The following is a 56,328-nucleotide window of genomic DNA, read 5'->3' on the forward strand; positions in this document are numbered from 1 at the left end:
CCCTGACGGTGCCCTCTCGAACTGGACGATAGAAGCCTGAAGAACCTCTATCTTTCCAGCTCGCGGGGGCATCATCGCATCCGGGCCCTCGTGCTCACATCAATCCCATCGGTGGATCAGGGCTGAGAAGGCGCGACGCCGCGTGATGACGATGGGAAGCCCGCGATGCCGCGCGATAGCGCCGGGCCGCGCGCAGATGAACGCGCCGTCGCGCGGGTGCGTGTGTGGGTGAGCGACGAGGTCAGTAGGCGATGGTTACGCGGTCGCCGGGCGTCAGGGACAGCAGGGCGGCGGCGCTGCCGCCGTTCACGGCCACCGCCAACTGGCCGGCGGAGTCGGTGAGGAGGATCAGAGCGCCCGCCGGGGCGTCGCCGAACGTGTTGGTGCGGGCGGCTTCCACCGTCTCGACCGTCAGGGCCAGAGCCGTGGACGGGAGCAGGTCGGGGGTCGCGGCCAGCTGGACGTTGCCGAACCGGTCGACGGTCAGGACCTCCGCGATCAGGCGGCGCGGGGTCTGCTCGACGAACGGGTGCGGAAGCCGCACGAGGTCGTCGATCACCTCGCCCGCCGCCAGGAGCGAGGCGCCGGCGGACAGGCGCGCGGCCACAGGGGCGAAGACGTCGCGGCCGTGGAACGTGGCGGAGACCTCGGCGGCGAACCACTCGCGGTTGGTGAGGTGGACGGCGGTCGCGATGCCGCCCAAGGACTCGGCGGCGGGGATCAGCAGGCCGTTGTCGGGGCCGACCAGGAGGGAGCCGCCGGGGTGGGAGGCGGTGCCGTGGGTGGCGATGGCGATCGGGCGGCGGGACGTGCCGACGCCGGGGTCGACCACAGCCAGGTGCACGGCGGGCGGTAGCGCAGGGGCGGTCTGGGCCAGCACGGCGGCGGCGCGGCGGATGTCGCCCGGTGGGATGAGGTGCGTGACGTCGATGATCCTTGCCTGCGGCGCCAGGCGGGCGATCGTGCCGTGACAGGCCGCGACGAAGCCGTCGGACAGGCCGTAGTCGGTGGTGAAGGAGATCGTGCTCGGCGTCATCAGGATAGTGTCGGATGCCATGCGGCTTTGCGTGTTCATCGAGCCTCAACTGGGCGCTACGTATGAGGATCAGCTTGCCATCGCGAGACGGGCCGAAGCGCTCGGGTTCGAAGGGTTCTTCCGGTCCGATCACTTCGTGACCTTCGGCGGGGACGGGCTGCCGGGGCCGACCGACGCGTGGGTGACGCTCGGGGCACTGGCCCGGGAGACGTCCACGATCCGGCTCGGGACGCTCGTGACCTCCGCGACGTTCCGGCACCCGGGGCCGCTCGCCATCGCCGTCGCGCAGGTCGACGCGATGAGCGGCGGGCGGGTGGAGATCGGGCTGGGGGCCGGGTGGTACGAGCGGGAGCACCGGGCGTACGGCATCCCGTTCCCCCCGATCGGGGAGCGCTTCGACCGGCTCGCCGAGCAGCTGGAGATCCTGACCGGGCTGTGGTCCACGCCGGCCGGGTCGACGTACAGCTTCGAGGGGCGGTACTACGACGTCGCCGAGTCACCCGCGCTGCCCAAGCCGGTGCAGCAGCCGGGGCCGCCGGTGATCATCGGGGGGAAGGGGCCGAAGCGGACGCCGCGGCTCGCGGCGCGCTACGCGGACGAGTTCAACGTGCCGTTCGCGTCGCTGGCCGACACCGACGCGCAGTACCAGCGGGTGGTCGAGGCGATCGAGCGGGAGGGGCGCGACGGGCGGGCGCCGATCGTGTTCTCGTTCGCGCAGACGATCGTGTGCGGGGCCGACGACGCCGAGGTGCGCCGGCGGGCCGAATCGGTCGGGCTGGACCCCGAGCAGCCGCAGCCCGGGCAGCTGTACGGCACCCCGTCACAGCTCGCCGAGCAGCTGCGCGCGTTCGTCAAGGCCGGCGCTTCCCGGGCGTTCCTGCAGGTGCTCGACATGCGCGACCTCGACCACCTCGACCTGATCGCATCCGAGGTGGCGCCCCAGCTGCCGTAAGGCCAAACCAACGCTGTACAGCCGAAACACCAGGCTGTACGACAACATTGTCACAACACCAGCACGTCGGATAAGTCCGGAAAAATCCGGGCAGAGCCCGCGGATGCCGCGGGACCGTGACCGAACCACGCCGCCGAAGAAACTCTCGCCGCGGAACAGCACGCCCCCGCACCCGCAGCTGCGCAAGGGGGCGGCGCTCGCGGCGGTGGGCCTGCTGCTGGTGGCGGCTCTCGTGGTACCGCTGCAGAACCCGAAGCCGGAACGCGTCCTGTGCGTCGGCGACGACGTGCAGGCGCGGGCCGTGGCCGGGCTGGCCAACTTCTCGGCCTGGCTGAGCCGCAACCACGCCACCGGGTTCATCGGCGAGATCGGCTGGCCGTCGGACAAGGACCCCGCGCAGTGGAGCCAGGTCGCGGAGGTGTGGTACGAGGCCGCCGACGCGATCGGGCTCCCGGTCACCGCATGGGCGGCGGGCACGTGGCCGGCGAACTACCCGATGGCGGTGTACCGCCCGGTCGCGCACGGGATGAAGGTCGACGTCGCCGGGCCGCAGGCGCGCATCGTCGAGCGACACGGGAGTACCCCCGGATATCTGCGCGGCGTGAACCTCGCGGCCGGCTCCTTCGCCGCCTCGGACAGCAACGGGGGCTTCGGCACCGCCAACCCGGGCCGCTACGGGCTGGACTACACGTACGAGACGCCGTCGAGCTACTCGTTCCTGGCCGGGCGCGGCGTGCGCCTGGTGCGCCTGGCGGTGAACTGGGAGCGGCTGCAGCCGCGGCCGTTCGGGCCGCTGGACCAGGCCGAGCTCGCGCGGGTGCGCGACGCGCTCGGGCACGCGCAGGCGGCCGGGCTGACGGTCATCGTCGACCTGCACAACTACGGCGACTACGCGCTCGGCGGCGGGCCCGGCGGGCCGGTGCGGATGCTGCGCCTGGGCGACATGGAGCTGCCCACGACGGCGCTGGCGGACTTCTGGCGGCGCATGAGCCGCGCGCTCGACAACCCCGCCGTCGTCGGGCTGGGGCTGCTCAACGAGCCGACCAGGCTGGCCGCCGACGGGCGCGCGGGCGCGCTGATCTGGGAGCGGGCCGCGCAGGAGTCGGTCGACGCCATCCGCGCGAACGGGGACGACCGGGCGATCCTGGTCAGCGGGTACGTGCCGATGGGACCCCCGTCGTGGGGCCAGATGCACCCGACCGCGTGGATCCAGGACCCCGCGCACCGGGTGGCCTACGAGTCGCACGCCTACTTCGACCACGACGGCAGCGGCCACTACTGGATGTCCTACGCCGACGAGCTGCGCAGCGTCACCTGGCCGGCGCCCGCGCACTGCCAGCGGTTGACGCCGCAGGGCCGCCAGGTATTGATTTCCTGACATGACATTGGTGGTACGGCAGGCCGCGCCCGGCGACCTGGAGGCGGCCCTGCAGGTGTGGCGGGCGGCGAACGAGGCGCGCGGCCGGGCGCCCTCGACGGAGCGCATCGCGCGGGTGCGCGAGAAGCTGCGCGACCCCGACGCGCTCGTCATCATCGGCCGCGACGGCGACGAGCCGGTCTCGATGGGCCTCGCCGAGCCCGGCCGGGCCGACGACGGCGCGGGAGCGCCCATCCCGGCGTACGGCCACGTCTCCATGGTGTTCGTCCACCCCGGGCGGTGGGGCGAGGGCCACGGCGGCCTGGTCCTGGCGGCGCTGCACGAGGGCGGCTGGGAGCGCACCACGCTGTGGACGCGCACGGACAACGCGAGGGCGCGCCGGCTGTACGAGAAGGCGGGCTACCGGCCGACCGGCCGCACGTCCACCCTCGGCGGGGGTGACGGGATCATGCAACTGGAGCGAATCGGCTAGCCTCACAGGGTCATGAGGCGTTGGTCAATACTCGCGATCGGGCTCGGCGTCGGGTTGTTCGCCGGCTCGCAGCTCGCCTCGTCCCGGGCACAGCAGACGGCGCTGTGGGCCGGCGTGGCCGCCACCGTCGTCGGCCTGGTCATGTTCGCCGCCAGCCAGCCCGACTCGCCCGATCCCGAGGCCGCGGAGGGCACGACGTTCGCCGGGCTCGGCCCGCGGGTGGAGCAGCTCCTCAAGCTCGCCGAGGAGCAGGCCGCCGACCACCTGCGGCAGGCCGAGAAGGACGCCCGCAAGGTGCGCGCCCGGGTCGAGGCCGGCCTGTGGGTGGTGCTGCGGCAGGGCGACGACGGCGCGCGGTACGAGGTGGCCCGCCTGGAGTCGCGCTCGGACGCCGACTCGGTCGTCGCCGCGCTCGAGGCCCGCGGGCACCTGCAGCGCTACTCGGTGGCGCCGGCCGGCGGGGAGTAGGCCGGGGTGCCCGAGGGCGACACCGTCTGGAACACCGCGCGGGTGCTCGGCGAGGCCATCACCGGGCAGACGATCGAGCGCAGCGACTTCCGCGTGCCGCGCCTGGCCACGGCCGACCTGTCGGGCTGGACCGTCGCCGAGTCGGCGTGCCGTGGCAAGCACCTGCTGCTGCGCCTCACCAGGGAGGGGCGCGAGCCGCTCACCCTGCACTCCCACCTGCGCATGGACGGCGTGTGGCGCACGTACCGGCCCGGCGAGCGCTGGAGCGGCCGCCCCGCGCACCTCATCCGGGTCGCGCTGCACACGGGCGCGGCGGTCGCCGTCGGGTACCACCTGCACGAGCTCGAGATCGTGCCGACCCGCGAGGAGGAGCGGCTCGTCGGGCACCTCGGCCCGGACCTCATGGGCGCGGACTGGGACGCCGCGGAGGCGGTGCGAAGGCTGCTCGCGCGGCCGGAGCGCTGGATCGCCGACGCGCTGCTCGATCAGCGAAATCTGGCCGGTATCGGCAATCTGTACAAGGCCGAGACGCTGTTCCTGCGCGGCGTGTCGCCGTGGGCCGCGGTCGGCGACGTTCCCGACCTCACCGGCCTGGTCGAGCGCGCACACGCGCTGCTCAACTCCAACCGCGGGCGCTGGACGCAGGCCACCACGGGCTCGCTGCGCCGCGGCGAGACCAACTGGGTGTTCGAACGCGCCGGTCAGCCGTGCCGTAGGTGCCGCACCGTCATCCGCCGTTGGACGGGCGGTGACAACGACCGCATCACGTACTGGTGCTCCCACTGCCAGCCCGGCGCCCTGCCGCCGCCGGGCTGATCGCGGCCCCGCACCAGCACGAGGTCGCCGTCCGCATCGATGTCGAAAAGCCAAAAGCCCTGGATGTCGTACCCGTTGTGCACATCAGCAAGCTACGCACGGCACCCGGTCCCGGATCGGCACATAAGCAGAACTTCAGGGCCCGTTATCCTGTGCTGGTCCTAGAAGCACGTTGAGGCACGTCTCATGGGGAGGGGCGATGAGCACACGCGCACTGGCGGGCCGGTGGATCACCGGCTGACCCGCCGGGGTCTGCTCGCCGGCGTGCTGGCCGCGGCCGCGCTGGCGGCGTGCGACGACGTGCCCGGCGTGACGCCGACCCCCGAGCCCTCATTCGACCCGCCCGGCGACGCGCCGCTGGCGACCTGGGAGCTCACCGGCGGGTTCACCGCTGCCGGGATCGCGGCCCTGCGCCCGCCCCGCCTGGTCGTCTACGGCGACGGCGACGCCATCGCCGACGCGGCGTACCGCTCCCGCCTCGACCCGGACCAGCTGCGCGCCCTGGCCAGCGGCCTGGCCGAGGACCTGCGCTCCAACGCCACGCAGAAGAAGCCGACCGCCACCCCGACGATCGTCGACGCGCCCGTGACGAAGGTCACGGTGTGGTCCGCGAGCGGCACGCTGACGTTCACGGCCGAGGGCCTGGACGAGCTCAAGCCCGATCACGTGTACGCCGACGTGCTCTACGACGCCCGCGACCGCCTCGCCGCCGTGCACAAGGCGGTGTCGGCGACCGCACAGCCCTACCTGGCCGCCCGGGTGCGGGTCGTCGCCGCGCCCGCGCAGGACGGCACCGGCGGCTCGGTCGGCCTCGGCACGATCTCGGCGGACCCGAGCGCCTCCGCGTCCGTCAGCGCCTGGCCGCCGGACATCACGCTGCCGTCCCCCGACAGCGAGGGCCTGCGCAGGGCCGACCTGGAAGGCGACGCCGCGCGCGCCGCCGTGCGCATGCTGACGCGGGACCTGGACCAGCGCGGCGCCTGGCCGGCGTACCGGATGGGCGACGGCACGATCGTCCGCGCGAGCTGGCGCTACCTGCTCCCGAACGAGTAGCTCAGGCCGTCTGCGGCCGCGGGGTGCCCTGCGGCGTGCGCAGGTCGGCGAGCCCCTCGGCAACGCCGCGCAGGAACGCCGTCGCGTCGGTGAGGTTGCCAACGGCCGCACTGTCCTCGGCCACGCAGCTCGCGGCCGCCGTCACGAACTGCTCGTAGGCGGTCACGCCCTGCTCCAGCTGCTCGGCGAGGGCCTGGTGCGCCGGCCGCAGTGCGTCGCCGGCCGGTCCGAGGCGCATCGTGCGCTCGACGGAGGCGCAGCGCTGGGCGAGGTCGCGCAGCTGGCGCTCGGCGACGGTGGCGTCGAGGACGGCGGCCTCCGCGGCCGGGCCGAGGCGCCCGATCAGGCCGCTGAGCATGGTCGCGGCGCGGTCGAGGCGGCGCCACGGCTCGGCGACGCTGAGGCCGCGCAGCTTGAACGACTCGCGCTGCCGGTCGAACTCGGCGATGGCGTTGCGCCCGGCGGGCAGGCGCTGCACGAGGCCGACGAGCTTCTCCCGGGCCACCGAGCCGGCCAGGGCCGGATCGGGCTCGGGCGGTACCGGCAGAGCCCGGAAGGCGCGGAAGTCGATCCACCGCCAGACGGCGATGGCGATGGAGCCGCCGGCCCCGGCCGCCCAGAACGCGTCGGGCAGGCCGAGACCGCTGTAGGGCACGAGGATGGCGGTCGCGCCGGTGAGCAGGCCGGCGCGCACGGACCAGCCCCGGGCGGACCGGTGCAGCCGCCGTAGCCGCTTCAGATGCTTGGTCCGATCGCTGGCCATGTCCGCCCCCCGGGGTCCGCCGAAGTCCCGGTCAGCCGGCGCTGGCCGAGTCTCCCGACTGCTTGTCCTTCATGCTCGCCCGAATCTCGTCGAGGCGCGCGATGCTGGCGTCCTTCGGGCCCGCCGACGCGACGGCCGGCGTCTCGGGCGCGCCGGCGAGCTTCTCGCCCGCCATGCTCGCGCGGATCTGGTCGAGCCGGGAGCTGCCCGCCATGTCGAGGGTCGAGCGTTGCACCTCAAGCATCCGCCCCTCGACGGAGTTGGAGGCCAGTTCGGCGCGGCCCATGGCGTTGGCGTACCGACGCTCGATCTTCTCCCGGACCTCGTCCAGCGACGGGGTGTTGCCGGGGGCGGCGAGGCCGCTCATCGACTCCAGAGACCTGGCGACGGTCTCCTGCATCTTCGCCTGCTCCAGCTGGCTGAGCAGCTTGGTGCGCTCGGCGAGCTTCTGCTGGAGCATCATGGCGTTGTTCTCGACGGCCTTGCGCGCCTGCGCGGCCGCGTTGAGCGACTGGTCGTGGAGGGTCTTGAGGTCCTCCATGCCCTGCTCGGCCGCGACCAGCTGGGTCGCGAACACCTGTGCGGTCTGCTCGTACTGCGTCGCCTTCGCCTCGTCGCCCTCGGCGCGGGTCTTGTCGGCGAGCACGAGCGCCTGCCGGGCGGAGCCCTGCAGCTTCTCGACCTCTGACATCTGCCTGGACAGCCGCATCTCCAGCTGGCGCTGGTTGCCGATCACGGCCGCGGCCTGCTGCACCAGCGCCTGGTGCTGACGCTGCGCGTCCTCGATCGCCTGCTGGATCTGTACCTTCGGATCGGCGTACTCGTCGATCTTGGCGCCGAACAGCGCCATGAGGTACTTCCAGCCCTTAGCGAACGGATTCGCCATCTCGCGGTCCTCTCTCGGCCAGCACTCGGACGTGCGGCTTCTATCGTGTCAGGCTCGCGCTAGAGCGTCACGCCCACTTGCGTCGCAAAGGTCGGGAAATTACCTCCAAACCCGTCCATTCCGGACACAAGTCAGGGAGATCTCAGGGCTGTACGCCCGGGACATCCCCACCCGACAGCGCCGAGCGCGACAGGCGCTCGGCCTCGGCCAGGCCGGCGCGCAGCCCCTCGAGATCATTCGTGAGCTCCGCCACCTTCGATGCGGTCAGCGGCGCACCGCCGATGGTGGTCGCGTGCAGCGCCACCAGCTCGGCCATGCGAGCCACCAGTCCTTCCATGCCCAGCACGGCGGACTGCATGCGGGCCAGGAGCATCTCCCGGGCCTCGCGCAGCCGCCGGGCGACGTCGAGCTGGTCGGCCACGGCCCGCCGGGCCCGCTCCCGCTCCTCGCGCAACGGCCCCGGCGGCAGCCCGGACAGCCCGCGCTCGAGCTGGTTGTAGTCCTGGCGCAGCCGCTGGTGGTTGATGCCGGAGGCGGTCTGCTCGATGAGCGTCACCTGCCCGGCGAACCGGGCCAGGTCGCCGAGCGCCCCCGCGGCCTGGTCGTCGACCTCGCCGATCTGGCCGCGCAGCACCGCGTCGCCGGTGCCCTCCGACTGCTTGCGCAGGGTTCGCACCGCCGCCTCGGCCCGGCGCAGCCAGCGCTCCGCGTCGCTGCCGCGCGGCGGCGTGGGCAGGCTCGGCGGCGGCGCGGCGGTCACCGGCCGGTGCGAGGAGCCCCGGTCGGTGAGCGCGCCGAGGCCGATCCTGATGCCGTACACGGCGCCGGCGACCGCGAGGCCGACCGGCAGCCCGACCAGCAGGCCCGCCGGTGCGAGGGCGGCCGCGACCGCCCCGCCCATCCCGCCGAGCACTCCGGCCGCGACGAGGCCCCACGGCTCGGTCAGCTGCTCCTTGACGCCCACGCCCGTAAGTGTGCCTTCTCCGTCTGAGGATCAGAAGTTGCTCAGGACGTTCACGAGGACCTTGTCGATCGTCGTCGGGTCGCTCGCGTCGTAGGCCGCCGCCCGCGACGCCGAGGAGATCTTCTGCAGCACGCCGAGGTCGGCCTGCCCGCCGTACGCGATGGTGAACACGCGCACCGGGATCTCCTTGTCGGAGGTGTCGACGTCGCGCACGAGGGCGTTGAGGTCGCTGTCCTTCGGATACTCGTTCTTGCCGTCCGTCAGGACCACCACCGCGTTGATGCGGGACGGATCGGCCAGCGACGCCATCTTCTGCTGCGCGGCCCGCGTGGTGGCGTACAGCGCCGTGCCGCCCTCCGCGCTCAGCGACCGGATCACCTTCTCGAGCTGCGCCCTGTTGCCGCTCAACGCCGCAACGGGCACCTGCTCCGTGTACGGCGTGCTGGCCCCGCCGACCTCGGTCGAGAACGTCCACAGCCCGACCTCGTCATCGGGCGCGAACAGCGTCAGCGACGTCAGCGCGGCCTGTTTCGCCAGCTCCATGCGGGTCTTGCCGTTACCGGCGTCGGTGGTCATCGACCCGGACACGTCCAGCACCAGCAGGACCTTGGCCCGCTTGCGCTGCGCGTCCCACGTCGTCAGCGCCTTCTCCAGCACCTGCGGCGCCGGCGGGTCGATGACGGTGTACTGCGCGTCCGGCGACAGCCCGTTCGCGCGCGTCAGCCCGGCGCCGGCCTTGCCGTCGTACGACCGGAAGGCAAGATCGGTGAAGCGCTTCTGCTGCGGCGCGTCACGCACATACGCAAAAAAATCCTCGGCGGCCGCCTTCTGCTCGTCGCTGGCGTTGGTCAGCACCACGTAGGGGTGGTCGCTGAGCAGCGTGCCCTCCTTCGGGTACACCGCGACGAGCGGCACCCGCGGCTTGGGCCCCTTGCCGGCCAGCGCCGGGTCCCCGGTCGGGTTGCCGGTGTTGTAGTCGTACACCGACTTCTCTTCGATCGCGACCGCGCTGATGTAGTTCAGCCCACGCCCCGCCTGGTCGGCGGCCGCGAGGTTGGACAGGAACGTCAGCGAGATGTCGCCGTAGTGCACGACACCGGACTCGACCGCTTTGACGTACTGCAGCACCTTCGCGTCGGAGAGATCCTGCGCGGTCAGGTCCGTCGACCGCCCGGTGGCGGCGAAGTACGCACCCACGGTCGCGTTCAACCCGGACGTCGAAAAATGCGGGTTGGTCTTGCCGAGCTTGAAGCGCCCCCACTCGGGGTGCCCCTTGGACCCCCACCCGTTGGGATCGTTGGTCAGCCCGAGCACGTCACTCCAGCCGATGGGCTTGTCGGGCCACCCCAGCGCCTCCGCCATCGGCTTCGGCATCGCGAGCACCAGCGGCGACTGCGCGACCATCGGCAGCTTCCCGTCCGGTACCAGACCGCCCTTGTCCCCACTGGCCAGCCGCTGCTTGAGCAACGCCACCCAGGACGCGGAGGCGGGCGTCCACACCGCCGGCTGCGGCCCGTCGCGCCCGACGTCCCACCCGCCGGCCAGCGCGTCGAGCGCCGCCCCGGAGGCCTTCGACTGCACGACCGGATCGGCGCACTTCCCGTCGAACCGCCGGTCAGCCTCGATGTAGCTCTTGGCGAGCTGCGACATCAATGCGGCCTTCTCGCTGGACGCGGTGACGTTCAGCGCGATACACCCTTCACGCCGCGGCGCGCCGGCCTTGTCGTCACCGCCCTTGTCGCCACCGCGGTTGGCCAGAACGAGGTACACCCCGCAGATCGCGAACACGCCGACCACCGCGGCGATAATGATCGGAAGTGGGTTCCGCCGCCGGTTGGGTCCCGGGTAGCTCACGGGTCGCTCGCCTCCGCGCCTGCAGTCGATACGCGCCCCCGACGGGCGCGGCATCAGTGTGGCAGGTCACGTCGAACCCTGATCAAGCCGCGCCGCGACACCGAAACGGCGGCTTCCGGTCACAAACATCAGGCGCAAGATGACTCGGGCCCGCACAACTGACGACCGTTGTTCCCACCAGACACCGCTCCGCTTCGCTCCGCTGCCAGGTCCGCGGTGCCAAGAACACAACCCGTCGACTCCCACCCCGAGCACAAGGCGCCCCAACACCGCACCACATTCATGCAGCCCACCGCCGCAGCGCCCAAGGTCGATCACCCACCGCGACCATCAGCCGACCTGACAACGTCGCACCCGCGCGTCGACCGACCCCACGGCAGCGCCCCGAGCCGGTCGGGCGCGGGTCGTCAGCTGCCGGGCGCGGGGCAGCCCGGGCGTGCGTGTGCGGGCGGGCAGCGCGGGTGGGCGGATGCGGCGCAGCCCGGCGGGCGCGGACGTCAGCTGGCGGAATCGGGCTGGTGCAGGCGCTGCTAGGTCAGCGAGCGCGGCAAGCGTCGCGCTCGCGGGTGGCAGCGGGCGTTAGGCGGCGTAGACGACGTCGCGCTCGCGGTCGGCCGGCCCGCGGGTGGCGCGCAGGGTCGTGCGCAGCGGTCCGTCGTGGTGGACGGCCACGGACAGCTTGGCGTCCGCGGCGACCTTGGTCTTGGTCGCGCCGCGCATCATGCGGGCCTGCGGGCCTTCGGCCGGCCCGCTCGCCGCGGGCACCGGCTCGCCGCTCGGGGCCGCCGCGGGCACCGCGACCGGCGCGGAGCCGCTCGAGCTCTCGTCCGCCGACGCCTCCGAGCCCCCGCCGACCGGTACGAGCACCGGCGGCATGTCCTCGGCGAGGGCGAGCGTGTCGCTCACATCGCGCAGGACCTCGGACAACGCGGCGCCGAGGGCCTCGCAGATCGCGGCCAGCAGCTCGCTGGACGCCTCCTTCTGCCCGCGCTCGATCTCAGACAGATATCCGAGGCTCACGTTGGCAGCGGTGGACACCTCACGCAGCGTCCGATGCTGGGCCTGCCGTCGCGCTCGCAGCGCGTCACCGATCACCCGACGAAGCAGCACGGCGGCACCCCCTCTGACGCAGCTGGCAAGACCGCGAAAAACTGGTACTCGTCACGGTACCTGGTGCGGCGCCGATCGACACCTTCCCCCGCCGTTATGAGACCTTGAGCGTCTCGGCGAGCAGCATGACGGCGGCCTCGACCGCGCCGCGTCGCACCGCCGCCCGATCCCCCGAAAGGGTGAGCTCCCGGACTTCGACGATCTCCGGTTCCCCATGCGCCGGCGGCGGCCCCACTACCGCCACGTACACGCGCCCAACCGGCTGACCAGCCTGCGGATCGGGCCCGGCAACCCCGGTCGTGGCCGCCGCCCAGTCCGCACCACACCGCTCGCGGGCACCCGCGGCCAGCGCGGCGGCGACGGACGGATCCACCGGCCCGTGCGACGAGAGCAGCGGCGGCGGCACCCCGAGTAGCTTCGCCTTGAGCTCTGTTGCGTACGCCACGATCCCCCCACGAAACACCCGACTGGCCCCCGGCACCTCGACGAAGGCGGCCGCAAGCAACCCGCCGGTCAACGACTCGGCCACCGCGAGAGTCTCACCGCGCTCCTCCAGGGCATCGAGAACCGCGCCCGCCCGCCCGTCCACGTCCGTCACAGCTCCCCCTTCGCTAGTTCCCCCACGCATTCACTCCCCACGCTCGGCGAACTCCCCCGCCCGGTCAAACGCCAAGCCGACAAACCACCTGATCGACACCGGCCACGCCCGCGCCGACCTCGTCCCCCAACACCCGCCCAGCGCCCCGGCAGAGGGACACGCTCCGCTCCGGCAGCCGGCCCTCACTCGCGAACGCACGCGCCCGCTCGGCGAGCACCGAGCCCCACTGCCCAGCATTCGCTCACCCTCAACCACCGGTCAAACGCACACGCCCGCGACCGCCAGCAAGCGGACATACCAGAAATGTCAGACAGGACCAGCCAAGCCGGCCACGCTAACGACGCTGGGCTCAGGCGACGGCGACGGCGACGGGCGACGGCGCTCGGGCTCAGGCAACGGCGCTGGGGCTCAGGCGACCGACTCGTCCGCCTGGGGGACTATCGCCGGGGCCTCCGCCGAAGACGCCGACGAAACAGAAGACGGCAACGATGCGGGAGACGGAGACGAAACGGAAGACGGCGACGATGCGGGAGGCGCAGGTGCAGCCGTAGCGGAAGGCGCAGACGAAGTGGAAGGCGGCGGGGTGGGCTCGGCGTGAAAGGGGGCGCCCGATGAGGACCGGGCCGCGGACAGAGCCTCACGGCGAATGCGGATCGCCCGAGCCACGTAGTCCAGGCCCGTGACCACCGTCACGACCACGGCGGCGAACATGATCCAGGGGCCGACGGCCGCCAGCGAGGGGGGCAGGGGTGTCAGATACCAGCCGATGGCGAGGATCTGCAGCGCGGTCTTGGCCTTGCCGCCGCGGCTCGCCGGGATCACGCCGTAGCGCAGGACGAAGAAGCGCAGGGCGGTCACGCCCCACTCGCGGACCAGGATGACGGCGGTCACCCACCACGGGAGCTTGTCGTAGAACGACAGGAGGACCAGGGCGGCGCCGGTCAGGGCCTTGTCGGCGATCGGGTCGGCGACCTTGCCGAACGACGTGACCAGGTTGTGCGCGCGGGCGATCCAGCCGTCGACGTAGTCGGTGGCGGAGGCGACGACGAAGATGAGGCCGGCCGCGAGCTGCCACCCGTCGTGGGTCATGCCGCTGGCCACGACGCAGACGACGAACACGGGCACGAGCACCATCCGCGCGACCGTGAGGACGTTGGCCGCGTTGAGCAACGGGACGGGCTTCACCGCCGTCATGGCGTCGCCGGGCTGATCAGCTCGATCGGGGTGGCGACCAGGTCGACGCCGACGCTGTCGGTGACCCGGGCGCGCACGAGGTCGCCGGGGCGCAGGCCGGCCGGGTCGAAGGCGCCGCCGGGCACCAGCGTGGTGGAGCCGTCGACCTCGGGGGCCTGGTGCGCGGCGCGGCCCTCGACCTCGATGCCGCCGCTGTGGCGCTCGACGGAGTCGATGAGCACCTCGACGGTGGAGCCGACGCGGTCGCCGGCGCGCTGGGCGCACAGCTCCTCGGCGAGGGCGCTCATCCAGTCGTACCGCTTCTTGATCGTCCCGGCGCTCACCTTGTCCGGCAGGCTCGCGGCCTCGGTGCCGTCCTCGTCGCTGTAGTCGAACACGCCGATCGCGTCGAGGCGGGCCTCGGTGAGGAAGCGGGCGAGCTCGTCGACGTCCTCGCGGGTCTCGCCCGGGAAGCCGACGATGACGTTGCTGCGCGCGCCGGCCTCGGGGTCGAGCTTGCGCACGGAGGCGAGCAGCTCCAGGAAGCGCTCGGTGGAGCCGAACCGGCGCATGCGGCGCAGCACCGGCTCGCTGGAGTGCTGGAAGGACAGGTCGAAGTAGGGCGCGACGCCGGGCGTGGTGGCGATCGCCTCGACGAGGCCGGGGCGGGTCTCGGCCGGCTGCAGATAGGAGACCCGCACGCGCACGATGCCCGGGGCGTCGGCCAGCTGCGGCAGGAGCTTCTCCAGCAGCCGCGGGTCGCCGAGGTCCTTGCCGTATGAGGTCGAGTTCTCGCTGACGAGGACGAGCTCGCGCACGCCGTTGGCGCCGAGCCACTCGGCCTCGGCGAGCACCTCGTCCGGGGTGCGCGAGACGAACGCGCCGCGGAAGGACGGGATCGCGCAGAACGTGCACCGGCGGTCGCAGCCGCTGGCGAGCTTCAGCGGCGCGACGGGCCCGTTGTCGAGCCGGCGGCGCAGCACGCCCTGCAGGTGCGCGGGCAGGTGCCCGGGGGTGACGACCTCGGTGGCGCGCCGCTCGACGGGGGTGATCGGCAGCAGCGTGCGCCGGTCGCGGGGCGCGTGCGACGGTATCGTTTCACCCGCGAGAATCGCGTCGAGGCGGGCGGCCATGTCCGGGTAGTGGTCGAAACCGAGCACGGCGTGCGCCTCGGGCAGCTCGCCGGCCAGCTGCTCGCCATAGCGCTCGGCGAGGCAGCCGGTGGCCACCACCTTGGCGCCGGTGTCGGCCGCGGCCAGCAGGGTGTCGATCGAGTCCTGCTTGGCCTTGGCCACGAAACCGCAGGTGTTGACCAGGACGACGTCCGCGTCGGTGCCGTCGGTCGTCACCGCCCAGCCGCCGTCGGCAAGGCGCGCGGCGAGCTCCTCGGAGTCCACCTCATTGCGGGCACAGCCCAGGGTGAGCAGGGCTACGCGACGGTCAGCGTTGGTGGACATGCGTCGAGGGTACCGACCGGGGCTGACAATTTGCGGAGCGGATCCGGCCTCACGGCGCCGGGAACGGATCCCGGAACGTGAAGGCGTCGGCCGTCGGGCCCTTGCTCCGCAGCAGGTCAAGGCGGTCGCCGGCCTCCTGGACGCTCGGCCGGTGTCCCTCGGGCACCCACCACAGCACCATCGAAGCGTCGCCCAACGGACGGAACCAGTCCCGCCGCCGTCGCAGAATGTCGAGGTGCCCGCTGCGGAACGTGAACTCGCGCAGCGCCTCCACGCTGTGCCACACCGAGAGGTTCACCATGATGTCGCCGCCGAACGGCCGCAGCGACGTCGCGTCCGTCCCGCCGTCGTCGACGAGCCGCCAGACGAAGCCGGACCAGCCGTCGGCGATCGCGTTGATCCGGTCGAGATCGGAGTAGAACCCGGCCATCACAGGGTCCTCCCGCGGCGCCACGGGCGCGGCGATGTTGAGCTGCGCGAGATGAGCGGTCATGCCGGCAGTCTAAAACAAAGAGCCATTGTTTTTGGTACCCGATGTGCCCCGTTCCACAACGACACAGCACCCTTCGGGCCCAGGCTCGATGCGTACCCCGCCGCCGAGGGCCCCCGACAGCAGCGCGAGGTTGGCGCCGCAGACCGCGCTCGGATGCGTGCGAGCCACCCCGTCGAACGGGCAGTTGCGCAGCCGCCACACCTCCCCGTCCGCATACGGCTCGTAGCCCAGCCCGCGCAGCGTCTCCTCCACGCCCTCCCCCGAGCGCGCGAGCCGCTCCCCCTGCCGCCGCGCCGCGGCGTAGAGGGCGGGCTCCACCCCCGCGTCCTCGACCGCGTCGGCGAGGACCTCGGCCAGCACCCTGTACCCGCGCGGCGGCAGGCTCACGGCGTGCTCGGCCGCCGAGCGCCGGTAGAGCTTCGAGGGCCGCCCCGCGCCCGGCCCCGCCTTGCCGCCCAGCCGCGCGAACGACACCTCGAGCAGCCCCGCGTCGGCGAGCTTGTCGAGGTGGTGCGCGGCGAGGTTGCGCCCGATCTCGAGCGCCTCGGCGACCTGGTCGCGGCTCACCGCTGCCCCGGCCGACGCCACGTGCTCGTACACGGCCCGCCGCCGCGGGTCGCCGAGCACGGCCAGCGCATCGATCTCTTCGGACACGGTTCAACTATTGCAGCAGCGCGGCGGCCACCGTCAGGGTCGCCATGGACAGCGCGGTCGAAGCGACGATCACGTCGCGGGCATACGTCCCGTCCATGTCGTAGGCGCGCGCGAAGATGAACGTGTTCTGCGCCGCCGGCAGCGCCGCGCACAGCACCGCCGCGAGCAGGGCCGGGCCGGTCAGGCCGAGCACGAGGTGAGCCAGCAGGTAGCACACGACGGGCTGGACGCAGGACTTCAGCAGCACCGCCAGCCCGACCTCCACCGGGCGGCGGGGTTCGCCGTCGGGCGCGTCCCGGGGTACCAGGGACAGGCCCAGAGCGATGAGCGCGGACGGGACTGCCGCGCGGCCCAGGAGGGCGACGGCGTCCCCGGCCAACGCCGGCAGGCGCACGTGCGCGGCGCCGAGCAGCACCCCGGCCAGGCAGGCGAGCATCACCGGGCTGCGCAGCGGGACCGTCAGCAGGCGGCGCAGGCGGCCGGCGGCGTGGTCCGTGCGGGCCAGGTCGAGGGTGCCGAGGATCACCGGGGTCAGGATCGAGGTCTGGATGAGCAGGATCACGGCGATGAAGCTCGCGTCGCCGAGCACCTGCACCGCGACCGGGATGCCGAGGTTGCCGGCGTTGACGTAGCCGGAGGCCATCGCGGCGATCGTCTGCTCCGCGAGAGGGCGGCCGAAGACAAAGCGGGCGGCGGCGAACCCGACCGCGGCGACGATCAGGGTCGAGACGACGAAGGCGGCGACCGCGCGGCCGGCCGTGCCGCCGATCGGCTGGCGGGTCAGGGTGTCCAGCAGCGCGGCGGGCATGGCGACGTAGAAGACGAACCGGCCGAGGACGTCGACCGCGGCCGGGCCGAGCACGCCGGCGCGCCCGGTGACGAACCCGACGGCGGTCAGCGCCCAGATCGGGACGAACGCAGCGAGCACCCTCAGCCGACCGCCGCGTCAGTCGTCTTCGTCGGACTTGAGCGTGCCGAGCACGTCGGGCAGGGAGTCGGGCTTGATGAGCACGTCGCGGGCCTTCGAGCCCTCGGACGGGCCGACGATGCCGCGGGACTCCATGAGGTCCATGAGCCGCCCAGCCTTGGCGAAGCCGACCCGAAGCTTGCGCTGCAGCATGCTGGTCGAGCCGAACTGGCTGGTCACCACCAGCTCGATGGCCTGCAGCAGCAGCTCGAGGTCGTCGCCGACCTCCTCGTCGATCTTCTTCTTGCCCTCGTCGCGCTTCTGGGTGACACCCTCGCGGAACTCCGGCTCGCGCTGGTCCTTGCAGAACTTGACGATGTCATGGATCTCGGCCTCGGAGACCCACGCGCCCTGGATGCGGACCGGCTTCGAGGCGCCCATCGGCAGGAACAGCGCGTCGCCCCGCCCGATCAGCTTCTCCGCGCCCGGCTGGTCGAGGATGACCCGCGAGTCGGCGAGGCTCGAGGTGGCGAACGCCAGCCGCGACGGCACGTTGGCCTTGATCAGGCCGGTGACCACGTCCACGCTGGGCCGCTGGGTGGCGAGCACCAGGTGGATGCCGGCCGCCCGGGCCAGCTGCGTGATCCGCACCACCGAGTCCTCGACGTCGCGCGGCGCGACCATCATGAGGTCGGCGAGCTCGTCCACGACCACCACCAGATACGGATAGGGCCGGATCTGCCGCTCGCTGCCCGGCGGCGCGGCGATCTGCCCGGCCCGGACCTTGCGGTTGTAGTCGTCGATGTGCCGGACGCCGGCCGCGGCCAGGTCGTCGTAGCGCATGTCCATCTCGCCGACGACCCAGTCGAGGGCGTCGGCCGCCTTCTTCGGGTTGGTGACGATCGGCGTGACCAGGTGCGGGATGCCCTCGTAGCTGGTGAGCTCGACCCGCTTCGGGTCGACCAGCAGCAGCCGCACCTCATCCGGCGTCGACCGGGTCAACAGCGACACGAGCAGGCTGTTGAGGCACGAGGACTTGCCCGCGCCGGTCGCGCCGGCGATGAGGATGTGCGGCATCTTGGCGAGGTTGGCCACCACGTAGCCGCCCTCGATGTCCTTGCCGAGCGCGACGATCAGCGGGTGGTGGTCGGAGGTGGCCACCCGCGAGCGCAGCACGTCGCCGAGCGCCACGTTCTCCCGGTCGGGGTTGGGGATCTCCACGCCGACCGCGCTCTTGCCCGGGATCGGGCTCTGGATGCGCACGTCCGCCGACTTCACCGCATACGCGATGTTCTTGGACAGGGCGGTGATCCGCTCGACCTTGACGCCGTGGCCGATCTCCACCTCGTAGCGGGTGACCGTCGGGCCGCGGGTGAAGCCGGTGACCAGCGCGTCGACGCCGAACTGCTCGAAGACGCCCTGCAGGGCGCCCATCACCTCGTCGTTGGCCCGGGTGCGCCCGCGCGGGGCGTCGCCGGTGCCGAGCAGCGTCGGCGGCGGCAGCTTGTAGTCGGCGTCGGTCAGCGCGAGCTGCTCGGCCCGCGTGGGCAACGGCCCGTGCTCCGGCGGATCCCGGTCCGGCGCCGGCCCGGGCTCCTTCTTGCGCTTACGCCCGGCCGCCGGCATGCGCTGCAGCACGACGGTGTCGTGGACGACCTCCGGATCGAGATCGGGCGCGGCGGCGTCGAACTCGTCGGGGTCCAGGCCGAGCGGGTGCGGCAGCGGCTCCTGCTCCCCGGCGCGGGAGCCCTGGCGGCGCCGCGCGGGTCGGCGGGCGGGCGCCGGCTCCGGCTCGTCGTAGAGCTCGTCGAACTCCTCCTCGTCGTCGACGAGGGCGGGGTCCTCGACCCGGCCGAGGGCCAGGTCGCGCAGCTGGCGCCAGCGCTGCGGGAGGCGGCTGATCGGAGTGGAGGTGACGACCAGCAGGCCGAAGACGAGCAGCAGGACCAGCAGCGGCACGGCCACCCAGGAGGTGACGGCCATCTGCAGCAGCCCGCCGCCGCCCCGGCCGAGCAGGCCGCCGGCCTTGTCCATCTTCGCCGGGAGCGTCGGGCTGCCGGCGGCCAGGTGCAGCAGGCCGGTGCCGGCGATGAAGACCGCGCCCCAGCCGACGATGCCGCGGCCGCGGCGCTCGTCGGCCTCGCCGCCGGAGCGCATGACGCGCACGCCGCCGACGATCAGCAGGACCGGCAGGATCGCCGAGGAGGCGCCGAGGAACGTGTGGCACATCCCGGCCAGCCAGCGCCCGACGGGCCCGGCGGCCTGGAACCACAGCGCGGCGGTCAGCAGCACGGCCGCGCCGATCATGGCCAGGCCGGCGCCGTCGCGGCGGTGCTCGGGGTCGAGGTCGCGGGCGGTGGCGGCCTGCCGGCCGATGGCCCGGGCGCCCCAGCCGACGCTGTGCGCGAGCCCCATCCAGAGCGCGATCATGCCGCGGCCGAGCAGGCCGAGCGGCGTGGCGACCATCGCGCCGGTGCGGCGGCGGCGCATCGCGGTGGCGCGCGTGGTCGTGCGTGGTGTGACCCGGCCGCGGGTCGCGGTCGTCGCCTTCGTCGCGGCCCCGGACGCCCGGGCCCGCGGCGTCGCCCGCTTCTGCGGTGTCGCACGCGTGTTCGAACCGCCGCGCGCGTTGGACGTGCCTCCGCCGCGGCCGGCCTGGGAGGTGCGGCCCGCCATGGTCACACCGTAGCGGGGGGCTCCGACATTTTTCGCTCGGCACGCCGGTGCCGATACTTCGCGAACGCCACCGCATAGGACACGACGACGAGCACACCCACCAGGACCTGCAGCAAGTGCGTGTAGCGCTCGGGATAGAGGACGTTCTCGATGTACAGGTCGATGAACCCGCGGTCGCTGACGCTCTGCCCCGCCTTGTGGCGGGCCCAGTGCTCGACGACGGTCAGCGGGCACGTCAGCGGGATCGTGACCACGGCGAGCCCCCACGCGGCGGCGGCCAGGTGCGGCCAGAAGGCCTTGGGCCACCGCCAGACGAGGAACCCGCCGAGCACGACGTACGCCAGGAAGCAGAAATGCAGCACCAGGACCGTCGTCGCGAGCGCCGCGTACATCTCAGACCTCGACGACCGTCGGCACGATCATGGGCCGCCGCCGGTACGCCTCGTTGACCCACCGCCCGACCGTGCGCCGCACGATCTGCTGCAGCTGGTGCGGGTCGGTGATGCCGTCCGTCGCCGCCTTGTTCAGCGCCTCGGTGACCAGCGGCAGCACGGCGTTGAACACCGCCGGGTCGTCGGAGAAGCCCTTCGCCGACACCGTCGGCCCGGCCACGACCTTGCCGGTGACGGAGTCGATCACGACGGTCGCGGCGATGAACCCGCCGTCGCCGAGGATGCGCCGCTCGGTCAGCAGCGACTCGCCGACGTCGCCGATGGCGAGGCCGTCGACGTAGACGTACCGCGAACGGATGTGCCCGACCAGGCGCGCCTCGCCGCCGACGAGGTCGACGACGTCGCCGTCCTCGCACAGCACCACGCGCTCGTCGGGCACGCCGGCGTCGCGGGCCAGCTGGGCGTGCGCGCGCAGGTGGCGCCACTCGCCGTGCACCGGCATGAAGTTGCGCGGCTTGACGACGTTGAGCAGGTACAGCAGCTCCCCCGCCGGCGCGTGCCCGGAGACGTGCACCTTCGCCACGTCCTTGTGCACGACGATCGCGCCGGCCCGCGCCAGCTGGTTGATCACGCGGTACACCGCGGTCTCGTTCCCCGGCACCAGCGACGAGGCGAGCACGATGGTGTCGCCCTCGCCGATGACGATGTGCCGGTGGTCGCCGTTGGCCATGCGCCCGAGCGCGCTCATCGGCTCGCCCTGCGACCCGGTCGACATGAGCACGACCCGGTCGGCCGGCAGGTTCATGGCCTCGTCGATGGCCACGACCAGCCCGTGCGGGATGCGCAGCAGGCCGAGGTCGCGGGCGATGCCCATGTTGCGCACCATCGAGCGGCCGATGAGCGCCACCTTGCGCCCGTGTGCGTGCGCGGCGTCGAAGACCTGCTGCACGCGGTGCACGTGCGAGGCGAACGACGCGACGATGATCCGCCCGGTGGCCCGGCCGAAGATGCCGCCCAGGACGGGCCCGATCTCCCGCTCCGGGGTCACGAACCCGGGGATCTCCGCGTTGGTCGAGTCCGACAGCAGCAGGTCGACGCCCTCGGCGCCGAGCCGCGCGAACCCGGCCAGGTCGGTGATGCGCCCGTCCAGCGGCAGCTGGTCCATCTTGAAGTCGCCGGTGTGCAGCACTCTGCCGGCCGCGGTGGTCACGGCGACCGCGAGCGCGTCCGGGATCGAGTGGTTGACGGCGAAGAACTCGCACTCGAACGGCCCGAGCCGCTCGACCTGCCCCTCGCGCACGGTCAGCGAGTAGGGCTCGATGCGCCGCTCGGCGAGCTTCGCCTCGACCAGCGCGAGCGTGAACTTCGACCCGACGAGCGGAATGTCCGGCTTGTGGGCCAGCAGGTAGGGGACCGCACCGATGTGGTCCTCGTGCCCGTGGGTGAGCACGATCGCCTGAACCTGGTCCAGGCGGTCGAGGATCGAGGAGAAATCCGGCAGGATGAGGTCGACGCCGGGCTGCTCGACGTCGGGGAACAGCACGCCGCAGTCGATGACGAGCAGCTTGCCGTCGAACTCCAGCAGCGTCATGTTGCGACCGATCGCGCCTAGCCCGCCCAGTGGGGTCACCCGCAGGGTGTCGGGCCCCGGAGGGGGCGGCGGATCCAGGTCGACGTGCGCCACCGTCATAGGGCCACTCCGAGTTCGTTGTGGTGCGCCATCTGGTCGGCGGAACCGATCGTGCGCCCCGCCTCTGCGCAATCCTCCCGCAGCCTGCCAAGTTCCGCCGCATTCGCCGAAACCAGCGGCGGGCGGACCGGCCCGGCCGGCAGGCCGAGCAGCATGAGGGCCGCCTTGGTCAGGATGACGCCCTGCGTGCGGAAGAACCCGCAGAACGCCGGCAGCAGCTTGAGGTGCAGCTCACGGGCGAGGGCGACGTCGCCGACCTCGTGCGCGATGATCATCCGCTTGGTGTCCGGCCCGAAGACGTGCGTGGGCACGCCCACCACGCCGACCGCCCCGACCGCCAGCAGCGGCAGGGTCAGCTTGTCCTCGCCGGAGTAGTACGCCAGGTCGGTGCGCTTGATCACCCACGCGCTCTCGCCGAGGTCGCCCTTGGCGTCCTTCACGGCGACGATGCGCTCGTGCTCGGCGAGGCGGCACATGGTCTCGGTCTCGATCGCCACGCCGGCGCGCCCCGGGATGTCGTAGAGCATCACGGGCAGCCCGGAGGAGTCGGCGACGGTCCGGAAGTGGTGGATCAGGCCGGCCTGGGGCGGCTTGTTGTAGTACGGCGTCACGACGAGCAGCCCGTCCGCGCCAGCCTTCTCGGCGGCGCGGGACAGCTCGACGGTGTGCGCGGTGTCGTTGGTGCCCACGCCGGCGATCACGGTGGCCCGGTCGCCGACGGCCTCCACGACCGCCCGCAGGACCCGGTCCTTCTCCGCGTCGCTGGTGGTCGCCGACTCGCCGGTGGTGCCGTTGACCACCAGGCCGTCATGCTGCTGCTCGTCCACCAGGTGGGCGGCGAGCCGGGCGGCGCCGTCGGCGTCGAGCGAACCGTCAGGCGCGAATGGCGTGACCATCGCGCTGAGCAGCCGGCCGAACGGCCGGCCGGGGACGGAACCGGTGCGTGTCATACGCACAACCTAGCGGAAGCCCAAGACGCGCATTTCTCAAGATTCCCAGGTGTACTGCGGCGACGCCACCTCTGTGCCGTCAGCGAGCGTCGAGATCGTGAAATCCGCGAACACGCTCGGCGCCACGCGCTGCAGTTCCCGCAGGCAGGCGACGGCCACCTCGCGGATCTCCACGTCCGCCGACTCGCTGGCCCGCATCGCAACGAAGTGCCGCCACGCCCGGTAGTTCCCGGTCACCACGATCCGCGTCTCGGCCGCGTTCGGCAGCACCGCCCGAGCGGCCTGCCTGGCCTGCTTGCGCCGCAGTGTCTTGTTCTCCACGTCGGCGAACTTCGCCTCGAGCCCTTCGAGCAGCTCGTTGTACGCCCGCAGCGCCGCCTCGCTCGCCTCGACGAACGTCTTGTGCAGCGCCGGGTCCTCCGCGATCACGTCGGGCTCGACCATGACCTGCTCCCGCCCCGGCACGTACCGCTGCGACAGCTGCGAGTACGAGAAGTGCCGGTGCCGGACCAGTTCGTGCGTGAACGATCGGGACACCCCGGTCAGGTAGAACGTGACCGTCCCGTGCTCGAGCACCGAGAGGTGCCCGACTTCGAGAATGTGCCGCAGATACCCCGCGTTGCTCGCCGTGGCCGGATTCGGCTTGCTCCACGACTGGTAGCAGGCCCGCCCCGCGAACTCGGCCAGCGCCTCGCCACCGTCAGCGTCCGTCTCCCACGGCACGTCGGCCGGAGGCTCGAAGTGTGTCCACGCGATCGCTTTGACGGAGAGCATTCGCTGAGCGTACAGGGGCTAGACGAAGAAGTAGGTGAAGGGCGCCCAGGGCAGGTTTCGCGCGATGCTGAACACCAGCCACGCCACCAGGAACCCGATCAGCGCCCCGTTGGAGATCCTCAGCATCGGCAGCTTGAACGGCAGGTTGAGCCGATTGACCGTCCACGCGACGTAGAGGTAGGCGAGGAACGGCGCGGCGAACACGAGCGGCGCATGGTGATGCGCGGCGGCCGGAATGTCCCCGTGCAGCATGTACCAGGCGGCGCGAGTCCCACCGCACCCCGGGCAGTCGAACCCGGTCAGCATCTTGACCAGGCAGGTAGGCGTGGCGTCGGCGCCGGCCGAGGTGGGCTTCATCAGCAGCGTGTAGGCCACGCCACCGGAAATCAGGGCGCCGACTCCGGCAGGCGCCACCCACCCGGGCAGCCGGGAGACAAACCGGGCAAACCGCCCCTGCCGCGGCTGGTAGGCGTACTGGTACACAGGCGGCAGCGGCACCCCCTGCTCTGGGGCACTCTCCCCCGCTTCCTCACCAAGCACACCGGGCAGCGGCGCAGACAACGGTGACGTCACGCTCAATACGCTACCCCCTTTGCACAACCGCGCCCCGCGCCGGACCGCAAGCAACGCACGGCCGCCGCCACCGCAACGAACGACGGCCCGGCAGCTCACAGATGGTTTGTGAGGGTGCCCCCGGCCCCCCGCCCCCGAAAAAAGAACCAATCAGACGAGCGCCTTCCCCAACCGTTCAGCAAAGTCACCCCGCAGCGGCAACTCAACCCCAGCGAGCCCGAGCCACCCCGCGAACCGACGCAACTCCGCGGCCAACGCCTCAGCCACCTCCCCAGGAGACGACACCCCCGGCTCCACCCAGGCCGCCGGAACCTGCAACAGCCCCGCCTTCCGATCCGCCTTCAGGTCCACCCGGGCCACCAGCCGATCCCCCAGCAAGAACGGCAACACGTAGTAGCCATACAGCCGCTGCAGCGGCGGCACATAGATCTCGATCCGGTAGTTGAACCCGAACAGTCGCTCCACCCGCGACCGCTCCCACATCAACGGATCGAACGGGCTGACCAGCGTGGCCGCCCCGATCCGCCGCGGTATACGGGCCTCGGCCTGCAGATAGGCCCGCTGCGACCACCCCTGCACCTCGACGGGCACCAGCTCCCCCGCCTCCACCAGCTCGGCGATCGCGGTCCGGGCCCCGGCGAGCGGCAACCGGAAGTAGTCCCGCAGCTCCGCCTCCGCGGCCACCCCGAGCCCGCGGGCCGCCACCCGCACCAGCTCCCGGAACGCGTCCGCCGGCTCCGGCGTGGGCGCGTTGACGACGTCGGCCGGCAGGATCCGCTCCGGCACGTCGTAGACCCGCGCGAACGACGAGTTGCGCCGCGCGACGCTGACCTCGCCCGAGTAGAACAGCCACTCGATCGCGGTCTTCGTGTCCGACCAGTTCCACCCCCAGTGGTCCTTGCGCCGGGGCTGGACGAGGTCGCCCTCGACCTCGGCGGCGCTCATGGGGCCCTTGGCGCGGATCTCCTCGAGCACCCAGCGCACCAGGTCGGGCTGCTCGCGGGCGATGCGGACCATGCGGCCCCAGGCCGCGCCGGAGGTCATCCGCCAGCGCAGCATCGGATGCAGCCGGACCGGGACGAGGGAGGCCTCGTGCGCCCAGTATTCGAACAGCTCGCGGGGCCGGCGGTAGGCGAGCCGGTCGAGCAGGGCCGGGTCGTAGGGCCCGAGGCGGCTGTAGGCGGGCAGGTAGTGGGCGCGCTGCACGACGTTGACGGAATCGATCTGCAGCAGGCCGGTGCGCTCCAGCACGCGGCGCACGTGCCGGCGCTCCGGCGCCCTCGCGGGGACCCGGTCGGCGAAGCCCTGCGCGGCGAGTGCGACCCGCCGGGCCTGGGTGAGCGTCAGGTACTCGGTCATCGCCATGGAGGCTATCGCCGGGGTACGACAAAATCCGGCTCGTGAATGGAGCCATCGAGATCCGTCCGGCGACCGTCGAGGACGCGGGGGCCGTCGCGGCCGTGCACGTCGGCTCGTGGCGGGCCGCCTACCGGGGGATCGTGCCCCAGGAGCACCTGGACGGCCTCGACGTCGCCCGCGGCACGGAGATCCTCCGCAGGCACCTGGCCGGGCCGGCGCGGGGCGAGGACGTGCTGGTGGCGACGCCGGCGGGCGGGTCGTCGGGTTCGTGAACTTCGGGCCGTACCGGGACGGCGAGGTCATGCACCCCAGCGAGGGCGAGATCCGGGCGATCTACGCCGATGCGGCGCATTGGGGCACGGGCGCGGGGCGGCTGCTCATGGCGGCGGCCCTGCGCGAACTTGCCGCGCAGGGCCGCCTCACGGTGCGACTGTGGGTGCTAAGCGCCAACGAGCGGGCGCGACGGTTCTACGCCCGGGCCGGCTTCGCTGCGGACGGTGCCGTCGACGTTTTTCGCGTCAAAGGCGGCGGTGACCTTACGGTCGAGCTCGACGAGGTCCGCTACGTCCTCGACGGCCGGGCCGGTGGAGCGCCCGGGATCGCTTGACGGTCCCTGCCCGGCGCCGGTGTCGGCGGGCTCGCGGATCGGCAGGGCGAACAGCAGCCCGATCATGAGCAGGATGTACGCGTTGCTGCCGATGAGGCCCAGACCGTCGAACTTCGCGTGGAACGCCCACGGGGTGCGGCTGCACAGCAGCGCGAACGAGAAGCCGAACGCGATCGCGAGGTTGCGCCGGCGCCGCGGGTCGAGCGAGCGGTCGGTGGCGTAGTCGAAGAGCACGACGATCGAGGGCACCACCCAGACGAGGTGGTGGATCCAGGTGATCGGGCTCACCATGCAGCCGACGATGCCGGTGAGGGCGAGGCCGGCGACCTCGTCCTTGTTGCGGATCGCGCGGCGGGTCCGCCAGTACCACACGGCGAGCGTGATGAGCACGAGCAGCAGCCACAGCGGCTTCATCGGGTCGGGGTTGAAGAGCCGCCCGACGAGGCCGGTGAGCGCCTGGTTGGACACGAAGGTCGGCGAGCCCACCCGGTCGGTGTTCCACATCGCGTCGGTCCAGAAGACCCGCGATGCGTCGGGCGCGAAGGTCGCGGCGGCCCAGGTCGCGGCGGTGGCGGTCGCGGCGGAGACGGCGGCGGCGCGCCAGCGGCGGGTGATGAGCAGGTAGACGATGAACACGCCCGGGGTGAGCTTGATCGCGGTGGCGAGGCCGATGCCGATGCCGCCGAGGCGGTGCCCGCCGCGCACGAGCAGCAGCACGTCGCCGACGACGAGGAACAGCAGCAGGATGTTGACCTGGCCGAAGTTCACCGTCTCGCGGATCGGCTCGAACGCGGCGGCCAGGGCCATCGCGATGCCCATCGCGAACCAGAACGACCAGCCCTGCCGCTTGAAGACCGGCTTGAGCAGCCAGGTCAGGATCGCGAGCATGGCCAGGATGTTCATCGTCACGCTGATGAAGATCGCGACGTTCCAGCTGACGAGCGACATGGGCGTCATCAGGGCGGCCGCGAACGGCGGGTAGGTGAAGCCGTAGGGGGTGCCGGGCGTCAGGTAGTCGTAGATGTCGCCGCCGCGGTTGACCCAGTAGTCCATCGCGCCGAAGTAGACCTTGAGGTCGAAGAAGCCGTTGTGTGCCGCGGCGACCGAGAGGAACGCCCACACGACGGCCCACACGCCCACGACGATGAGCGTCTTCTTCACCCCCGGTCGCAGCTTGGGCCGGACGGCCGTCGACTCGGCGACTCGTCCTCGCTCCGCCACCTGATCTGCCCTCCCAGTCGCTCGCTGCTGCCGAAGTTCCATGAGACTCAACGGTCCTGCCGGTCCCAACTGTGCCGAGCGGGCGCTACCCCGCCGCGTTGCGATTCACACAAAATCCGTAGGCTGCTGGTTCATGACGCTCGGGTTCGTCCGTCCGGCGCGGCTCGACGACGTCGTCGAGATCGCGCGCATCCAACTCACGACCTGGCGGGTCGCCTATCGCCGACTCTTGCCGAAACATATCCTCGACCAGTTGGACGAGGAGTGGATTACCCGCAGGTGGCGGGAGGCAATCACGGAACCGCCAAGTCCGGCACACCGGGTCCTGGTGGCCATCGAACAGATCGATGCGCCCGGGTCGGAATCCGGCGCCGGACCCGAATCATCTTACGTCGTCGGGTTTGCAGCGTCAGGTCCGGCAGACGACACGGCACTCGCCCCGGACGAAGATCACAACACCCTTGACAAGGCATTTGAGTCCACGGTCGCGATCACTGACCTGCTGGTCGAGCCCCGGTGGGGGCGTCGCGGCCACGGCAGCCGATTACTGGCGGCAAGTGTGGATTTGTGGCGAACTGACGGATTTACGACAGCACTTGCGTGGACGTTCGCTGACGACCGTGTTACGCGTCAATTTCTGCAGAGCGCCGGGTGGGCGCCGGACGGCGCCCGTCGATCGCTGGACGTCGATGACATGCTGGTGCCGCAGATTCGGTGGCACACCTCGCTCGAAGCGGACTCCGAGGATCCCGTTATCGCCACGTGACGCTGTTGCGACCGATTTGGGGCCGCCGGATCCCGCAATGTGGGAGACTCAGCCGAGCAGTGCTCCGAGGCCGACGGTGAGCCCGGGGCGCTTGATCACGGAGCGCACGGCCAGGAGCACCCCCGGCATGAACGACGCCCGATCGTAGGAGTCGTGCCGGATCGTGAGGGTCTCTCCCGTGGTACCGAAGAGGACCTCCTGATGCGCGACGAGCCCGGTGGCGCGCAGGGCGTGGACCCGGATGCCCTCGACGTCGGTCCCGCGCGCGCCGGCCATCTCGTCCTTGGTGGCGTCGGGCACGGGGCCCAGGCCGGCCGCGGCGCGGGCCTCGGCGATGAGCTGGGCGGTGCGCAGTGCGGTGCCGCTGGGCGCGTCGATCTTCTTCGGGTGGTGCATCTCGACGATCTCAACGGACTCGAAGTAGCGCGCGGCCCGGGCTGCGAACTCCATCATGAGCACGGCGCCGATCGCGAAGTTGGGCGCGACGACGATGCCGAGGCCGGGCTTGTGCGCCAGCCAGCCGCGCACCTCCTCGAGGCGCTCGGTGGTGAAGCCCGAGGTGCCGATGACCATGCGGATGTTCTGGTCGATGCACCAGCGGATGTTGTCCATCACCACGTCGGGCGTGGTGAAGTCCACGACCACGTCGGCGCCGGACACGTTGGACAGCCAGTCGCCCTCGTCGACCATGGCGACGAGGTCCATGTCGTCGCTTCCGTCCACGGCGCGGCACGCCTCGGTCCCCATGCGCCCGCGCGCGCCCAGCACCCCGACCCGGATCGGCTCCACAGCTTCGCTCACGCCGCCCAACCTATCGTCAGTCGAGGGCGCCCTCGAACGCGCCTTCGTCGAAATCGCCGATGACGGAGAGCGACATCGGGCGGGCCAGCAGGTCGGCGGCCACCGCACGGACCTGCTCCGGGGTGACTGCGTCGACGTGGCGCAGGACCTCATCGACGGAGAGCAGCTCGTCGTAGAGCAGCTCGCCCTTGCCCAATCGGCTCATCCGCGACCCGGTGTCCTCCAGGCCGAGCACGACGGCGCCCTTGAGCATGCCCTTGCCGCGCTCGACCTCGGTGTCGGTGACCCCCTCGGCGGCCACCCGGGCGAGCTCCTCGCGGGTGATCGCGAGGACCTCCTCGACCTTGCCCGGCGCGCAGCCGGCGTAGACGCCGAAGAGGCCGGAGTCGCTGTACTGCGACGTGAAGGAGTACACCGAGTAGGCCAGGCCGCGCTGCTCGCGGATCTGCTGGAACAGCCGGCTCGACATCCCGCCGCCGAGCACGTTGTTGAGCGCGCCGATGGCCCAGCGGTCGTCGTGCTGGCGCGGGTAGCCGGTGCAGCCGAGGACGAGGTGCGCCTGCTCGGTGTCCTTGTTGCGCACCACGATCTGCCCGGAGCGGGTCGGCACCCGGTTGGTGCGGGAGCGCCGCGGCGCCGGGACGCCGGGCTTGTCGCCCCAGCCGGCGCGGTCGAACGCGGCGCGCACGGCCCGCACGACCTTGCCGTGGTCGAGGTTGCCGGCCGCCGAGACGATCATCGTCTCCGGCCGGTACCGCTTGCGATAGAAGCTGTCGATCTGCTTGCGGCTCAGCGCCGAGATGCTCGCCACCGTGCCGGAGATCTGCCGACCGAGCGGGTGGTGGCCGTACAACGCCTCGGTGAAGACGTCGTGGACCTCGTCGCCGGGCTCGTCGTCGTGCATGGCGATCTCCTCGAGGATCACGCCACGCTCGGTCTCCACGTCGGCCTCGGTCAGCACCGAGTCGGTGACCAGGTCACAGACGACGTCGATGGCCAGCGGCAGGTCCGCGTCGAGCACCCGCGCGTAGTAGCACGTGTACTCCTTCGCGGTGAACGCGTTGGTCTCCCCGCCGACCGCCTCGATCTGTGCGGAGATGTCCAACGCGCTACGCCGCTTGGTGCCCTTGAACAACAGGTGCTCGAGGAAGTGCGAGACGCCCGAAAGCGTGGGCGTCTCGTCGCGCGAACCGATGCCGACCCAGACACCGAACGACACGCTGCGCATCGCCGGGATGGACTCGGTCAGGATCCGCAGCCCGTTGGGCAGGACGGTGCGTCGCACCGTTCCGCCCAGCGGGTCGTCGGACAGCGTCTGGGTCGTGGCTCGGTTCGCCATGGGTCAGTCGCGCCGGCTGCGCCGACGACGGAACTCGCCGCCCTCGCCGCCTTCGCCGCCCTCGCCGCCCTCGCCGCCGTCCTCAGCGGCCGGGGCGTCGCCGGAGGCCGCACGCGGGGCACGCTCGCCCCGGTCGCCGCGGTCACGGCGCGGGCCGCGGTCGCCCCGCGGCTCGCGCGCCGGGCGGTCGCCGCCCTCGGCCGGCGCCGGCGGGGTCTCCCCCTCGGCCAGCACCTTGTCCAGGTAGATCTTGCCGCGGTTGTCGATGTCCGCGATCTGCACCTCGACCTTGTCGCCGACGTTGAGGAAGTCCTCGACCTTGTCGACCCGCTTGCCGTTGCCCACCTTGGAGATGTGCAGCAGGCCGTCGCGGCCGGGCAGCAGCGAGATGAAGGCGCCGAACGCGGCCGTCTTCACCACGGTGCCGAGGAACTTGTCGCCGACCTTCGGCATGGTCGGGTTGGCGATGGCGTTGATCCGCTCCACCGCGGCCTCGGCCGAGGGGCCGTCGGTCGCGCCGACGTAGATCGTGCCGTCGTCCTCGATGCTGATCTCGGCGCCGGTCTCGTCCTGGATCGCGTTGATGGTCTGGCCCTTGGGGCCGATCACCATGCCGATCTTGTCGACCGGGATGCGCACCGTGGTCACCCGCGGCGCGTACTGGCTCATGCCGGCCGGCGACTCGATCGCCTCGGCCATGACGTCGAGGATCACGTGGCGCGCGTCGTGCGCCTGCTGCAGGGCTCCGGCCAGCACGTCCGACGGGATGCCGTCGAGCTTGGTGTCCAGCTGCAGCGCTGTGACGAAGTCGCGGGTGCCGGCGACCTTGAAGTCCATGTCGCCGAACGCGTCCTCGGCACCGAGGATGTCGGTCAGCGTGACGTACTGCGTCTTGCCTTCCACCTCGTCGGAGATCAGGCCCATCGCGATGCCGGCGACCGGCGCCTTGAGCGGCACGCCCGCCGACAGCAGCGCCATGGTGGAGGCGCAGACGGAGCCCATGCTCGTGGAGCCGTTGGAGCCCAGCGCCTCCGACACCTGGCGGATCGCGTAGGGGAACTCCTCGCGGGCCGGCAGGACCGGGATCAGGGCCCGCTCGGCCAGCGCGCCGTGGCCGATCTCGCGGCGCTTCGGGGCGCCGACGCGGCCCGTCTCGCCGGTGGAGTACGGCGGGAAGTTGTAGTTGTGCATGTAGCGCTTGGACTTCTCCGGAGCGAGGGTGTCCAGCGTCTGCTCCATGCGCAGCATGTTCAGCGTGGTCACGCCCAGGATCTGGGTCTCGCCGCGCTCGAACAGCGCCGAGCCGTGGACGCGGGGCAGGACCTGCACCTCGGCGGTCAGCGGCCGGATGTCGCGCGGGCCGCGGCCGTCGATGCGCACCTGCTCGCGCAGCACGCGGGCGCGGACCTCGTTCTTGGTCAGCGAGCGCAGCGCGGCGCCGATCTCCTTCTCGCGCCCCTCGAACTGCCCGTCGAGGCGCTGGAACGCGGCCTCCTTGATCCGGTCGAGGGCCTCCTCGCGCTCCGCCTTCGCGGCGATGCGCAGGGCCTCGGCGACCTCGTCCTTCACCGCGCCGGCGACGGCCTCGTAGGCGTCGGGCTGGTAGTCGAGGAAGACCGGGAACTCCTGCACCGGCTTCGCGGCGACCTCGGCGAGCTCCGACTGGGCCCGGCACAGCTCGCGGATCGCGGGCTTGGACGCCTCGAGGCCACCGGCGACGACCTCCTCGGTCGGCGCGGGCGCGCCACCGGCGACGAGTGCCACCGTGTGCTCGGTCGCCTCGGCCTCCACCATCATGATCGCCACATCGCCGTCGGGCAGGACCCGGCCGGCCACGACCATGTCGAAGGTGGCCCGGCCGAGCTCCTCGACCGTCGGGAACGCCACCCACTGCCCGTCGACGTGCGCCATGCGGGTCGCGCCGATCGGGCCGGAGAACGGCAGGCCGGAGAGCTTGGTCGACATCGAGGCGGCGTTGATCGCCACGACGTCGTACGGGTGGGCGGGGTCCAGCGCCAGCACGGTCTCGACGACCTGGACCTCGTTGCGCAGGCCCTTGACGAAGCTCGGGCGCAGCGGCCGGTCGATGAGCCGGCAGGTGAGGATCGCGTCCTCGCTGGGCCGGCCCTCGCGGCGGAAGAAGGAGCCGGGGATGCGCCCGGCCGCGTACATGCGCTCCTCGACGTCCACCGTCAGCGGGAAGAAGTCGAACTGGTCCTTGGGCTGCTTGCCCGCGGTGGTCGCAGAGAGGACCACGGTCTCGCCGAGCTGGGCGAGGGCCGAGCCCGCCGCCTGGCGCGCAAGCCGCCCGGTGGAGAAGGTGATCTCCCGGGTGCCGAACGTGCCGTTGTCGATGACCGCGGTGCTGCTGTGCGTACCGAGAGTGTTGTTCTGCTCGGTCATGTTGTCTTGTTGCTCCCTTTGGGTCGTGGTTCGCCCTCGGCGGAGCTGTCTGCGGCCGGTCTTCGATCGAAGCTCACGGGGCGTGTACTTCACCCGGAAGCCACTACCGAGGACCGGTGCGCCGACCCGCTCGGCGGGGCGCTGCCATTTCAGTGTGTCACTACTCGACGGGGGAGCGGCGAATCCTCGCCACTCCCCCGGTCGGTGAGTCGTTATCGCCGCAGGCCGAGCCGCTCGATCAGCGAGCGGTAGCGGGCGATGTCGCTGCGCTGCAGGTAGTTCAGCAGGCGGCGGCGACGGCCGACCAGCAGCAGCAGGCCGCGCCGGCTGTGGTGGTCGTGCTTGTGCTGCTTGAGGTGTTCGGTCAGGTCCGCGATCCGCTTCGTCAGCATCGCGACCTGGACCTCCGGCGAGCCGGTGTCACCCTCAACGGTCGCGTACTTCGTCATGATCTCGGTCTTCTGCGCAGAGTCGAGCGCCATGTTCTCCCTTTACCGTGGATTCGTCGGCCGGCTCCCGCGGCGTCGTGCAGGCAGCCTGACCCCCGCCAGTCACCCGGCGTCAACACAAGGCTAACAGACCGATCGGCTCAGCCGCGCATCGGACCGTTGCGCAGCACGTCACGGGTCTGCGCGACGTCGTCGGCGATCTGCGCGACGAGCGGCTCGATGCCGGCATAGGTGCGCTGTTCGCGCAGCCGGTCGGCGAAGTCGAGGATGACCCGCTCGCCGTAGAGGTCGCCCGCGAAGTCCAGCACGAACGCCTCGACCCGGCGCTCTTTGCCGGAAAAGGTGGGGTTCGTCCCGATCGAGACCGACGCCTGGTACCGCGCACCGTCCCGCTCCCGGCTCATCCACGCCGCGTAGATGCCGTCGGCGGGCACCGCGGCGTTGACCGGCACCAGCAGGTTGGCTGTCGGGAAGCCCAGCTCGCGGCCGCGCTGGTCGCCCCGCACGACCACACCCTCCAGGCGGTGGGGCCGCCCGAGCGCGCGCGCCGCCGCGATGACGTCACCCGCGTCGACGCAGCTTCGGATGTACGTCGAGGAGAACACCGTCCCCTCGTCCGCCACCAGCGTCGCCCCTTCGACCGCGAAGCCGAAGGTCCGCCCGAGCCGCCGCAGCAGCTCCACGTCGCCGGCCTGCTTGTGCCCGAAGCGGAAGTTCTCCCCCACCACGATCAGCGCGGTGTGCAGGTGCTCGACGAGCGCGTCGTGCACGAACTCCTCGGGCGACAGCCGCGAGAACTCGGCGGTGAACGGGATCACGCACAGCACGTCGACGCCGAGCGCCTCGATGAGCTCCGCCTTGCGCGCGGGCTCGGTGAGCACGGCGGGGTGCGAGCCCGGCCGCACCACCTCCGACGGATGCGGGTCGAACGTCACGACGACGGACTGCACGCCCAGCTCGCCGGCGCGCTTCACGGCGTGGCCGATGATCTGCTGGTGCCCGCGGTGGACGCCGTCGAACACGCCGATCGTCGCGACCGCGCGCCCCCAACCGCCGGGCACCGCCTGCGTTCCCCGCCACCGCTGCATGCCAGCGAGCCTACTGCGTCGCGCTGCACGCATCGTTCGGTGGCGCGGCCACGGCCGCTACGTCGCGCTGCGCGCACCGCCCGGTGGCGCGGCCACGGCCGCTACGTCGCGCTACGCGCATCGCTCGGCGGGGCGGCGACGGCTACTGCGTCGCGCTGCGCGCACCGCCCGGTGGCGCGGCAACCGCTACGGGACCAGGACGATCTCCGGGCGGGCCATGCCGCCGCGCTCGCTCACGATCGCGAGGACGGTGCCGTCGGGTGCGAAGACCGCGTAGGAGCCGGCGATGCCCGCCGCCTCGAGCGGCCCGCCGTGCGAGAGCGTGCGCGCCTCGTCGGGGGTGGCATCGCGGCGCGGGAAGCAGCGCTCGGCGGCGGCGGGCAGCGGCATCGTGACCGGGTCCGGGCGCTCGGCGAGCTCGTCCAGCGTCGACGCCTCGGCCAGCGTGAAGGCGCCGACCGCGGTGCGGCGCAGGGCCGTGAGGTGGCCGCCGACGCCGAGCGCGGCGCCCAGGTCGCGGGCGAGGGCGCGGATGTACGTGCCGGACGAGCAGGCCACGTCCACGTCCACGTCGACGTGCGCGCCCTCGCGGCGGGTGGCCAGCACGTCGAGGCGGGAGACGGTGACCGGGCGGGCGTCGAGGGCGACCTCCTCGCCGGAGCGGACGCGGTGGTACGACCGGACGCCGTTGACCTTGATCGCCGACACCGCCGACGGCACCTGCAGGATGTCGCCCCGCAGCGGCTCGAGCGCGGCGCCGATCGCGTCGTCGTGCACACCGGAGGCGTCCACGCGCGCGACGACGTCGCCCTCCGCGTCGTCGGTGATCGTGGACTCGCCCAGGCGGATCGTCGCCGTGTACTGCTTGGTGCTGCCGATCACGTACGTGAGCAGGCGCGTCGCCTTCTCGACCCCGACGATGAGCACGCCGGTGGCCATCGGGTCGAGGGTGCCGCCGTGCCCGACGCGGCGCGTCCGCGCGATGCGGCGCATGCGCGACACGACGTCGTGCGACGTCATGCCGCCGGGCTTGTCGACGACGACGAGGCCGCCCTGGGTCGCCGCCTTCTGTGCCATGCGCGCCACCCTAGCGTTTCCGGCGCCGGGCACCTCGGCGCCGTCGCGCGTCCGCGCCTCGTCGCCGGGCCTCAGCCGTACTGAACGAGGCAGTGCCACAGGTACTTCAGCAGCTGCAGCGCCTCCGCGGGGTCGCCCCAGTCCGTCCATCCGGCCGGATCCGCGACCACGGAGCGCGCGGCCGCGCCGATGAGCGCCGGATCGATGTGGGACACGGCATGCCGGTCACAGAGCACCAGCGCCAGATTTGGTACCTCGGGACCGCGGAACTCCGGCGGGATCGCGCCCGGCGCGAGCCGGAAACCCGCGCGCCACTCGACCCGGACGCCGTAGCGCTCGGCGAGGAGGGCGGCGGCTCCCGCGGTACCACATCCGGAGCTTGTGAAACTGCTGTCGAGGACCAATGCCTCGACGTCCTCGGCGAGGCGCACCGGGCCGTGGATCTGGGCCTCGACGTAGTCGTCGAGGGCGCGGCCGGGGCCCGGTGCGCTCGCGCGGGTCAGCGCGTCCGGGCCGTGGTGCGCGACGAGGGCGGCGTGCACGGCGTCGAACGCGTCCGCGGTGCCGGCCTCGGTCGGGTGGAGGAAGCTGTCGCCGAACGTGAACGTCGCGCGGTCGCGTACGTGGGGTCGCAGGCGCAGGTGCGCGGAGCCGAAGCGGGGCGCGGCACCGTCGTCGTGGTGGCGCAGGTTGAGCGCGCCGTACTTGGGGCGGTCCGCGGCGCGCACGCCGGCGCGCTGGTAGGCGCCGCCGAACATGCGTTCCTCCCAGCGGTCGCGGTCCCCGCCCGGATACGCGGTCAGGCCGCCGTTGGAGATGCCCGTCTCGAACTGGCTGCGGAAGCGCCCGTCGGCCAGCAGCGCCTCGATGACGGTGCGGCCCGCGACCGCGCGGTCGGGGTGGAAGTTGACGGTGATCGGCGCGTCGCTCGCCAGCGGGGTCCGGCCGGGGCTGCGCCCGCGCACGTGCTCCAGCGCAGCGCTCTGCGCTTCGGTGAGCTCCACGATCGACGGCTCCTCTCAGCGGACGGCGCCGGCCACCGCCCAGCCGTCGCCGTTGAGGCGCAGGAGCAGGCCGGCCAGGCGCAGCGCGATGAACAGCGTCAGTGCCGCCCAGACCCCGCGCAAGCCAAAATCGAGGAGGTACGCCAGCCAGATGCCCGGCAGGAAGCCCCCGAGCGCGCAGACGAGCGTGAGGTTGCGCAGGTAGCGCACGTCCCCGGCGCCGAGGAAGACCCCGTCCAGGGCGAACACGACGCCGGCGGCCGGCATCATCGCCACGAAGAACCACCAGGCGTGGCGGGCCTCGGCGTACACCTCGGCATCCGCGCCGAACCACGGCCGGACCGCGAGCAGGGCCGCGGCGACGAGCACCGCGAACCCGGCCCCCGCGACGAGGCCCGCAACGGTGATGCGGCGGGCCAGATGGCGGGCCTCGGCGACCCGCTCGCCCCCGAGCGCCGCACCGATGAGCGCCTGCGCGGCGATGGCGATGGCGTCCAGCGCCAGGGCGGTGAAGAAGAAGAGCTGGATGGCGATCTGGTGCGCGGCGAGCGCGGCCTCGCCGAAGCGGGCGGCGACCGCGGACGCGGACAGGAAGCACGCCTGGAACGCCGCGCCGCGCAGCAGCAGGTCGCGCCCGAGCGCGAGCTGGCGCCCGATGACGGCGAGGTGAGGCCGCAGCGGTACCCGCTCCGAGACCAGGGCCCGCACGAAGAGCAGGCCCACGACGGTCTGCGCGGCCACGTTCGCCACCGCGGAGCCGGTCAGCCCGAGGCCGGCCGGGTACACCAGCAGCGGGCACAGCGCGGCGGACAGCGCGTTGGCGGCGAGGACGTAGTACAGCGGCCGGCGGGTGTCTTGGACGCCGCGCATCCACCCGTTGCCGGCGGTGCCGAGCATGAGCCCGGGCGCGCCGAGCGCGGCGATGCGCAGCCAAGCCTCGGCGTTGCGCGCGACGTCGCCGGCGCCGCCCGCGAGGACGCGGGTCAGGGGCCCGGCCGCGGCCTCGAGAACGAGCAGGATGACCAGGCCGCCGGCCAGAGCCAGCCACGAGGCCTGCACGCCCTCCTCGACCGCCTCCGCGCGCTGCCCCGCCCCGAAGCGCCGGGCGGCGCGCCCCGTGGTCCCGTAGGCGAGCACGGTCCCGAGCCACACGGCGAACGACATGACGGACCCGCCGATGGCCAGCCCCGCGAGCTGGGTGCGCCCGAGGTGGCCGACGACGGCGGTGTCCACGAGGACGTAGAGGGGCTCGGCGGCGAGAACCACGAGCGCCGGGACCGCCAGCGCGGCGACCCGGCGCATCGTTGATGTCTGATCGACCGTCACCCGGTCATAGTAAGGTGCCGGTGGATTTCCGGCACTTACGGCACAACCTCCGGGAAACCGTGACGTCGGCGGTGGGCGTCCCGGCTTCCCGGAGCTTGTGTCGTCGGCGTTTTTCGCTCAGCCGCGGCGGTCCATCGACATCTGCAGCGCCGCTCGGGCGCGTTCACGGGTGTCGGTGGCCGGCTCCTGCGGCTTGGGCTGCGGCTTCGGCTGGTCAGCCATGACGTTGGTCTCCTTTTTGGCATGGTGCTGATGGTTGGCGCGCGCTAGGCCGACCCGGGGTCACCGGGAGACACGCACAACGCACGGCAAGGAGACCGACGTGGGTGTTGTCGGCCTGATCACACGGGTTGCGGCGCACTTGGTTCCTCGCTTCCGGCGGCAGTCGTTCATGGGGCCGTGTCCCCGCCACCGGGATCCGCTGTCAGAAGCGGTCGGCCCGGGGCGGGCAGCGAAGAATTCGTACTGTGCGCATGCCGACTAAGCTATCGTTCAGTTCCAGCATGTGCGACGTTATCCCGCAATCTGGAACGGCGTGTCGCAGACCCGTCACGATCGATTTCCCAGCTCAAACGGGCGCCGGCCGGGTTGTGAGCGCCCCCTAATCACCCCAAATCGCCACTCGCAGCGCTCGCTGCTTGGACCCGCCACGGGCGCGGCCACGCCCAACTGCGGCCGCGCGGAGGCGCCTGGACACTCGGGGCGCGGGCCCCGGACACACGGGCGCGAGGGGCGCGGGCGCGCGGAGGCGCGGGGCGGGCGCGGAGGCGCGGGCACTCGGGCGCGTGGAGGCGCGGAGGCGCGGGCGTGCGGAGGCGCGGGGCGGGCGCGGAGGCGCGGGCATTCGGGCGCGTGGAGGCGCGGGAGGCGCGGGCGCGGAATGAGCAAGGTGCGGTTCAGCGGGCCAGGAAGTGCCAGCCGAGCCACCACCAGAACCCGAACATCGCGATCCGCCCGACCGGCAGCGGCCCGACGCGGTAGCGCATCACGACGCCGCACACGTCGCCCAGGCTCGGCACCCGCGAGCCCTCCCGGCGCGAGACGATCTCGACGCCCGCGAAGAGCGCGATCGCGACCGTGAACGACGAGGCGACGAGCAGCTGGCCGGCGGTCATCGGCGCACCATGGCCCAGAAGGCCCAGAGCCAGCCGAAGTACCCGGCCGCGCGGGCCCAATAATGCTCCAGGATCGGGTCGGCGAGGCGGGACAGCGTCGGGTACGCATACGAGCCGTTGAGGAACGTCGCGCCCTCGACCACGCCGAAGAGCAGCAGCGGCAGCAGCCACCAGGCTGCGCGGCGCGGCAGGCGTGCGGGGGCGGGGCGGCGCGGGAGCGCGGATGACATGCCGAGCCAGAACAAGGCCCCGCCTGCGCCGAGCACCAATAGGTTGGCGCGGAGGCTGAAGGACGGCAGGGCGCCGCCCACGAGCGAGATCAGGGCGAACACGGGTGTGAGCACAACCGGCCGGGCCCAGGCCCGGTCGACCTCCGCAACTAGCTCGGGTCGGTCCATTTATCGATTGTCACCGCATTGGATGCCCCCGTGCCAGCCGTTATCGCCCCGATATTCCCCCGGAGTTAACCCTGATCTACGCGAGGGGCTATTTCTTGTGCAGCCCGGAGGCCAGGCCGGCGCCAGCGCGAGGACGCGGTTGTGGCGCCCGGAGGCGCCCGCGACGCAGGGCCGCCAGCAGCGCGAGGGCGCGGCCTTTGCCGCGCCCAGGGGCTCCCCGCCAGTCAGGCCGCCAGCCGCGCCAGAGAGCGGCCTGTAGGGCGCCCGGAGACGCCCCCAAGTCAGGCCGTCAGCCGCGCCAGAGCGCGGCCTGTACAGCGCCCGGAGACGCCCGCCAGTCGGATTGCCAGCAGCGCGAGGCCGCGGTTTGCGGCGCCTGGAGGCGCCTGCAGGTCAGGCCGGCAGCAGCGCCCGGATGCGGCCCATGACGTCAGACACGGTGCCGGTGGCGCTGAAGCCCGCCGCGAACCGGTGCCCACCGCCCCCGAGCGCCACGGCGACCGCGCTCACGTCGACGCCGCCCTTGCTGCGCAGTGAGACGGACCACTCCCCCGCGCGCACCGGCTTGACGACGCACGCGATGTCGGCCTCGGCCACGCAGCGCACCGTGTCGATGAGGGCCTCGACCGCGGACGGGGGCTGCTCGTAGGCGGCCAGGTCGTCCAGCGTCAGGTACGTCCACGCGAGGCCCAGCCCGCCCGCGCCCTCGCGCTCCAGCACGGTGCGGGCCAGCGCGACGCCGAAGAGCCGCACGGCGCCGATCGGCCGTGTGTCGAACAGCCGGCGGGAGATCTCGCCCACGGGGATGCCGGTCGCGATCAGCCGGGCCGCGAGCTCGTGCACAGCCGGGGTGGTGGAGGCGAACTTGAAGGAGCCGGTGTCGGTGGCCAGTGCCACATAGAGGCACTCGGCGATGTTTTCATCCAGGGGTACGCCAAGACGCCGCAACAACCCATCCGACAACACCGACGTCGCGGCCGCGGCCGGGTCGACGAGGTTGATGGCCCCGAACCCGGGGTTGGACGCGTGGTGGTCCAGGACGATGCCGACCGGCGCGGCGCGGAGGCGGTCGGCGAGCCCGCCGAGCCGCTCGATGCTCGCCACGTCGAAGACGAGCATCGCGTCCGGCGCCGGGTCGGCGTCCGCCTCGGCGACGAGCAGCTCGGCGCCCGGCAGCGCGTCGAACGGCGCGGGCAGCCGCATCGGCCCGGGGAACGTCGCCGCCAGGTGCCCGATGCGCAGCTCGCCCGCGATGCGCCGCAGCCCGAGCCCGACGCCGAGCATGCTGCCCAGGGCGTCCCCGTCCGGGTTGACGTGGCACGCGAGCAGCACGCGGGCGCCGTCGGGCAGCCCGCGCAGCGCCCGGACGGCCGCTTCCCACTCCTGTGCGCCGGGCCTCGGCTCCGCGGCGCTCTCCTGCAGCGCGACGGGGGCCGACCCGGTTGCGTGTTCACTCGCAACCGGGGCCATCGGATGATCGGACGGCGAAAGCAACGGCGCCATGTCGAGTTCGGGGCCCGCGCCCGGTACGTTGCCGGGCGCGAGCCCGGTCACCGCCGGTCCTGGCCGACGACGACACCGTCGTCGGCCCCGTCGGCTCCCAGGTCGTCAACGTCGCCGTCGGTTTCGTCGTCCAGCTTGTAGGGCTGCGGATCGCCCGCGTAGTGCGCCCCGGCCGCGAGGCGCTGGACCTCTGCGTCGGCGGTGCGGGCGCTGGCCAGCAGCTCGTCGATGTGCTTGGCGTGCTCGGACACGTCGTCGTGCACGAACGCGAGGCTCGGGGAGTGCCGCAGGCCCAGGGCCTTGCCGACGGTCGAGCGCAGCAGTCCGTTCGCGCTCTCCAGCGCGGCCGCGGTGCCCGCCTGGGCCGCCGCGTCGCCGAGCACCGTGTAGAAGACGGTCGCCTCGCGCAAATCGGCGGTGATCCGCGCGTCGGTGATCGTGATCATGCCGAGCCGCGGGTCCTTGATCTGCGTCCGTACCACCGATGCGACCAGTTCGCGCACGCGCTCAGCGTGCCGTCGCACCTTCGCCGGATCCGTCATCTCGAACACCTCCGCAGCCAAACGGCCCGCCGGTGGCCTCGCGGCCGCCCGGGGACCGGAACATCTGACCAACGCCTTGACAGTACCCGCGCCCCGCCCGTGGGGTCGCGTTGAGAAGCCAGGATTACTCGTCGTCGTCGCCGTGCAACCGACGGCGCACGGACAACAGCTCGAACTCGGGCCGCCCGGCGACGGCACGCTCGCACGTGTCGAGCACCTCGCGCACATGCCCGGCCTCCGCGGCGACGACGGCGATGCCGACCTCGGCCCGGCCGGTCAGGTCGAGGGCTCCGACCTCGGCGACGGAGACCTCGAACTTGCGCAGGTACGCGATCAGGGGCCGCACGTATGACCGCTTGGCCTTGAGCGAACGCGAGTCACCGGGCAGGAGAAGGTCGAAGACCGCGGTTCCGGTATACACGGCGCAAGATCCTATCCCCCGCCCCCGTTTCCCGCCTTCCGATATTTCGGGTCGACCACAACCCACCTCTACCACCCGTCGTCGCAGACCTCTCATGCCGCCTTGCTAGGCGACATTCCGTAAATATCCGGAATAGGGAGCCAAATGGCCTAGACCGGCACGAGTGGCGGCGAAGCAGCGAAGGAAACGCAACGTTGGGCGCGAAACGGGGCGTGCGACGGCTCCAAGCGCGAGCCGTGCCGGGTCAGGCGACGAGCAGGCCCGGGCGGCCGACTACGTACGGGTCCGGGTCTGCCGTGCCGGGTCAGGCGACGAGCAGGCCCGGGCGGCCGACTACGTACGGGTCGGGGTCCATCGGCAGGCCGCCGAGGTGCGCCACGATGACCGGGTCCGGGTCGACGGGCAGGGCCGCGGCGCCCGCGGCGGGCAGGGGGCCACGGCGGCGGGGCTCGACCGCGCCGGCACTGCCGCCGCGACCGCGGTAGACGTAGAGAGAGTCGGGGGCCACCGCGTCAAGGGCGGCGACGACCGCGGGCAACTGCCGGAAACGGTGCCAGTCCTCGGTGTCGGCGAAGCCGATCTCGAAGACGACGCCGAAGTCCTCGGAGCGCCAGGCCCAGTCGCGGGCCCTGTGGGTCACCGCGGACTCGATGAGTGCGGCGCTGTGCGCGTCGCGCCATAGCCGCGCCGGCTGCTGACCGTCGCGGACCTCGATCGACCACCAGGACAGGTCCATAACGTGACCGAGGTTACGCCTGCCGAACGCCCGCCGTCGACCCGCCGACATGCCAAACGCCATCGCCCAGAGCGAACGGCGAAGGGGCCGTGGACATCACGTCCACGGCCCCTTCCGGGCTATGCCAACCGCGTCACGTACGCGGCTTCTCGCGCAGCTCCCACGTCTCGACCACGTCACCGACCTGGATGTCGTTGTACGTGCCGAGCGTGATACCGCACTCGAAGCCCTCGCGGACCTCGGTGGCGTCGTCCTTGAAGCGGCGCAGGCCGGCGATCGACAGGTTGTCGGCCACCACCGCACCGTCGCGGATCAGGCGCGCCTTGCTGTTGCGCCGGATCAGGCCGGTGCGGACGATGCAGCCCGCGATGTTGCCGAAGCGCGACGAACGGAAGACCTCGCGGATCTCCGCCTGGCCGAGCTCGACCTCCTCGTAGACCGGCTTGAGCAGGCCCTTGAGCGACGACTCGATGTCCTCGATGGCCTGGTAGATGACGGTGTAGTACCGAATCTCCACGCCCTCGCGGTCGGCCAGGTCGCGCGTGCGGCCCTCGGCCCGCACGTTGAACCCGATGATGATCGCGTCGGAGGCGCTGGCCAGGTTGACGTCGTCCTGCGTGACCGCACCGACACCGCGGTGGATGATCCGCAGCTGGACCTCGTCGGAGACCACGATCTTGACCAGCGCGTCCTCGAGCGCCTCGACCGAACCCGAGCCGTCACCCTTGAGGATGAGGTTGAGCGTGGTCTTCTCGCCCTGCTTGAGCTGGTCGAACAGGTTCTCCAGGGTGACCCGGCCGGTGCGCGCCGCCATCTCGGCCGCGCGGCGGCGAGCCTGCCGCTGCTCGGCGATCTGGCGCGCGGTGCGGTCGTCGTCGGCGGCGAGGAACGTGTCGCCGGCGCCGGGCACCGAGGTCAGGCCGAGCACGAGGACCGGACGGGCCGGACCTGCGTGCGGCACGGGCTTGCCGTTCTCGTCGAGCATCGCGCGGACGCGTCCGTAGGCGCGACCGGCGACGATCGAGTCGCCGACGTTGAGCGTGCCCTTCTCCACCAGGACGGTGGCGACGGGGCCGCGGCCGCGGTCGAGGTGCGACTCGATCGCGATGCCCTGAGCCGGGCCGTCGACGGGCGCGCGCAGGTCGAGCGCGGCGTCCGCGGTGAGCAGGACCGCCTCGAGCAGTCCGTCGATGTTGATCCGGCTCTTCGCCGAGATGTCGACGAACATGGTCTCGCCGCCGTACTCCTCGGCGACGAGCCCGTACTGCGTCAGCTCCTGCCGCACCTTGGCCGGGTTGGCCTCGGGCTTGTCGATCTTGTTCACCGCGACCACGATCGGCACCTCGGCCGCCTGGGCGTGGTTGAGCGCCTCGATCGTCTGAGGCATCACGCCGTCGTCGGCCGCGACCACCAGGACCACGATGTCCGTGGCCTGGGCACCGCGGGCACGCATGGCGGTGAACGCCTCGTGACCCGGGGTGTCGATGAAGGTGATCGCGCGGTCCTCGTCGTCGTGCTCTACGTGGACCTGGTAGGCGCCGATGTGCTGGGTGATGCCGCCGGCCTCGCCCGCCGCGACGTTCGTCTGGCGGATCGCGTCGAGCAGCTTCGTCTTGCCGTGGTCGACGTGACCCATGACGGTCACGACCGGCGGCCGGATGACCAGACGCTCCTCGTCGACCTCGGCGTCGAGGTCGATGTCGAAGCGGGCCAGCAGCTCGCGGTCCTCGTCCTCGGGGCTGACGATCTGCACGTCGAAGCCGAGGTGCTCACCGAGCAGCTGCAGGGTCTCGTTGGTGCACGACTGAGTGGCCGTCACCATCTCGCCCAGGTTGAACATCTCCTGGACGAGCGAGCCCGGGTTGGCGTTGATCCGGTCGGCGAAGTCCGACAGCGACGCACCCTGCGGCAGGCGGATCGCCTGACCCTGCCCGCGCGGGGCGCCCGAGCCCATGGTGGGCGCGGAGAGGTTGTCGAACTCCTGTCTGCGCTGCTTCTTCGACTTGCGGCCACGGGTCGGCCGGCCACCCGGACGCCCGAAGGCACCCGCGGCACCGCCGCCACGACCGCGGCCACCAGCACCGCCGCCACCCGGACGACCGGCACCGCCGACGCCCGCACCGGGCGCGCCGCCGCCACCGCCACCGGGACCGCCGCGGAAGCCACCGCCGCCACCGCCGCCACCGGGCCGGAAGCCGCCGCCACCGCCACCGCCGCCACCGGGACCGCCGCGGAAGCCACCGCCTCCACCGCCGCCACCGGGACCGCCGGGACGACCGGCGCCGCCGCCGCCACCGGGGCCGCGGAAGCCGCCGCCACCGCCGCCACCGGGACGACCGGGACGGTCAGTGCCCGGGCCACCGCCCGGACGACCGGGCCGCTGGCTCGGCATCTGCGACGGGTTCGGCCGAGGGCCGCCCATCGAGGCCGGGTTGGGCCGCGGGGGCATCGCGGACGGGTTGGGCCGTGGAATGTTGCCCGGCGACGGCGGGCGCGGAGACGCGCCGCCGGAGACGCCGAACGGGTTGTTGCCCGGCGAACGCGCCGGCGGACGGGCGCCGCCGGGACGCGGGCCCTGACCCGGACGCGGAGCGCCGGAGCTCGGCGCGCCACCGCCGGACGGGCCGGGCGCCGGGCCCGGACGCGGGCCTGGGGACGGCGCGGTGCCACCGCCGCTGGGCGGCTGCGGCGTGTCGCGCCGGGTGTTCTCGCGCTGACGGGCCTGCTGGGCGGCCTTCATCGCCGCTTCCTGCTCAGCCTTCAGCGCGGCGGCACGCTGCTCAGCGGCCGCCACCTCGATGTCGTGCGCGCTCGTCGGGCGAGCCGCTGGTGGGGTCGGGCGCGGCGGACCGGGCACAGGGCCACGGCCGCCTCCGCCTCCGGATCCGCTCTGTCCGCCACCCGCCGGCGGCTGAGGCCGCTTCGGAGGCGCAAAGGGCTTGACTGCCGGGGACGGCGTCGGGCGCGGGGCCGACGGCACAGGGGCCGACGGTGCCGACGTTGCCGGCGCAGGAGGCGCGGAGGGCGCTGGGGCGGATCCTCCACCGTTTTCGAAGCTCGCACGCAGCCGACGCGCCACGGGCGCCTCAACCGTGCTGGATGCGGACTTCACGTACTCGCCAAGCTCCTGCAGCTTCGCCAGTACGGTCTTGCTTTCGACCCCGAGCTCTTTCGCCAGCTCGTGTACGCGGGCCTTGCCTGCCACTACACTCCTCACCTCGAGGCCGGGCGGCAAGTTCCGCTCCGACCTCACTCGTGCACTTGAAGCCTGGTCATCTCAGGGACTTCATCGTGTGCTCATGTCCGTCGTCCTACCTTGCGTATTCCGGGTGGGGCTTCGCGCTCCCACCACCGGCGGTTCCGGTCACTGCGTATGCTCCGGCTCCGTCACCGTCGCCGAGGCGACGGCTTCGGCCAGCGGACCGGTGTCGAGGACCCCGGTCAGACGCAGTGCCCGCCCGAAAGCGCGCCTGCGCTCCGCTAGCGCGAGGCAAGCCGAATCAGGATGCAGGTGCGCGCCCCGACCCGGCCGTCTGCGAGCCGGATCGGGAACAGCCCTGAACTGGCCAGGGCCGCACTCGATCGCGACAAATCGCAGCAACTCGGAGGATGACGCACGCTTCCGGCATCCAATACAGGTGCGAACCGGCGCAGCCGGAATCGCAGGCATGCCAGCCGGGGGCGTGCGACGTACCGTCAAGAAGTCTACCCTGCACTTTCGGCGCGCGCCGCGCCCGGTCCGGTGACGTGATCGACGTTGCCGTCCGGAGCGTTGTCCGGTTTGATATCGATCCTCCATCCCGTGAGCCGTGCAGCGAGGCGCGCGTTCTGGCCCTCTCTGCCGATGGCCAGGGAAAGCTGGAAGTCCGGGACGGTCACCCGGGCGGCCCGGTTGGCCGCGTCGACGACCTCGACGCTGAGCGCTTTTGCGGGAGAAAGGGCATTTCCGACAAACTGCGCCGGATCGTCCGACCAGTCGATAATGTCGATCTTCTCGCCGTGCAGCTCGCTCATGACCGCCCGCACGCGCTGGCCCATGGGGCCGATGCACGCCCCCTTGGCGTTCACCCCGGCGACCGTCGAGCGCACCGCGATCTTGGTCCGGTGACCGGCCTCTCGGGCGATCGCGGCGATTTCCACGGTACCGTCCGCAATCTCCGGCACCTCGAGCGCGAACAGGCGCTTCACGAGGTTGGGGTGCGAGCGCGACAGCGTGACCTGCGGACCGCGGAAGCCCTTGGCCACATGCACGACGATCGCCTTGATCCGCTGGCCGTGCTCGTAGCGCTCGCCCGGCACCTGCTCGGCCGCGGGCAGCATGCCCTCGATCTTGCCGAGGTCGATGGTGACGATGCCCTTCTCCGTGCGCGCCTCGTGCGCCTGGATCACGCCGGTGACCAGGTCGCCGTCGCGCCCGACGTACTCGCCGAAGTGCGCCTCGTCGGTGGCCTCCCGCAGCCGCTGCAGGATGACCTGCTTGGCGGTCATCGCCGCGATGCGCCCGAAGTCGTGGGGCGTGTCGTCGTACTCGCGCACGATGACGCCGTCCTCGTCCAGGTCCTGCGCGAGCACGGACGCGGCGCCGGTGCGCCGGTCGATCTCGACCCGCGCGTGCGGGTTGGCTCCCTCGGTGTGCCGGTACGCCGTCAGCAGTGCCGTCTCGATCGCCGCGAGGATGGTCTCGAACGGGATCTCGCGCTCGCGCTCCAGTGCGCGGAGGGCTGCAAGGTCGATGTTCACTCCCCGTCCTCCCCTTCCTCGTCGTCTTCGTCATCGAAGTCTTCATCATCCGGGTCCGGCAGCTCGGCGAGGCGCTTGAGCTCCACCTGGACCCGGCCGGGGCCGAGCTCGGCGTAGGCGTGGGTGCGCCGCTCACCGTCGACGTCGAGCGTCACGCCCGCGTCGTCGGCCGCAACCACCCGCCCGGTCACCTCGCTGCCGGCGGCCTTCACCTTCACCAGCCGGGCGCGGTTGCGCCGCCAGTGCCGCGGCAGGGTCAGCGGCCGGTCGACGCCCGGCGATCCGACCTCCAGCTCGTACTCCCCCGCGATCAGCTCGTCGCCGGTCGCCTCCGCCTCGTCCAGCGCCGCGGAGATGCCCCGGGAGAGTTCGGCGACGGCGTCGAGATCCACGCCGGAGTCGCTGTCGACCGCGATACGCAGCAGATGCCGCCGCCCGACCCGGGTGACGGTGAGATCCTCGAGGTCGTACCCGCCGGCCGTGACGACCGGCTCGACCACGGCCTGGAGGCGCTGTCGATGCTGCTGCGCCATTGATCGACACCCCTCCTTCTGGCACCCGCACGGGCGCACGCCTTAACGCCGCCTGCGTCTCTGCGCGCGGGCGGCTCGTGCAGAGCGTAACGCGACGTGCCGCGCATCGCCCCAGCGGCGCTCCGAACGCCACCCCGCCGCGCCCCCGAGCGCCCCCGCGCCCGGGCTCATTCCCCCAGCATCTCCGCTCCCCCAGGCCCCCACGCCGCCCTATCGGCCCCTGCGACCGGGCGCGCGTCCAGGCGCGTCAGCGCACGCCGGCGGCAGGAGGCGAGGAGCATCGGGGCGGCCGGGAGCCGGGCCGCCCGGGCGCGCGACGACGGGCCGGGTGCCGCGCAAACCGCTCGCATGGTGTTAGCTAGGCCAGTGCTGATCCGCCGACGCGCTCTGCTCGCCGCCGCCGTCACGGTCTCGGCCGGCTCGGTGGCGGGCTGCGACCTCTTCGGCGACAAGAAGGCTCAGGAGCCGGCGCCGCCTCCCGACGTACTGCTGCCGATGCTGCATCGCACGGTCGGGCTGCGCGACCGTTACGCGGAGGTCCTCACCGCGTTCCCGGCTCTGCAGGACCGGCTCGGGCCGCTCAAGGACGACCACGCGCAGCACGTCGTGGCGCTGGCGCGGGAGATCGGCGTGCCCGAGAACGGGCCCTTCCCGGCCGCCAGCGGCTCGGCCGACCCGTCCGACGCGCCCTCGCAGGCCTTGCCGACCGAGCAGTCCGCGGCCCTGTCCGACCTCGCCGAGCGGGAGAAGAGCGCCCGCGCGGAGGCAGAGGCGGCGTGCCTGGCCGCGCCGTCGTACCGCGCCGCACTGCTGGGCTCGATCGCCGCCTGCCGCGCCGGCCACCAGGAGGTGCTGAAGTGACCCCCGCCGACGAACGCCTCGTCGCCGCGCTGCAGGCCGAGCACGCGGCCATCTACGGCTACGGGGTGCTCGGCCCGAAGCTCGACTCCGCGTCGCTGTCCCTGGCACACGCCGCCGACAACGCGCACCGCACGCGCCGCGACGCGCTGATCGTGCGGCTCGCCGGTGCCGGGGTGACCCCGCCGCCGACCGCCGCCAGCTACCGGCTGCCGTTCGCCGTCTCGGACCGCGCCTCCGCGCTGAAGCTGGCGGCGCTGCTGGAGGACCGCTGCGCGGCACAGTGGCGCCTCGCGCTGCCGGCCACCGACGGCGACGTACGCAAGATCGTGCTCGACGCGCTCGTCGACTGCACGACGCGAGGCGTCGGCTTCCGCAAGGCGGCCGGCACGACGCCGCTCGTGCCGGCGTTCCCCGGCAAACCGGAGTAGCGCGCCGTCCGGCCCGCTGCGGCTGGGACGAATCGGTCGAGACCGGGCGAGCGGGCGATACTCCCGAAAGCGTGCCACAGCAACGCCGGATCACCCCATCGGGCTGTCCGCTCCGCGACGATCGTTGCATCACGCCACGAGCGTCTAGACGAGAGGAGGACCCGACATGCGCCGCACCGCGTGGGCCGGTCCGACGATGCAGCCGCGTCGTTAACGAGTACGCCGTCTCGTGAGCCTGCCGTCTCGGGGACATACCGGCGCCCCCGAGACGGATCAGGCCACGACCGAGGACAGCAAAGGCCCGACGACGACGTCAGGCCACCACGCCGATGAGATGCCCGATGACATAGGTAGCCCCGGCCGCCGCCGCACCCAGCAGCAGCTGCCGGGTCCCGGAACGCCACCAGGCGCGCCGGGTGAACCGGGCGACCAGCACGCCCGCCACGAACAGCCCTGCACCGCCCGCGCCGAGGGCCAGCGGCAGCGACGCCGAGCCCAGCAGGAACGGCAGCAGCGGGACCAGCGCCCCGACCGAGAAGCAGGCGAACGACGAGCCCGCCGCCGTCCACGGCGACGGCACGTCGGTCGGGTCGACGCCCAGCTCCTCCTGCGCGTGGACACGCACGGCCGCCTCGGGGTTGCGCCCCAGGATGGTGGCGACCTCCAGCGCCAGGTCCGCGGGCACGCCGCGCTCCTGCCAGATGCGGGCGAGCTCGGCGGCCTCGGCTTCGGGGTACCGCAAAAGCTCCTGACGCTCCTTGAGGACTTCGGCCGCGACCTGCTCGTTCTGCGCCCGGACGCTGGTGAACTCCCCCAGCCCCATCGAGATCGCGCCGGCCACGAGCCCCGCCGTGCCGGTCAGCACGATCTCGTGCGCGGCCGCGCCGCCACCGCCGACGCCGGCGATCAGCGCGATGTTCGTCACGAGCCCGTCCATCGCCCCGAACACGGCCGCCCGCAGCCAGCCGCCGGAGACGTCCGCGTGGTGATGCGCATCGTCGGCCGCCGGGTGGCTCATGGCGCCCGCCTCTGCGACGGCGCGGCGCCGGCCGAAGGCGGCAGCCCACTGCGGCCCGATCACGGCAGGGTCAGGATCTCGTAACCGTCCTCGGTCACAAGGATCGTGTGCTCGAACTGCGCCGTCCACTTGCGGTCCTTGGTGACGACGGTCCAGCCGTCCTTCCAGATGTCGTACTCGTGGGTGCCCAGCGTGATCATCGGCTCGATGGTGAACGTCATCCCGGGCTCCATGATCGTGCTGAGCGACGGGTTGTCGTAGTGCGGCACGTAGAGCCCGGTGTGGAAGACCTCGTTGATGCCGTGCCCGGTGAAGTCGCGCACGACGCCGTACTGGAAGCGCTTCGCGTAGGCCTCGATGACCCGCCCGATCGCGTTGAGCTGGCGCCCGGGCGCGACGGCGCGGATGCCGCGCATCATGGCCTCGCGGGTGCGCTCGACGAGCAGCCGGTCCTCCTCGGCGACGTCGCCGACGCAGAAGGTCTGGTTGGTGTCGCCGTGCACGCCGCCGATGAACGCCGTCACGTCGACGTTGAGGATGTCGCCGTCCTCGATGACCGTCGAGTCGGGGATGCCGTGGCAGATGACCTCGTTGAGCGAGGTGCAGCAGGACTTCGGGAAGGCCTTGTAGCCCAGGGTCGAAGGGTAGGCCCCGTTGTCGCACAGGAACTCGTGCACGACGCGGTCGACCTCGTCGGTGGTCACGCCCGGCTGCGCGTGCTCGCCGGCCAGCACCGTCGCCTGCGCCGCGAGTTTCCCGGCGACCCGCATCCGCTCGATGATCTCGGGCGGCTGCACATCGGACCCGCGATGCTTGGCCGGGGCGCGCTTGCCGACGTACTCGGGCCGCGCGATGTTGGCGGGGACCTGGCGCCAGGGCGTCTGCGTGCCGGGAGCAAGCGGTGCACGAACCTTCATGGCCAGAAGCCTAACGCGCATCAACCCGGGGCGGTCCGGGTAACCACCCCTGCATGATCGACGAGGAACGCATCCGCGACCGAGCCCACCTGCTGCCCGAGGAGCGCGCGGCCGGCAGCGACGACCCGCAGGCACAGGCCGAGGCGGTACTGCAGGACTCCGACGACCGCGAGGACTACCGCGAGACCGCCCCCGACCTGCGCATCGAGCACCGCAGCCCCGACGAGGCGGCCTCCTGACGGTCAAGCGGTCAGTTGCCGGAGTGGCACCTCGCGGGTGTGCACGTAGGCCCCGTCGCGCAGCTCGTGCATGAACACGACGTAACCCTCCGGCCCCGGCTCGACCCGCCAGTACTGCGGAATGCCGACCCCGGCGTAGACCTTCGGCTTGATGATCCGATCCTGGTCGCGCGACGTCGGCGACACGATCTCAACGGCGATGTCGACGACGTCGGCGGGATGCTTGTGCTCCTCGGCAACGACAGAACGGCCCGGACGCAGCACGACGAGGTCGGGAATACGGAAGTTGTGCTCGTCAATGGCGATCCCGATGCCGGAATAGACCACTCGCCCCAGGCGGTGGAAGTAGACGATCAAGCGTCCGTCTACTTCCTGGTGGCCCGCGCTCGGCGGCGGCGTCACGACAATTGTCCCCTCATGCAACTCGAGCCGCAGTCCCTCACTGGAGTCGATCGACAGGACGTCGTCCAGCGACCAGCCGGCGGCCGGCGGCATCGCCTCGGGAAAGCGGATGAACATGTCGGCTGTCCTCACGAAGCACGAGGGTAACAGAGGTTATGGGCGTGTAGCTACATGGTTCCGGTGGGCGCGCGCGGCCTCGACGAAGGCGGCGAACAGGCGGAAGTCCGTGGTGTCCTCCGGGTGCCACTGGACGCCGACCACGAAGGTCTTCGACGGGTCCTCGACGACCTCGATCAGGTTGTCCTCCGGGCACCAGCCCGTCGGCGCGAGGCGGCCGGGGTCCGCGCAACCCTGATGGTGGAACGAGTTGACGATCACCGCGTCGCCGAGGATCGACGCCGCGCGGGAGCCGCGCGACAGGCGCACCGGGTGCTCGCCGAACTTCGGGCCGCTGACCGGGCGGTGGTTGTGGTGGCCCAGGACGTCGGGCAGGTGCTGATGCAGGCGCCCGCCGTAGGCCACGCACATGAGCTGCATGCCGCGGCAGATGCCGAACAGCGGCAGGTCGGCGGCGAGGGCGGCGCGCATCAGCAGCAGCTCGGCGGCGTCGCGCTCCGGCTTGACCTTCGTGGTCGCGTGCGGCGGCTCGCCGTAGAGGTCGGGGTTCACGTCGGAGCCGCCGGTGAACATGATGCCGTCGAGGCCCTCGAGCACGTCGATGTCGGGGTCGTCGGGCGTGACGAGGACCGCGCGGCCGCCCGAGCTGTGCACGGCGTGCACGTAGGACAGCGGCAGGACCGCGGAGAACGTGTCGTTGAGGCCGAAGCGGGTTTCCTCGGCGTACGTGGTCAGGCCGATGACCGGTCGCGACATGACCTCAACTTAGCCCCCTCGGGGTGAGGTTGTGCAGGACGTCCATCGCGCGCTCCTCCGCCTCGGCCGGGTCGACGTCCGGTCCGGCGATGCGCGGGTCCCAGTTGAGGTCGTAGAAGATCTCGGTGACGCCCTGGGTGCCCAGCCACGCGACGTCCTCGCGGATCTTCTCCCACGAACCGTTGAGCAGGTCCCGCTCGGGCCGGTTCAGCACGCCGCGGCACACGATGCGCACGGTGTCCGGGTCCCGGCCGGCCTTCTCCGCACCCGCGCGCACGAGCTCGATCTCCTGTCCGATGGTTGACAGATCGTGCGCGCTGCGGCTCACCCAGCCGTCGGCGATCTCACCGGCGCGGCGCAGCGCCGCGGGCACGGAGCCGCCGAGCAGGATCGGCACGCCGCCGGGCTGCACAGGGCGGGGCGCCATGCGGCTGGGCGGGACCTGGTAGAACTCCCCGTCGAACTCGCTGACCTCGTCGCGCCACAGGGTGCGCAGCGCGGCGACGTACTCGCGCGTCCGGGCGGCCCGCCGGTCGCCCTGCGCGCCGGTGGCGGCGAACTCGGCCTCCGACCAGCCGGTGCCCAGGCCCAGGTCGAAGCGCCCGCCGCTGAGCACGTCGAGCGTGGCGGCCTGCTTGGCCAGGTGCGCCGGCGAGACGAAGGGCAGGTTGACCACGGCGACGCCGAGGCGGATCGTCCCGGTGCGCGCGGCGGCGTAGCCGAGCGCGACGAGCGGGTCGAGCACGCCCCGATACACGGGCTCGAGCTGCTGGTCCGCGCCGACCAGCAGGCGCTGGAAGCTCCAGAGGGAGTCGTACCCGTTGTGCTCCGCCGCCGCCGCAATCCGTCCCAGCGGCCCCGGCGTCGCCCACGTGCCCGACACCGGCAGCCCGAACCCGATCCGCATACCCCGAACCTAGTTCAGGCCGCCGCCACCAGCGCGGCGAAGGGGCGCACATCGCCCATCTCCTCCGGATGCCACTGCACCCCGAGGACGAAGCGCCTGGTGGGGTCCTCGACCGCCTCCACGACGTCGTCGTCGGCCCAGCCGGTCACCGTCAGGGCGCCGGGCTTCTCGATGGCCTGGTGGTGGTAGGAGTTGACCTCGGCGGCCGGCCCGAACACGGCCGCGGCCCGGGAGCCGGGCGCGAAGCGGGCCGCATGGGCGCCGTACACCCCGGGCGCCGGCTGGTGCCCCTCGTGGCCGAGCAGGTCCGGCAGGTGCTGCACGAGCGTGCCGCCGTAGGCGACGGTGAGCAGCTGCATGCCGCGGCACACCCCGAGCACGGGCAGGTCCGCCTCGAGCGCCGCTGCCAGCACCGCCAGCTCGCCGGCGTCGCGGTCCGGCCGGGTCCGCGTGGTCGGGTGCACGTCCGCCTCGTGGTAGCGGGCCGGGTCGACGTCGGCCCCGCCGGCCAGCACGAGGCCGTCGAGGCGGGCGACGAGCCCGGCCGCGTCCGCGGCGCCGCCGACGTCGTCGGGCGGCAGCACCAGCGGGCGCGCGCCGGCCTCGCGGACCATCCGCACGTACGCCTCGGGGATCAGCACCGCGCGGGTGTCCCACACGCCCCAGCGCGCGGGCTCGGCGTACGCGGTGATGCCGACCAGGGGGCGGGTCACAGCGGGGTCACGTAGGCCCCGGTGATGCCGCCGTCGACCAGGAACGTCGAGGCGGTGATGAATGACGCGTCGTCGCTGGCCAGGAACGCCACCGCGCCCGCGATCTCCTCGGGCGTGCCGAAGCGGCCCATCGGCACGTGCACCAGGCGGCGCTGGGCGCGCTCCGGGTCCTTGGCGAAGAGCTCCATGAGCAGCGGAGTGGCGATCGGGCCGGGGCACAGCGCGTTGACGCGCACGCCCTGGCGGGCGAACTGCACGCCGAGCTCGCGGGTCATCGACAGCACGGCGCCCTTGGAGGCGGTGTAGGCGATCTGCGAGGTCGCCGCGCCCAGAAGGGCCACGAAGCTCGCGGTGTTGATGATCGAGCCCTTGCCCTGGGCGAGCATGTGCGGGATGGCGTACTTGCAGCAGAAGTACACGCTGGTGCTGTTGACCTTCAGCACGCGCTCCCACGCCTCGACGCCGGTGTCGAGGATGGAGTCGTCGTCGGGCGGGGAGATGCCGGCGTTGTTGAAGGCGATGTCGAGGCGGCCGTAGCGCTCGGCGACGCCGTCGAAGAGCGCCTTGACCGCGGCCTCGTCGGACACGTCGGCGGCGACGAACTCGCCGCCCACCTCGTCGGCGGCCGCCTTGCCGGCGTCCTCGTTGAGGTCGACCGCGACGACCTTCGCGCCCTCGGACGCGAAGCGGCGCGCGGTCGCGAGGCCGATGCCGCTGCCGGCCCCGGTGATGACCGCGACGCGGTCCTGCAGTCGTGCCTGCACCTATACCTCCGTGCTGAAGTAGACGTTCTTGACTTCGCAGAACGCGGCGAGCGCGTCCGGGCCGAGCTCGCGGCCGAGGCCGCTCTGCTTGACCCCGCCGAACGGGGTCCAGTAGCGCACCGAGGAGTGCGAGTTGACGCTGAGGTTGCCCGACTCGACGCCGCGCGCGACGCGGATGCCGCGGCCGAGGTCGCGGGTCCAGATCGAGCCCGACAGGCCGTACTCGGTGTCGTTGGCCAGCCGGATCGCCTCGTCCTCGTCGTCGAAGCGCAGCACGGACAGCACGGGGCCGAAGATCTCCTCGCGCCAGTGCCGGTCCCGCGCGCTCTCGGCGGTGAGCACGGTGGGCGCCATCCAGTAGCCGGCGCCGTCGGGCGCGCTGCCGCGGAAGGCGACGGCGGCGTCGTCGACGTAGGAGCGCACGGAGGCGAGCTGGCCCGGGGAGATGAGCGGGCCCATCTGCGCGGTCTCCAGGGCCGGGTCCTCGCAGCGGAACGCCGCGACCGCGCCCTCCAGGCGGGCCATGAACTCGTCGTAGACGCTGGCCTGCACCAGCAGCCGCGACCGCGCGCAGCAGTCCTGCCCGGCGTTGTCGAAGACGGAGCCGGGCGCGGAGGCGGCGGCCTTGTCCAGGTCGGCGTCGGCGAAGACGATGTTGGCGCTCTTGCCACCGAGCTCCAGGGTCACCCGCTTCACCTGCTCGGCGCAGCCGGCCATGATGCGCTTGCCGACCTCGGTGGAGCCGGTGAAGCAGACCTTGCGCACGAGCGGATGCGTGACGAAGCGCTCGCCGACGATCGAGCCCTTCCCCGGCAGTACCGTGAAGACTCCCTCCGGCAGGCCGGCCTCCAGGGCCAGCTCGCCGAGCCGGATCGCGGTCAGCGGGGTGAGCTCGGCCGGCTTGAGCACGACGGTGTTGCCGGCGGCCAGTGCGGGCGCGAAGCCCCAGCCGGCGATGGGCATCGGGAAGTTCCAGGGCACGATGACCCCGACGACGCCGAGCGGCTCGTAGAAGGTGACGTCGAGCCCGCCGGGGACGGGGATCTGGCGGCCGCTGAGCCGCTCGGGCGCGCCGGCGTAGTAGTTCAGCACGTCGCGGACGTTGCCGGCCTCCCAGCGGGCGTTGCCGATGGTGTGGCCGGCGTTGCGCACCTCGAGCTGCGCGAGCTCCTCGTTGTGCTCGTCGACCACGGCGGCGAAGCGGCGCAGCAGCCGCGCCCGGTCGCCCGGCGCGACCGCGCGCCACGTGGCGAACGCGGCGTGGGCGCGTTCGATCGCGGCGTCGGTCTCCTCCCGGCCGAGCGACGGAACCGTCGCGACGACCTGCTCGGTGACCGGCGAGATGACGTCGTGCATGCAGAGAACCCTTTCAGAGCCGTTCGAAGCCGCGGGTGAGCTCCCAGTCGGTGACCGCCGCGTCAAACGCTGCCAGCTCGATGCGGGCCATGTTGGCGTAATGCGCGACGACGTCCGGGCCGAACGCCTCGCGCGCGACGGCGGAGGCCTCCCACAGCCCGAGGGCCTCGCGCAGCGTGGCGGGGACGCGGGGCGCGGCGGCGTCCTCGTAGGCGTTGCCGGTGTACACGTCCTCGAGCTCGAGGCCGTTGCGGATGCCGTGCAGGGCGCCGGCGGCCATGGCGGCGATGGCGAGGTAGGGGTTCACGTCCGCGCCCGGCACCCGGTTCTCGA

Annotated in this window: 57 protein-coding genes and 2 pseudogenes (1 of these 59 only partly in view); 12 read left to right on the forward strand and 47 right to left on the reverse strand. The window is 72.3% G+C overall.

The annotated features are described in order from the left end of the window. Positions 1–241: 241 nt before the first annotated feature. Positions 242–1,036: an SAM hydrolase/SAM-dependent halogenase family protein gene (locus ABD901_RS12315; RefSeq protein WP_345124628.1), complete on the reverse strand. Its 795-nt coding sequence runs from the start codon at positions 1,034–1,036 to the stop codon at positions 242–244. Between the two features lie 19 nt (positions 1,037–1,055). On the opposite strand from ABD901_RS12315, the gene ABD901_RS12320 reads away from it, so the two are divergent. The 6 genes from ABD901_RS12320 to ABD901_RS12345 all read left to right on the forward strand — a co-directional run bounded on the left by ABD901_RS12320 (position 1,056) and on the right by ABD901_RS12345 (position 6,175). After that, on the forward strand, positions 1,056–1,988 hold the full coding sequence (locus ABD901_RS12320) for an LLM class F420-dependent oxidoreductase (protein WP_345124629.1): 933 nt from the start codon (positions 1,056–1,058) through the stop codon (positions 1,986–1,988). A gap of 103 nt (positions 1,989–2,091) precedes the next feature. After that, a complete protein-coding gene (locus ABD901_RS12325) occupies positions 2,092–3,366 on the forward strand; it encodes a glycoside hydrolase family 5 protein (RefSeq protein WP_345124632.1) in 1,275 nt (424 codons plus the stop codon). Between the two features lies 1 nt (position 3,367). After that, positions 3,368–3,838: a GNAT family N-acetyltransferase gene (locus tag ABD901_RS12330; RefSeq protein WP_345124634.1), complete on the forward strand. Its 471-nt coding sequence runs from the start codon at positions 3,368–3,370 to the stop codon at positions 3,836–3,838. 12 nt (positions 3,839–3,850) lie between these two features. Then, positions 3,851–4,306, forward strand: a complete 456-nt coding sequence (locus tag ABD901_RS12335; protein ID WP_345124636.1) for a hypothetical protein — start codon at positions 3,851–3,853, stop codon at positions 4,304–4,306. 6 nt (positions 4,307–4,312) lie between these two features. Then, positions 4,313–5,122 carry a DNA-formamidopyrimidine glycosylase family protein gene (locus ABD901_RS12340; RefSeq protein WP_345124638.1) on the forward strand — a complete coding sequence of 270 codons (810 nt, stop codon included), beginning with the start codon at positions 4,313–4,315 and terminating at the stop codon, positions 5,120–5,122. A gap of 225 nt (positions 5,123–5,347) precedes the next feature. Then, complete coding sequence (locus tag ABD901_RS12345; protein WP_345124640.1) at positions 5,348–6,175, forward strand: hypothetical protein; 828 nt, start codon at positions 5,348–5,350, stop codon at positions 6,173–6,175. Between the two features lies 1 nt (position 6,176). Here ABD901_RS12345 and pspM read toward each other — a convergent pair whose 3' ends face one another. The 18 genes and pseudogenes from pspM to ABD901_RS12435 all read right to left on the reverse strand — a co-directional run bounded on the left by pspM (position 6,177) and on the right by ABD901_RS12435 (position 25,454). Further along, on the reverse strand, positions 6,177–6,938 hold the full coding sequence (gene pspM / locus ABD901_RS12350) for a phage shock envelope stress response protein PspM (RefSeq protein WP_345124642.1): 762 nt from the start codon (positions 6,936–6,938) through the stop codon (positions 6,177–6,179). Between the two features lie 31 nt (positions 6,939–6,969). Beyond that, positions 6,970–7,824 (reverse strand): PspA/IM30 family protein, encoded by an 855-nt coding sequence (locus tag ABD901_RS12355; protein WP_345124645.1) that lies wholly within the window; start codon positions 7,822–7,824, stop codon positions 6,970–6,972. A gap of 142 nt (positions 7,825–7,966) precedes the next feature. Beyond that, positions 7,967–8,788 (reverse strand): hypothetical protein, encoded by an 822-nt coding sequence (locus ABD901_RS12360; RefSeq protein ID WP_345124647.1) that lies wholly within the window; start codon positions 8,786–8,788, stop codon positions 7,967–7,969. A gap of 30 nt (positions 8,789–8,818) precedes the next feature. Next, on the reverse strand, positions 8,819–10,585 hold the full coding sequence (locus ABD901_RS12365; protein WP_345124649.1) for a substrate-binding domain-containing protein: 1,767 nt from the start codon (positions 10,583–10,585) through the stop codon (positions 8,819–8,821). A gap of 636 nt (positions 10,586–11,221) precedes the next feature. Further along, complete coding sequence (locus tag ABD901_RS12370) at positions 11,222–11,752, reverse strand: helix-turn-helix domain-containing protein (protein WP_345124651.1); 531 nt, start codon at positions 11,750–11,752, stop codon at positions 11,222–11,224. 94 nt (positions 11,753–11,846) lie between these two features. Beyond that, positions 11,847–12,350 carry a CinA family protein gene (locus tag ABD901_RS12375; protein ID WP_345124652.1) on the reverse strand — a complete coding sequence of 168 codons (504 nt, stop codon included), beginning with the start codon at positions 12,348–12,350 and terminating at the stop codon, positions 11,847–11,849. 633 nt (positions 12,351–12,983) lie between these two features. Further along, a pseudogene (gene pgsA / locus ABD901_RS12380) lies at positions 12,984–13,544 on the reverse strand (CDP-diacylglycerol--glycerol-3-phosphate 3-phosphatidyltransferase); the annotation flags it as partial. Next, on the reverse strand, positions 13,541–14,980 hold the full coding sequence (rimO, locus tag ABD901_RS12385; RefSeq protein ID WP_345124653.1) for a 30S ribosomal protein S12 methylthiotransferase RimO: 1,440 nt from the start codon (positions 14,978–14,980) through the stop codon (positions 13,541–13,543). The pseudogene pgsA and the gene rimO, both read right to left, overlap by 4 nt. A gap of 49 nt (positions 14,981–15,029) precedes the next feature. Further along, a complete protein-coding gene (locus tag ABD901_RS12390; protein ID WP_345124654.1) occupies positions 15,030–15,473 on the reverse strand; it encodes a DUF3291 domain-containing protein in 444 nt (147 codons plus the stop codon). Positions 15,474–15,482: 9 nt separating this feature from the next. Then, the gene (locus ABD901_RS12395) at positions 15,483–16,127 is read right to left on the reverse strand and encodes a helix-turn-helix transcriptional regulator (protein WP_345124655.1); all 645 of its coding nucleotides are present in this window, start codon (positions 16,125–16,127) and stop codon (positions 15,483–15,485) included. Between the two features lie 7 nt (positions 16,128–16,134). Then, positions 16,135–17,055, reverse strand: a complete 921-nt coding sequence (locus tag ABD901_RS12400; RefSeq protein WP_345124657.1) for an AEC family transporter — start codon at positions 17,053–17,055, stop codon at positions 16,135–16,137. Positions 17,056–17,073: 18 nt separating this feature from the next. After that, entirely contained in the window at positions 17,074–19,710 is a 2,637-nt protein-coding gene (locus ABD901_RS12405; RefSeq protein ID WP_345124659.1) for an FtsK/SpoIIIE family DNA translocase, read from the reverse strand. A gap of 2 nt (positions 19,711–19,712) precedes the next feature. Next, a complete protein-coding gene (locus tag ABD901_RS12410; protein WP_345124661.1) occupies positions 19,713–20,102 on the reverse strand; it encodes a DUF2784 domain-containing protein in 390 nt (129 codons plus the stop codon). 1 nt (position 20,103) lies between these two features. Continuing rightward, positions 20,104–21,792, reverse strand: coding sequence for a ribonuclease J (locus ABD901_RS12415; RefSeq protein ID WP_345124663.1), 1,689 nt, complete (start codon positions 21,790–21,792; stop codon positions 20,104–20,106). After that, positions 21,789–22,742 (reverse strand): 4-hydroxy-tetrahydrodipicolinate synthase, encoded by a 954-nt coding sequence (gene dapA, locus ABD901_RS12420; RefSeq protein ID WP_345124665.1) that lies wholly within the window; start codon positions 22,740–22,742, stop codon positions 21,789–21,791. The genes ABD901_RS12415 and dapA overlap by 4 nt, the downstream gene beginning before the upstream one ends. Positions 22,743–22,778: 36 nt before the next feature. Continuing rightward, a complete protein-coding gene (gene thyX, locus ABD901_RS12425) occupies positions 22,779–23,516 on the reverse strand; it encodes an FAD-dependent thymidylate synthase (RefSeq protein WP_345124667.1) in 738 nt (245 codons plus the stop codon). An 18-nt stretch (positions 23,517–23,534) separates the two neighbouring features. Continuing rightward, complete coding sequence (locus ABD901_RS12430; protein WP_345124669.1) at positions 23,535–24,089, reverse strand: DUF2752 domain-containing protein; 555 nt, start codon at positions 24,087–24,089, stop codon at positions 23,535–23,537. Between the two features lie 150 nt (positions 24,090–24,239). Beyond that, entirely contained in the window at positions 24,240–25,454 is a 1,215-nt protein-coding gene (locus ABD901_RS12435; protein ID WP_345124671.1) for a winged helix-turn-helix domain-containing protein, read from the reverse strand. 35 nt (positions 25,455–25,489) lie between these two features. Here ABD901_RS12435 and ABD901_RS12440 point away from each other — a divergent pair, with 35 nt between their 5' ends. Both ABD901_RS12440 and ABD901_RS59015 read left to right on the forward strand, forming a co-directional pair. Continuing rightward, positions 25,490–25,720: a hypothetical protein gene (locus ABD901_RS12440; RefSeq protein WP_345124673.1), complete on the forward strand. Its 231-nt coding sequence runs from the start codon at positions 25,490–25,492 to the stop codon at positions 25,718–25,720. Positions 25,721–25,749: 29 nt separating this feature from the next. Continuing rightward, positions 25,750–25,890: pseudogene (locus tag ABD901_RS59015) on the forward strand (GNAT family N-acetyltransferase); the annotation flags it as partial. On the opposite strand, the gene ABD901_RS12445 reads toward ABD901_RS59015, so the two are convergent. Then, positions 25,888–27,216 carry a glycosyltransferase 87 family protein gene (locus tag ABD901_RS12445; RefSeq protein WP_345124675.1) on the reverse strand — a complete coding sequence of 443 codons (1,329 nt, stop codon included), beginning with the start codon at positions 27,214–27,216 and terminating at the stop codon, positions 25,888–25,890. The pseudogene ABD901_RS59015 and the gene ABD901_RS12445 overlap by 3 nt on opposite strands. Positions 27,217–27,409: 193 nt before the next feature. On the opposite strand from ABD901_RS12445, the gene ABD901_RS12450 reads away from it, so the two are divergent. After that, a complete protein-coding gene (locus tag ABD901_RS12450; RefSeq protein WP_345124677.1) occupies positions 27,410–28,042 on the forward strand; it encodes a GNAT family N-acetyltransferase in 633 nt (210 codons plus the stop codon). 48 nt (positions 28,043–28,090) lie between these two features. On the opposite strand, the gene dapB is transcribed toward ABD901_RS12450, so the two are convergent. From dapB to rimP, 18 genes are all read right to left on the reverse strand, one after another. Beyond that, a complete protein-coding gene (gene dapB / locus ABD901_RS12455) occupies positions 28,091–28,843 on the reverse strand; it encodes a 4-hydroxy-tetrahydrodipicolinate reductase (RefSeq protein WP_345124678.1) in 753 nt (250 codons plus the stop codon). 16 nt (positions 28,844–28,859) lie between these two features. Beyond that, complete coding sequence (locus ABD901_RS12460; RefSeq protein ID WP_345124679.1) at positions 28,860–30,182, reverse strand: M16 family metallopeptidase; 1,323 nt, start codon at positions 30,180–30,182, stop codon at positions 28,860–28,862. A gap of 3 nt (positions 30,183–30,185) precedes the next feature. Further along, a complete protein-coding gene (locus ABD901_RS12465; protein ID WP_345124680.1) occupies positions 30,186–32,585 on the reverse strand; it encodes a polyribonucleotide nucleotidyltransferase in 2,400 nt (799 codons plus the stop codon). Between the two features lie 212 nt (positions 32,586–32,797). After that, positions 32,798–33,067 (reverse strand): 30S ribosomal protein S15, encoded by a 270-nt coding sequence (gene rpsO / locus ABD901_RS12470; protein WP_238014693.1) that lies wholly within the window; start codon positions 33,065–33,067, stop codon positions 32,798–32,800. A gap of 107 nt (positions 33,068–33,174) precedes the next feature. Then, positions 33,175–34,122 (reverse strand): bifunctional riboflavin kinase/FAD synthetase, encoded by a 948-nt coding sequence (locus ABD901_RS12475; RefSeq protein ID WP_345124684.1) that lies wholly within the window; start codon positions 34,120–34,122, stop codon positions 33,175–33,177. A 186-nt stretch (positions 34,123–34,308) separates the two neighbouring features. Then, positions 34,309–35,199: a tRNA pseudouridine(55) synthase TruB gene (gene truB, locus ABD901_RS12480; RefSeq protein WP_345124687.1), complete on the reverse strand. Its 891-nt coding sequence runs from the start codon at positions 35,197–35,199 to the stop codon at positions 34,309–34,311. A gap of 71 nt (positions 35,200–35,270) precedes the next feature. Then, a complete protein-coding gene (locus ABD901_RS12485; protein ID WP_345124690.1) occupies positions 35,271–36,203 on the reverse strand; it encodes a DUF3626 domain-containing protein in 933 nt (310 codons plus the stop codon). A gap of 15 nt (positions 36,204–36,218) precedes the next feature. Next, positions 36,219–37,505, reverse strand: a complete 1,287-nt coding sequence (locus tag ABD901_RS12490; RefSeq protein WP_345125530.1) for an MATE family efflux transporter — start codon at positions 37,503–37,505, stop codon at positions 36,219–36,221. A 920-nt stretch (positions 37,506–38,425) separates the two neighbouring features. Continuing rightward, positions 38,426–38,644 (reverse strand): DUF6186 family protein, encoded by a 219-nt coding sequence (locus ABD901_RS12495; RefSeq protein WP_345124692.1) that lies wholly within the window; start codon positions 38,642–38,644, stop codon positions 38,426–38,428. Beyond that, positions 38,641–39,042, reverse strand: a complete 402-nt coding sequence (locus ABD901_RS12500; RefSeq protein ID WP_345124694.1) for a hypothetical protein — start codon at positions 39,040–39,042, stop codon at positions 38,641–38,643. Before ABD901_RS12500 ends, ABD901_RS12495 begins: the two co-directional genes overlap by 4 nt. A 393-nt stretch (positions 39,043–39,435) precedes the next feature. Beyond that, complete coding sequence (locus ABD901_RS12505) at positions 39,436–40,512, reverse strand: DHH family phosphoesterase (protein WP_345124696.1); 1,077 nt, start codon at positions 40,510–40,512, stop codon at positions 39,436–39,438. A gap of 80 nt (positions 40,513–40,592) precedes the next feature. Further along, the gene (gene rbfA / locus ABD901_RS12510; protein ID WP_345124698.1) at positions 40,593–41,087 is read right to left on the reverse strand and encodes a 30S ribosome-binding factor RbfA; all 495 of its coding nucleotides are present in this window, start codon (positions 41,085–41,087) and stop codon (positions 40,593–40,595) included. Positions 41,088–41,211: 124 nt separating this feature from the next. Beyond that, positions 41,212–41,508 (reverse strand): DUF503 domain-containing protein, encoded by a 297-nt coding sequence (locus tag ABD901_RS12515; RefSeq protein WP_345124701.1) that lies wholly within the window; start codon positions 41,506–41,508, stop codon positions 41,212–41,214. Between the two features lie 304 nt (positions 41,509–41,812). Further along, complete coding sequence (locus ABD901_RS12520; RefSeq protein WP_345124703.1) at positions 41,813–42,244, reverse strand: hypothetical protein; 432 nt, start codon at positions 42,242–42,244, stop codon at positions 41,813–41,815. Between the two features lie 133 nt (positions 42,245–42,377). After that, on the reverse strand, positions 42,378–45,449 hold the full coding sequence (gene infB / locus ABD901_RS12525) for a translation initiation factor IF-2 (RefSeq protein ID WP_345125533.1): 3,072 nt from the start codon (positions 45,447–45,449) through the stop codon (positions 42,378–42,380). Between the two features lie 159 nt (positions 45,450–45,608). Then, positions 45,609–46,043 carry a YlxR family protein gene (locus ABD901_RS12530; RefSeq protein ID WP_345124705.1) on the reverse strand — a complete coding sequence of 145 codons (435 nt, stop codon included), beginning with the start codon at positions 46,041–46,043 and terminating at the stop codon, positions 45,609–45,611. After that, positions 45,950–46,984, reverse strand: a complete 1,035-nt coding sequence (gene nusA / locus ABD901_RS12535) for a transcription termination factor NusA (RefSeq protein ID WP_345124708.1) — start codon at positions 46,982–46,984, stop codon at positions 45,950–45,952. The genes ABD901_RS12530 and nusA overlap by 94 nt, the downstream gene beginning before the upstream one ends. Beyond that, complete coding sequence (rimP, locus tag ABD901_RS12540; RefSeq protein WP_345124711.1) at positions 46,981–47,517, reverse strand: ribosome maturation factor RimP; 537 nt, start codon at positions 47,515–47,517, stop codon at positions 46,981–46,983. The genes nusA and rimP overlap by 4 nt, the downstream gene beginning before the upstream one ends. Positions 47,518–47,883: 366 nt before the next feature. Between rimP and ABD901_RS12545 the strand changes: the two genes are divergently transcribed. After that, positions 47,884–48,378: a hypothetical protein gene (locus ABD901_RS12545; RefSeq protein WP_345124714.1), complete on the forward strand. Its 495-nt coding sequence runs from the start codon at positions 47,884–47,886 to the stop codon at positions 48,376–48,378. Continuing rightward, positions 48,375–48,806 carry a ferritin-like domain-containing protein gene (locus tag ABD901_RS12550; RefSeq protein WP_345124717.1) on the forward strand — a complete coding sequence of 144 codons (432 nt, stop codon included), beginning with the start codon at positions 48,375–48,377 and terminating at the stop codon, positions 48,804–48,806. The genes ABD901_RS12545 and ABD901_RS12550 overlap by 4 nt, the downstream gene beginning before the upstream one ends. Before the next feature lie 313 nt (positions 48,807–49,119). On the opposite strand, the gene ABD901_RS12555 is transcribed toward ABD901_RS12550, so the two are convergent. Continuing rightward, on the reverse strand, positions 49,120–49,824 hold the full coding sequence (locus ABD901_RS12555; protein ID WP_345125538.1) for a VIT1/CCC1 transporter family protein: 705 nt from the start codon (positions 49,822–49,824) through the stop codon (positions 49,120–49,122). 59 nt (positions 49,825–49,883) lie between these two features. Beyond that, positions 49,884–50,741: a type I methionyl aminopeptidase gene (gene map / locus ABD901_RS12560; protein WP_345124719.1), complete on the reverse strand. Its 858-nt coding sequence runs from the start codon at positions 50,739–50,741 to the stop codon at positions 49,884–49,886. Positions 50,742–50,794: 53 nt separating this feature from the next. Between map and ABD901_RS12565 the strand changes: the two genes are divergently transcribed. Then, a complete protein-coding gene (locus ABD901_RS12565; protein WP_345124721.1) occupies positions 50,795–50,980 on the forward strand; it encodes a hypothetical protein in 186 nt (61 codons plus the stop codon). Between the two features lie 3 nt (positions 50,981–50,983). Here the strand turns inward: ABD901_RS12565 and ABD901_RS12570 are convergent, their stop codons facing one another. The 7 genes in view from ABD901_RS12570 to ABD901_RS12600 are tightly spaced (at most 21 nt apart) and all read right to left on the reverse strand, a layout consistent with a single transcriptional unit that may run on beyond the window. Continuing rightward, a complete protein-coding gene (locus ABD901_RS12570) occupies positions 50,984–51,514 on the reverse strand; it encodes a Uma2 family endonuclease (protein WP_345124723.1) in 531 nt (176 codons plus the stop codon). Between the two features lie 21 nt (positions 51,515–51,535). Then, positions 51,536–52,255 (reverse strand): gamma-glutamyl-gamma-aminobutyrate hydrolase family protein, encoded by a 720-nt coding sequence (locus tag ABD901_RS12575; RefSeq protein ID WP_345124725.1) that lies wholly within the window; start codon positions 52,253–52,255, stop codon positions 51,536–51,538. Between the two features lie 4 nt (positions 52,256–52,259). Further along, on the reverse strand, positions 52,260–53,162 hold the full coding sequence (locus ABD901_RS12580) for a TIGR03619 family F420-dependent LLM class oxidoreductase (protein WP_345124726.1): 903 nt from the start codon (positions 53,160–53,162) through the stop codon (positions 52,260–52,262). Positions 53,163–53,176: 14 nt separating this feature from the next. Then, positions 53,177–53,875, reverse strand: coding sequence for a gamma-glutamyl-gamma-aminobutyrate hydrolase family protein (locus ABD901_RS12585; protein ID WP_345124728.1), 699 nt, complete (start codon positions 53,873–53,875; stop codon positions 53,177–53,179). Beyond that, positions 53,872–54,639: a 3-oxoacyl-ACP reductase gene (locus tag ABD901_RS12590; RefSeq protein WP_345124730.1), complete on the reverse strand. Its 768-nt coding sequence runs from the start codon at positions 54,637–54,639 to the stop codon at positions 53,872–53,874. The genes ABD901_RS12585 and ABD901_RS12590 overlap by 4 nt, the downstream gene beginning before the upstream one ends. Beyond that, positions 54,640–55,995, reverse strand: a complete 1,356-nt coding sequence (locus ABD901_RS12595; RefSeq protein ID WP_345124732.1) for an aldehyde dehydrogenase family protein — start codon at positions 55,993–55,995, stop codon at positions 54,640–54,642. It lies immediately after the preceding gene. A 13-nt stretch (positions 55,996–56,008) separates the two neighbouring features. After that, positions 56,009–56,328, reverse strand: the end of a protein-coding gene (locus tag ABD901_RS12600; RefSeq protein ID WP_345124734.1) for a glutamine synthetase family protein. The gene runs 1,033 nt beyond the window's last position; the window shows 320 of its 1,353 coding nt (coding positions 1,034–1,353); the start codon falls outside the window, past its right edge; the stop codon is at positions 56,009–56,011.

It is taken from the genome of Dactylosporangium darangshiense (genome assembly GCF_039537565.1).
GTDB lineage: Bacteria > Actinomycetota > Actinomycetes > Mycobacteriales > Micromonosporaceae > Dactylosporangium > Dactylosporangium darangshiense.

Excerpts from the sequence above, each read along its gene's own strand:
- rbfA (WP_345124698.1), bottom strand. The coding sequence starts at position 41,087 with ATGACGGATCCGGCGAAGGTGCGACGGCACGCTGAGCGCGTGCGCGAA.
- ABD901_RS12530 (WP_345124705.1), bottom strand. The coding sequence starts at position 46,043 with ATGGAGGATCGATATCAAACCGGACAACGCTCCGGACGGCAACGTCGA.
- ABD901_RS12495 (WP_345124692.1), bottom strand. The coding sequence starts at position 38,644 with ATGACCGCCGGCCAGCTGCTCGTCGCCTCGTCGTTCACGGTCGCGATC.
- ABD901_RS12325 (WP_345124632.1), top strand. The coding sequence starts at position 2,092 with ATGCCGCGGGACCGTGACCGAACCACGCCGCCGAAGAAACTCTCGCCG.
- ABD901_RS12315 (WP_345124628.1), bottom strand. The coding sequence starts at position 1,036 with ATGACGCCGAGCACGATCTCCTTCACCACCGACTACGGCCTGTCCGAC.
- ABD901_RS12500 (WP_345124694.1), bottom strand. The coding sequence starts at position 39,042 with ATGGACCGACCCGAGCTAGTTGCGGAGGTCGACCGGGCCTGGGCCCGG.
- ABD901_RS12435 (WP_345124671.1), bottom strand. The coding sequence starts at position 25,454 with ATGGCGATGACCGAGTACCTGACGCTCACCCAGGCCCGGCGGGTCGCA.
- thyX (WP_345124667.1), bottom strand. The coding sequence starts at position 23,516 with ATGCTCTCCGTCAAAGCGATCGCGTGGACACACTTCGAGCCTCCGGCC.
- ABD901_RS12405 (WP_345124659.1), bottom strand. The coding sequence starts at position 19,710 with ATGGCGGGCCGCACCTCCCAGGCCGGCCGCGGCGGAGGCACGTCCAAC.
- ABD901_RS12390 (WP_345124654.1), bottom strand. The coding sequence starts at position 15,473 with ATGACCGCTCATCTCGCGCAGCTCAACATCGCCGCGCCCGTGGCGCCG.
- ABD901_RS12465 (WP_345124680.1), bottom strand. The coding sequence starts at position 32,585 with ATGACCGAGCAGAACAACACTCTCGGTACGCACAGCAGCACCGCGGTC.
- ABD901_RS12520 (WP_345124703.1), bottom strand. The coding sequence starts at position 42,244 with ATGGACCTGTCCTGGTGGTCGATCGAGGTCCGCGACGGTCAGCAGCCG.
- rimO (WP_345124653.1), bottom strand. The coding sequence starts at position 14,980 with ATGTCCACCAACGCTGACCGTCGCGTAGCCCTGCTCACCCTGGGCTGT.
- ABD901_RS12410 (WP_345124661.1), bottom strand. The coding sequence starts at position 20,102 with ATGTACGCGGCGCTCGCGACGACGGTCCTGGTGCTGCATTTCTGCTTC.
- rimP (WP_345124711.1), bottom strand. The coding sequence starts at position 47,517 with ATGGCGCAGCAGCATCGACAGCGCCTCCAGGCCGTGGTCGAGCCGGTC.
- ABD901_RS12595 (WP_345124732.1), bottom strand. The coding sequence starts at position 55,995 with ATGCACGACGTCATCTCGCCGGTCACCGAGCAGGTCGTCGCGACGGTT.
- rpsO (WP_238014693.1), bottom strand. The coding sequence starts at position 33,067 with ATGGCGCTCGACTCTGCGCAGAAGACCGAGATCATGACGAAGTACGCG.
- ABD901_RS12565 (WP_345124721.1), top strand. The coding sequence starts at position 50,795 with ATGATCGACGAGGAACGCATCCGCGACCGAGCCCACCTGCTGCCCGAG.
- ABD901_RS12355 (WP_345124645.1), bottom strand. The coding sequence starts at position 7,824 with ATGGCGAATCCGTTCGCTAAGGGCTGGAAGTACCTCATGGCGCTGTTC.
- ABD901_RS12335 (WP_345124636.1), top strand. The coding sequence starts at position 3,851 with ATGAGGCGTTGGTCAATACTCGCGATCGGGCTCGGCGTCGGGTTGTTC.
- ABD901_RS12575 (WP_345124725.1), bottom strand. The coding sequence starts at position 52,255 with ATGTCGCGACCGGTCATCGGCCTGACCACGTACGCCGAGGAAACCCGC.
- ABD901_RS12450 (WP_345124677.1), top strand. The coding sequence starts at position 27,410 with ATGACGCTCGGGTTCGTCCGTCCGGCGCGGCTCGACGACGTCGTCGAG.
- ABD901_RS12555 (WP_345125538.1), bottom strand. The coding sequence starts at position 49,824 with ATGAGCCACCCGGCGGCCGACGATGCGCATCACCACGCGGACGTCTCC.
- dapA (WP_345124665.1), bottom strand. The coding sequence starts at position 22,742 with ATGACACGCACCGGTTCCGTCCCCGGCCGGCCGTTCGGCCGGCTGCTC.
- ABD901_RS12415 (WP_345124663.1), bottom strand. The coding sequence starts at position 21,792 with ATGACGGTGGCGCACGTCGACCTGGATCCGCCGCCCCCTCCGGGGCCC.
- ABD901_RS12475 (WP_345124684.1), bottom strand. The coding sequence starts at position 34,122 with ATGCAGCGGTGGCGGGGAACGCAGGCGGTGCCCGGCGGTTGGGGGCGC.
- pspM (WP_345124642.1), bottom strand. The coding sequence starts at position 6,938 with ATGGCCAGCGATCGGACCAAGCATCTGAAGCGGCTACGGCGGCTGCAC.
- map (WP_345124719.1), bottom strand. The coding sequence starts at position 50,741 with ATGAAGGTTCGTGCACCGCTTGCTCCCGGCACGCAGACGCCCTGGCGC.
- ABD901_RS12320 (WP_345124629.1), top strand. The coding sequence starts at position 1,056 with ATGCGGCTTTGCGTGTTCATCGAGCCTCAACTGGGCGCTACGTATGAG.
- ABD901_RS12505 (WP_345124696.1), bottom strand. The coding sequence starts at position 40,512 with ATGGCCCCGGTTGCGAGTGAACACGCAACCGGGTCGGCCCCCGTCGCG.
- ABD901_RS12460 (WP_345124679.1), bottom strand. The coding sequence starts at position 30,182 with ATGGCGAACCGAGCCACGACCCAGACGCTGTCCGACGACCCGCTGGGC.
- ABD901_RS12490 (WP_345125530.1), bottom strand. The coding sequence starts at position 37,505 with ATGCGCCGGGTCGCCGCGCTGGCGGTCCCGGCGCTCGTGGTTCTCGCC.
- ABD901_RS12330 (WP_345124634.1), top strand. The coding sequence starts at position 3,368 with ATGACATTGGTGGTACGGCAGGCCGCGCCCGGCGACCTGGAGGCGGCC.
- ABD901_RS12580 (WP_345124726.1), bottom strand. The coding sequence starts at position 53,162 with ATGCGGATCGGGTTCGGGCTGCCGGTGTCGGGCACGTGGGCGACGCCG.
- truB (WP_345124687.1), bottom strand. The coding sequence starts at position 35,199 with ATGGCACAGAAGGCGGCGACCCAGGGCGGCCTCGTCGTCGTCGACAAG.